Raw genomic sequence first — 56,205 nt, 5'->3', positions numbered from 1 at the left:
CGGCACCCCCGTCGTCACCGCCTACTTCGGCGCCGGCCTCGGCTGGACGATCGGGGAGGCCGCTTCCGCCTGTGGGGACGCCGAGTTGGCGTACACCGACGGGGGCGCCACCGCGGCCGAAGGGTCGGCTAACTCGTCGTCCTGGGCCGGGGCGGGCGGGCCGCCCATGATCGGGATGTCCGCGGCGCCGAAGGCGCGCTTGATGCGCCAGCGCAGTTCGCGTTCGACCGTGAGGGACTTGCCGGGCATGGTCTTGGCGGAGACCCGCACCACCATCGAGTTGAGCAGGACGCTGTCGAGGCCGAGGACCTCGATCGGACCCCACAGGAGCTCGTTCCAGGGCTCCTCCTTGCTCATCTTCTCGCCGACCTCGTTCAGGGTCCGCTTCACCTTGTCGAGGTCCTCGTCCGCCGGGACGGTCACGTCGACGCCGGCCGTCGCCCAGCCCTGGGAGAGGTTGCCGATGCGCTTGACCTCGCCGTTGCGGACGTACCAGATCTCCCCGTTGTCGCCGCGCAGCTTGGTCACGCGCAGGCCGACCTCGATGACCTCGCCGGAGGCCACGCCCGCGTCGATCGTGTCACCGACGCCGTACTGGTCCTCCAGGATCATGAACACGCCGGAGAGGAAGTCCGTGACCAGGTTCCGCGCGCCGAAACCGATCGCCACGCCCGCGACACCGGCGGACGCCAGCAGCGGGGCGAGGTTGATCTCGAAGGTGCCGAGGACCATCAGGGCCGCGGTGCCCAGGATCAGGAAGCTCGCCACCGAGCGCAGCACCGAGCCGATGGCCTGCGAGCGCTGACGGCGGCGCTCCGCGTTGACCAGCAGTCCGCCGAGCGCCGTGCCGTCGACCGACTGGACCGTGCGGTTCATGCGGTCGATCAGCTTGGTGATCGCCCGCCGCACCGCGACTCTCAGCACCGCGGCGATCACCAGGATCAGCAGGACCCTGAGGCCGATCGCCAGCCACGTGGACCAGTTCTCCTGGACCCAGCTGGCGGCGTTCGTCGCGCTCTCCTGGGCGTCCTGGAGCGACGGCACCACCGGAGCGGTCGGCGTTCCCGAGGGGGACGGCGACGGCGGCGGACCGGCGGCCAGTAGGACGGCGGACAAGGACACGGCAGGTACCTCCAGTGCTGCGGTCCGCCCCTCCGGTCGCGGTCAGGGTCGTACGCGGTCGTACGGTCGTACGTCCGGTCGTACGTCGTGGTTCAAGGTCACGAAAAGGTCACCGGTGGGGCAGCTCCACCACACTATCGGGGCATCGTGTGTGGATCGTTGCAATGTTCGGGGGAGAGAACGCGCCCACCTGGGGATGAACAGGTGGGATGAACAACTCATGATCCTGGGAATGAAGTCGATGTGGTCGAAAACACTCCCAGCCCGTTACCGGGACATGGTGGCGCTTCCGCCAGCCCTGAGGGGAGACTGACTACGAAATCGTCCCGGCGCGAGCCACGCGCCGCCGGCGTCCAAGGAGGCCATCCGTGCCGCATGTCCTGGTCCTGAACGCGTCGTACGAGCCGCTCGGCGTCGTACCGCTCCGCCGCGCGCTCATCCTCGTCCTGGAGAACAAGGCCGTGTGCCTCGAGGAGTCCGGCGCTTTCATGCACAGCGCGACCGTCACTGTCCCCGCACCCAGCGTGGTCCGGCTCAAGCGATTCGTGCGGGTTCCCTACCGCGGGCCCGTTCCGCTCACCCGGCGGGCGCTCTTCGCCCGTGACGGGGGCCGGTGCATGTACTGCGGTGGCGTCGCAACCAGCGTCGACCACGTCATCCCGCGCAGCCGCGGGGGCAAGCACGTCTGGGACAACGTCGTCGCGTCCTGCCGTCGCTGCAACCACGTCAAGGCCGACCGCCATCTCGTCGAGATCGGCTGGCGGCTGCGTCACAAACCGGCCCCGCCCACCGGCCTGGCCTGGCGCATCATCGGGACGGGCCATAGGGATCCGCGCTGGCTGCCGTACTTGCAGCCGTACGGCGCGGACGACGCACTGGCCCGGATCGACGGCATCTCCGCCTGACGACGATCCGGGCTTTTGCGTACCCGGCCCATCGCCGTACTCCAGCGCCGCCAGCACCCGGTCCTCCGCGGACGGTGCGACCGCGGCCGCCTCGTACCCGGAGTCCGTCGGGGCCACCGGTGCAGCCACCCGCGCCGCCCGCTCGTGCGCCCGGCGCGCGTCGACCAGGCGGCGCGCGGCGATCGTCCACAGCCAGCCGCCCGCCTCCTCGCCCCGATGCCCGGCCGCCGACCGCCACACGGTCACGAACGTGTCCTGGAGCACCTCGCGCACGACCTCGGGATCGGCGCAGCGCCGGGTCAGCCGCGCGTGCAGCCACCCCGCGTGCCGGTCGTACAGCGCGGCCATCGCCACCGAGTCGCCACCGGCGACGGCCCGCAACAGCGCCGCGTCCGATGCGTCGGCGCCCTCTGCGCCCTCAGCGGCCCCTGCGGCTTCGGCGCCTTCGGTGTCCTTCTCCCGGTGGCCCCCCATGGGGCGGAACAGTCTCACAACCCGTCTATCGACGGCCTCGCGGCGGCCGGTTCGCGAACTGGACGGCGTGCGCCATATGTCCCAGTCTGGAAGTACCGCACCGGAACAGAATGTGACGAGAGGCACGTTGTTCCTTCGCGTACGTCTGCCGCCGCGACCGCTGGGTAGGGCTGCGGTATCCGCACGTCGTACTCGACAAGGAGGCCCCCGTGGCCGCATCGGCACACCTTCTGCTCTCGGCCCTCTCCAAACCCGAGGCGGACCTCTCCGCCCTGTCCGAGGCGGAGCCGTCCGCCGCAGCCGATCTCCACCTGTGTGTGCTCAGCGCGGAGGGCGCTTGCGCCGAGGCTCCTCTGACCAGCGAACCGCCCCTGCCCGACGCCGAGCCCCTGACCAGCGAACCGCCCCTCGCCGACGCCGCGCCGCTGACCAGCGAGTCCGACGCCCACGCGGAGGCGTAGACGGGCAGGCGGAGCCGTAAGCGATGACTACGCGGAGCCGTACATGAACCAGCGGAGCCGTACATGACCCAGCGGAGCCGGACATGAGCACGCCCCGGCAGGACGAGCCGCCCACCGAGGACCTGGCGCGGCTCGCCGCGCTGCACGGCGTCGCCACCTCCTACAGTCCGTCCCCGGGCCGTACGGTCGCCGCCTCGGCCACCGCAGTCACCCGGGCCCTGGCCGCCCTGGGCGTCGCCGCGGACACTCCGGACGCCGTGCGTGCCGCGCTCGCGGCCCGCGAGGAGGAACTGCGCGAACGGCTGCTGCCGCCGACCGTGGTGGGCTGGAGCGGCGGTACGCCCGACGCCCTCGACGCCCTCCCGGCCGGCACCCGGCTGCGTGTCACCACCGAGCAGGGCGAGACCCGCGGCGCCGCCGACCAACTCCCGCCCGGAGTGCACCGGTTGACCGCGACCGCCCCCGACGGCCGTACCGCCGACGCCCACCTGATCATCGCCCCGCCCCGGTTGCCGGCGCCCCCCGGACGCGCGTACGGCCTCCTCGTCCAGCTGTACTCCCTCCTCTCGCGGCGCTCCTGGGGCATGGGCGACCTCGGTGACCTCGCCGAACTGACCTCCTGGGCCGGCCGCGCGCTCGGCGCCGGCTTCGTCCAGGTCAACCCGCTGCACGCGGCCGTACCCGGTGCGGTACCCGGCGCCCCCACGGACCCCTCGCCGTACCGTCCCTCCTCGCGCCGCTTCCCCGACCCGGTCCACCTGCGGGTGGAGGACGTCCCCGAGTACGCCTACGTCCCCGACCGCGAAGGCCTGCGCCCCCTGTTGGAGCGGGCCGACCGCCTGCGCGCCTCCGTACTGGAGAAGGGCGCGCTGATCGACCGGGACGCGGTGTGGGAGCTGAAGCGGGCGGCGCTGGAACTGGTGCGGGAGGTGCCGCTCGGGCCCGGTCGGCTCGCCGCCTACCGCGCCTACCTCGCCGAACAGGGCCAGGCCCTGGAGGACCACGCCACCTGGTACGCGCTCGCCGAGGTCCACGGCTCCGACTGGCACCAGTGGCCGGCCGCCCTGCGCGACCCCCGCTCGGCCGAAACGGCCCACGCCCGCCGGGAGTTGACGGACCGCGTCGACTTCCACCGCCGGCTCGCCTGGCTCACCGACACCCAGCTCACCGCCGCCCAGCGCGCCGCACGCGAGGCGGGCATGCCGGTCGGGATCGTCCACGACCTCGCGGTCGGGGTGCACCCCGGCGGCGCCGACGCCTGGGCACAGCAGGATTATTTCGCGGCCGGCATGTCCGTCGGCGCGCCCCCGGACGCCTTCAACGCGCGCGGCCAGGACTGGGGCCTGCCGCCCTGGCGCCCGGACCGCCTGGCCGAGTCCGGCTACGAGCCCTTCCGCGCCCTGCTGCGCGCCCTGTTCCGCTACGCCGGCGCCCTGCGCATCGACCACGTCATGGGCCTGTTCCGGCTGTGGTGGGTCCCGCTGGGCGAAGCGCCCACAGAGGGGACGTACGTCCACTACGACGCCGAGGCCATGCTCGCCGTGCTGGTGCTGGAAGCCTGGCGGGCCGGGACGGTGGTGATCGGCGAGGACCTCGGAACGGTCGAGCCGGGGGTGCGCGAGGCCCTGCGCGAGCGGGGGGTGCTCGGTACGTCGGTCCTGTGGTTCGAGCGGGACTGGGAGGGCGACGGCCGTCCCCTCCCGCCCGACCGCTGGCGCGCCGACTGCCTGGCCACCGCCACCACCCACGACCTGCCGCCCACCGCCGCCCGCCTGACCGGCGAACACGTCGAACTCCGCGACAGTCTCGGCCTGTTGACCCGCCCCCTGGAGGAGGAGCGGGCCGAGGCCTCGGCGGACACGGCGGAGTGGCTGGCCCTGCTGACCCGCCTCGGTCTCCTCCACGGCACGGCGGGCGGCGCCGATCCCTCATCGGAGGAGGCCGAGATCCAGGCCGTCCACCGCTTCCTCCTCCGGACCCCGGCCCGCATGATCGGCATCTGGCTCCCCGACGGCGTCGGCGACCGCCGCCCCCAGAACCTCCCGGGAACCTGGGACCAGTACCCGAACTGGCGCCTTCCCGTCGCGGACACGGAGGGCCGCCCGGTGACCCTGGAGGAACTGGCGGCGTCGGCGAGGCTGCGGGCGCTGGTGGAGGTACTGCGGGAGCCGGCGGAGGTATTCCGGGAGCCAGTGGAAGACGGGCCCGGGTGAGGTCCGGCACCACCCGCCCCACGTGTCATACGACCCCCCCGGAGGAGCACCCCCGACCACGGTTGGATACTTTGGCACCGTGGACAAGAAGAACGCCCTGCGCGCCGGTGCCCTGGCTGCCGGTACGACGCTGATGATGCTGCTCATGTCGTCCCCCGCGCTCGCGCTGACCCGCGACGACGGCGACGACCCCGGCACGGGCCTGAGCGTCATCGAGACGCTGGGCCTCTATGTCGTGGCACCCCTCGTGCTGTTCGGGGTCATCGCCGGCCTTGTGCTGCTCCTGGACAAGTCGCACGAGTCGCACCGCGTGACCACCCGCAACATCAAGACCAGGCCCAAGGCCGAGTCCAAGGCCTGACCGGAGCGGCGCGGCGCCGGAGCCCGGCTCCGACCGCCCGCACGCTTCCTCCGGGGCGCCGCCCCCGCCGACGTACCCCGCCGTACGTCTGTGAGGCCGGCGCCCTCGGCATGTCCCGGGCGGCCACCCCGTAGCCCGGCAATACGGCGTGCCCTCAAGGACTCGGCGCCGTGAAATACCGCTGTACCGTCGGCCCCAGCCACGCCACGGCCTCCTCCCGGGCCAGTGCGACGGCCGGCGGGAACCGCAGGACGTACCGCGTCAGCGCCAGCCCCAGCAACTGGGTCGCAGCGAGCGCCGCCCGCGTCGGTGCCTGCTCGGGGTCGGGGCACACCTGGCGGGCGACCGGCAGCAACTGCTCCCGGAAGATGCCCTGCATGCGCCGCGCCCCGTCCTGATTGGTCACACCGACCCGCAGCAGCGCGGTGAGCACCTCGTTCTCCTCCCACATGTCGAGGAAGTGGTTCACCAGGACCCGGCCGACCTCCTGCCGCGGCAGTGACCCCAGGTCCGGCAACTTCAGGTCGACCGCGACGGCCGCCGCGAACAGGCCCTCCTTGTTGCCGAAGTAGCGCATCACCATCGACGGGTCGATGGCCGCGTCCTTGGCGATGGCGCGGATGGTGGCCCGCTCGTAGCCGTCCGCCGCGAAGCGCTCGCGCGCGGCGGCGAGGATCGCGTTCCGGGTCGCGTCAGAGCGCTTCGCCTGCGGGGGAGAGGTGCTTTCAGCCATGCCAACAAGCGTAGGCCAACATGCGTAGGCCAACAAGTGTTGACGTGTGACTCCGCTCGTCCTAGCGTTGCCAACAAGCGTAGGCAAACGAATGTGGGCCAACGCGCGTAGGCCAACAATCGTTGACCGCGGACGTTGGCGTCCCAGGAGGTCCCCATGGATGGCACCACTGGCACCACTGGCAACACCGGCACTACTGACATCACCACTGGCACCACACCCCCCGTGATCGTCGTCGGCTGCGGTCCCACCGGCCTCCTCCTGGCCGGTGACCTCGCCACCGCCGGCGTCCCCGTCACCCTCGTCGAGAAGCGCCCTCACGGGATCAGCAACCTCTCCCGCGCTTTCGTCCTGCACGCCCGCACCCTCGAACAACTCGACGCCCGGGGGCTGGCCGACGACGTCGAGGCGTCCGGCCGCACCCTCGACAGCCTCCGCCTCTTCACCCGCCTCGACGTCGACCTCGCCGCCCTCCCCTCCCGCTTCAACCACCTGCTCGTCATCCCGCAGTACGAGGTCGAGCAGGTCCTGGAGCGGCGGGCCGTGGCGGCAGGCGTGGAGTTCCGGTACGAGTCCGAGGTGACCGGCCTGACCCAGGACGCGGACGGGGTCACCGTCCAGGTCGACGGATCCGGCGGGAAGGCGGAGAGCCTGCGTGCCGCGTACGTCGTCGGCGCCGACGGGATGCGCAGTGCCGTCCGGAACGCGGTCGGGCTGCCCTTCCCCGGCCGTTCCGTCATCCGGTCCATCGTGCTGGCGGACGTGAAACTCGCCGAGGAGCCCGAGGTCGTGTTCACCGCCAACGCCGTCCGTGGCGTCTTCGCCTTCCTCGCGCCCTTCGGGGACGGGTACTACCGCGTCTTCGGCTGGCACTACGGCCGCGACGTCTCCGACGACGAGCCCGTCGACCTCGACGAGATCAAGGAGATCGCCCGGATCGCCTTCGGCCGGGACTTCGGGATGCACGACCCCCGCTGGGTGTCCCGCTTCCACAGCGACGAACGCCAGGCGCCCGCCTACCGGGTGGGCCGGGTCTTCCTCGCCGGGGACGCCGCGCACGTCCACAGCCCGGCCGGCGGTCAGGGCCTGAACACCGGCCTGCAGGACGCGGCCAACCTCAGCTGGAAGCTCGCCCAGGTCCTCCACGGCCACGCGGGTCCGGAGCTCCTCGACACCTACCAGGCCGAGCGGCACCCCGTCGGCAGGTCCGTGCTGCGCAGCAGCGGCGGCCTGGTCCGGCTCGGCATGGCCAGGCGCCCCTGGACCCTGGCCCTGCGGGCGGCACTGACCGGCTTCCTCGAGACCGTCGGCCCGGCCCGCCGCAGGATGGCCGGACAGATCACCGGCATCGGCTACAAGTACGCGGCACCCCGGGGCGCCCACCGCCTCACCGGCACCCGTGTCCCGGACGTGGCCCTGGAGAGCGGCCGCCTCTACGAGGCCCTGCGCGGCGGCCGGTTCGTCCTGATCACGCCGAGGACCTCCGAGTCGTACGAGGACCAGGGCGCCGCCCGCAAGGACCGGCTCGCGAGGGAGCACTGGGCGAGCGGCCGGCGTACGGCCGTGCTGGTGCGCCCCGACGGCTACGTGGCCTGGGCGGCCGACGACGCCGATCCCGCCGCGATCGAGGCGGCCCTCGCCGCGCACGTCGGCTGAGCCGCCCGCGGGGTGCGGGAGGTCCTGGTTCTCCGCGGTCTCCGTCGTCGACATTGGCCCGCTTCTCGGCCGGCTCCGTCGACGTCAGCCTGCTTCTCGGCCGTCTCCGTCGACATCGGCCCTACTTCTCGGCCGTCTCCGCCGACAGCAGCAACTCCCTCAGCAGGCCGGCCAGGTGGCCGGCCTGTTCGGCGTCCAGGGCGGACAGGGCCTCCGTCTGGACGGCGAGGCCGGCGCCGACCGCCCGGTCGACCAGCGCGAGGCCCTCCTCGGTGAGCGTGACCTGGAGGCCGCGACGGTCGTGCGGGTCGGGGGAGCGGCGCAGCAGTCCGGCGCGTTCCAGCTTGTCGAGGCGGCCGGTCATGCCGCCGGTGGTGAGCATGAGCGTCGCCGACAGCTGGCGGGGCGAGAGGGTGTACGGCTCGCCGGAGCGGCGCAGGGTGGCCAGGACGTCGAACTCGCCGCGTCCGATGCCGAGCGCCCCGTACGCCTTGTCCATGCGGTCGCCCATCGCGCGCGAGAGCCGGTAGATCCGGCCGAAGACCTCCATGGCGGCCGTGTCGAGGTCGGGCCGCACCTCGGCCCACTGCTCGATGATCGCGTCGACGGGGTCCTTGCGCTCCGCGCTCTCGCGCCGCGTATCCGCACTCATGGGTCGAGTATCGGCCGCATCCCGATCACCCGCAAGTAAGTAGCTTGACTGCAAGTTGCTTAGAGCTAAGCTAATGAACGCCAAGCTACGAAACCCTCAACAAGCCGCCTTCCGAAGGGTGCCGGTCATGAAACGGCCCGCGACCGTCCTGCTCACCGCCCTCGCCCCCGTCTCCTGGGGCACCACCTACGCCGTCACCACCGAGTTCCTCCCGCCCGACCGTCCCCTTTTCACGGGGCTCATGCGCGCGCTGCCCGCCGGACTGGTCCTGCTGGCCCTCGCCCGGGTGCTGCCGCGGGGCGTCTGGTGGGGGAAGGCCGCGGTGCTCGGGGCGCTGAACATCGGCGCCTTCTTCCCGCTGCTGTTCCTGTCGGCATACCGGATGCCGGGCGGGATGGCGGCGGTCGTCGGGTCGGTCGGCCCGCTGTTCGTGGTCGGGCTCTCGGCGCTGCTGCTGGGACAGCGGCCGACGCCGCGGAGCGTGCTGACCGGGGTCGTGGCCGCGTTCGGGGTGAGCCTGGTCGTGCTGAAGGCCGCCGGGGCCCTCGACGCCGTGGGCGTGCTCGCGGCCCTCGCCTCAACCGCCTCGATGTCCGCCGGTACCGTCCTGACCAAGCGCTGGGGACGCCCGGACGGGGTCGGCCCGCTCGCGCTCACCGCCTGGCAGCTGACCGCGGGCGGTCTGCTCATCGCCCCCGTCGCGCTCCTGGCGGAGGGGACGCCGCCCGCGCTGGACGGCCGGGCGGTCGGCGGCTACCTCTACCTGGCCCTCGCGAACACGGCGGTCGCGTACTGGCTCTGGTTCCGCGGCATCGGCCGGCTCACGGCCACCCAGGTCACCTTCCTGGGCCCCCTGTCACCGCTGACCGCCGCGGTGGTCGGCTGGGCCGCGCTCGGCCAGACGCTGACGCCGGTCCAACTGGCGGGGATGGCGCTGGCGTTCGGGGCGACGGTCGCCGGACAGCTCCGCGCCGGCACGGACGTGAAAGAGGCGGACGGGGGCGCCCGGCACAGTGCCGGACACCCCCGTCCGCGTACGGGCAACGACTACTCGGCCGCCGCCGCGTCCGCGGCCTGCGCCTTCAGCGCGCGTTCCACGCCCGCGCGGGACTCGGAGATCAGCCGCCGCAGGGCCGCGCTGGGCTCCGCGGAGGCCAGCCACTCGTCCGTCCTGCGCAGGGTCTCCTCGGAGACCTGGATCGACGGGTAGAGACCGACCGCGATCTGCTGGGCGATCTCGTGCGAGCGGTTCTCCCAGATGTCCTTGACGGCCTCGAAGTACTTGTCCGTGTACGGGGCGAGCAGTTCCCGCTGGCCGGTCTGGACGAAGCCGCCGATGACGGCCTCCTGGACGGCGTTCGGCAGCTTGTCGGACTCGACGACCGACGTCCACGCCTCCGCCTTGGCCTCCTCGGTCGGGCGGGCGGCCCGGGCGGTGGCCGCGTGCCGTTCACCGGCGGCCGTCTTGTCGCGCTCGTACTCGCCGGTGATCTCCGCCTCGTCGTAGCGGCCCACCGCGGCCAGCCGCTGGACGAACGACCAGCGCAGCTCGGTGTCGACGGCCAGGCCCTCGATCGTCTGCGTGCCCTCCAGCAGGGCGTCCAGCAGGTCCAGCTGCTCCGGCGTACGGGCGGTCGCGGCGAACGCGCGCGCCCACGCCAGCTGGTGGTCGCTGCCCGGCGCCGCCGCCCGCAGGTGGGCCAGCGTGGCGTCCGTCCAGCGGGTCAGCAGGGTCTCGCGGGCGGCCGGGTCGGCGTACAGCTCGATCGCCAGCTTCACCTGGCGGTGCAGCGACTGCACCACGCCGATGTCGGACTCCTTGCCGATGCCCGACAGGACGAGGGAGAGGTAGTCGCGGGTGGCGAGTTCGGCGTCGCGGGTCATGTCCCAGGCAGACGCCCAGCACAGGGCGCGGGGGAGGGAGGACTCGAAGTCGCCGAGGTGCTCGGTGACGAAGGCGAGGGACTGCTCGTCGAGGCGGACCTTCGCGTAGGACAGGTCGTCGTCGTTGAGCAGGAACACCGCTGGACGGCGCTTGCCCACCAGCCGCGGTACGGCCGTCAGCTCGCCGTCCACGTCGAGCTCGACGCGCTCGTCACGGACCAGCTTGCCGCTGTCCGCGTCGAGTTCGTACAGGCCGACCGCGATGCGGTGCGGACGCAGGGTCGGCTCGCCCTTGGCGCCCGTGGGCAGGGCCGGCGCCTCCTGGCGGATCGCGAACGACGTGATGACCCCGGCGGCGTCCGTCTCGATCTCCGGGCGCAGGACGTTGATGCCGGCGGTCTCCAGCCACGCCTTCGACCAGGACTTCAGGTCACGCCCGGAGGTCGTCTCCAGGGCGCCCAGCAGGTCGGACAGGCGCGTGTTGCCGTACGCGTGCGCCTTGAAGTACGCCTGTACGCCCGCGAAGAACTCGTCCTCGCCGACGTATGCGACGAGCTGCTTCAGCACGGAGGCGCCCTTGGCGTACGTGATGCCGTCGAAGTTGACGAGGACGTCGTCCAGGTCGCTGATGTCCGCCATGATCGGGTGCGTGGAGGGCAGCTGGTCCTGCCGGTACGCCCAGGTCTTCATGGAGTTGGCGAACGTCGTCCAGGAGTGCGGCCAGCGCGAGCCGGGCGCGGCGGCCTGGCAGGCGATGGAGGTGTAGGTGGCGAACGACTCGTTCAGCCACAGGTCGTTCCACCACTCCATGGTGACGAGGTCGCCGAACCACATGTGCGCGAGCTCGTGCAGGATGGTCTCGGCGCGCACCTCGTACGCGGCGTCGGTCACCTTCGACCGGAACACGTACTGGTCGCGGATCGTCACCGCGCCCGCGTTCTCCATCGCGCCCGCGTTGAACTCGGGCACGAACAGCTGGTCGTACTTCTTGAAGGGGTACGCGTAGTCGAACTTCTCCTGGAACCAGTCGAAGCCCTGCCGGGTCACCTCGAAGATGGCGTCCGAGTCGAGGTGCTCGGCGAGCGAGGGCCGGCAGTAGATGCCGAGCGGCACGGACTGGCCGTCCTTCTCGTACACGCTGTGCACCGAGTGGTACGGGCCGACGATCAGCGCGGTGATGTACGACGAGATGCGCGGCGTCGGCTCGAAGGCCCAGACGCTGTCCTTCGGCTCCGGGGTGGGCGAGTTGGAGATGACCGTCCAGCCCTCCGGCGCCTTCACGGTGAACTGGAAGGTGGCCTTGAGGTCCGGCTGCTCGAAGCTCGCGAACACCCTGCGCGCGTCCGGCACCTCGAACTGGGTGTAGAGGTAGGCCTGGTTGTCGACCGGGTCGACGAACCGGTGCAGCCCCTCACCGGTGTTGGTGTACGCGCAGTCGGCGACGACCCGGAGGATGTTGCGGCCCTCCAGCAGTCCCGGCAGCGTGATCCGGGAGTCCTCGAAGAGCTCGTCGGGGTCGAGTTGGTCGCCGTTGAGGGTGATCTCGTGAACGGTCGGGGCGACCAGATCGATGAAGGACTCCGCGCCGTCCTTCGTGCTGTCCTCCGCGCCGCTCTCCGCGACATCGAAGCGCACCGTGGTCACGGACCTGTAGGTACCGCCCTCCTGCGCGCCGGAGAGGTCGAGTTCGATCTCGTACGAGTCAACGGTGAGCAGCTTCGCCCGCTGCTGCGCCTCTTCGCGAGTCAGGTTGGTGCCAGGCACGCGGTCATCTCCTCGTCATGGGGTGGTTCGGCCATCCTTCCACGGGAGGTACGGGGAAGGCGATGTCCGTTTCCCGCCGGTGGGCGGGCGGTCCGCAAGCAGGCCTGGGGCCATGGCGGCGGGGCGCCGACCCGGGGCCGGTGCACGTGCGGGCGGTGGAGTACGGGTGTTTCCTCTGTGGGGTGTGCTGGGCGCAAATCCGCGCGCTGGCCCCCGGGCGGCTGCTGCGGCCGATCGGTTCGGTGCCTCGGCAGCGTATGACCGAGATCGACGCGGCGCTGCGGCGGCATCTGGCCCTCTGAGTACGCGAAAGGGGGCGCCCACCGGTCACAGTCACACCGATGGGCGCCCCCGTCGCATACGGACGGCGTCAGCCCTTGAGCTCCGCCGCCACCAACTCCGCGATCTGCACTGCGTTCAGCGCGGCGCCCTTGCGGAGGTTGTCGTTGGAGACGAAGAAGGCGAGGCCGTTGTCCACGGTCTCGTCCTGGCGGATGCGGCCGACGTACGAGGGGTCCTGGCCGGCCGCCTGGAGCGGGGTCGGGACCTCGGTGACCGCGACGCCGGGAGCACCGCCGAGCAGCTCCTTCGCGCGCTCCACGGTGATCGGGCGGGCGAAGCGGGCGTTGACCTGGAGGGAGTGGCCGGTGAAGACGGGGACGCGGACGCAGGTGCCGGAGACCTTGAGGCCGGGGATCTCCAGGATCTTGCGGGACTCGTTGCGGAGCTTCTGCTCCTCGTCCGTCTCGTTGAGACCGTCGTCGACGATCGAGCCGGCCAGCGGAAGGACGTTGTACGCGATCGGGGCGACGTACTTGTGCGGTGCCGGGAACTCCGCCGCCGAACCGTCGTGCGTCAGCTTCGGCGCGTCGTCGCCGACCTTCTTGACCTGCTCGAACAGCTCGTCCACGCCGGCCAGGCCGGAGCCGGAGACCGCCTGGTAGGTGGCGACGACCAGAGCTTCCAGGCCCGCCTCGGCGTGCAGCGGCTTCAGGACCGGCATCGCGGCCATCGTCGTGCAGTTCGGGTTGGCGATGATGCCCTTGGGACGAGTGGCGATCGCGTGCGGGTTCACCTCGGAGACGACGAGCGGTACGTCCGGGTCGCGGCGCCACGCCGACGAGTTGTCGATCACTACCGCGCCCTGCGAGGCGACCTTTTCGGCCAGCGCCTTCGACGTCGAGCCGCCCGCGGAGAACAGCACGATGTCCAGGCCGGTGTAGTCGGCGGTGGTCGCGTCCTCCACCGTGACGCCGTCCAGGACCGTCCCCGCCGAGCGGGCCGAGGCGAACAGGCGCAGCTCGGTCACCGGGAAGTCGCGTTCCTTGAGGATCCTGCGCATGACCGTGCCGACCTGACCGGTGGCTCCGACGATTCCGATCCTCACGACGACTCCCTCTGTCTTCTTTACGTGCGTGTTGCCTGGCCGAGACGTTTCCATGATGCGGCCGACATGGGCCCACCTGTCCAATTCTTTGGCCGCCATGCCCGAGGAGTGGGACACGGCAGGCCGGCCGACGGTTGCGGAACTCCTGCCCGTACCTCCTCCGAACTGCAGGACTTCGCCCTCCGGCCGCTCCGCGCCGCAAGCTGTGCTGCCGCCCGCGGCGGTGTGATGTACGCCTCTGCACGACATTCCCACCGTTGCCCCGAACGTTTCCGCCCGCTGCCGCGTCGTAGAGGAAACGCGGTGAGGGGAGGGGTGTCTGTGCTGCGCAGGAAGGCCCGCCGCGCCCACGGGGACGTGGGCGACGTACTCGACGACCCGCTGGACGCGGCTCAGGAACGCCGGGTGCGAGCCGTGCTCGCCCTGGGCGGGGTGCCGCAGGCGGACCTGCCGGACGGGGTGCAGCAGGTCCGCCTGCGGTTGCTGGAGCGGGTGGCGCGCGGGGACGAGGCGCCGCGGGACGTGTCCGCGTGGGCGGCGGTCGTCGCCTCCAACCTGGCCATGGACTGGCACCGGGCCAAGCGCCGCCAGGAACGCATCGGCGAACGTCTGGCCTCCCTGCGGCAGCCGGCACACCCCTCCGGCGAGGACACCAGCCTGCTGTCCCTCGCCGTCGCCCAGGGCCTGGACGAGCTGCCCGACGCCCAGCGTCAGGTCGTCGTGCTGCGCTTCTACGCCGACCTGCCGGTGCGCGGGATCGCCGAGGAGCTCGGCATCCCGGAGGGCACGGTCAAGAGCAGGCTGCACACGGCGGTCCGGGCCCTGCGGGCCCGTCTGCACGAGGACGAGGTGGTGTGACATGACCGCCGACCACGAGGGGCCCGCCGGCCTGGACGCCCTGATGGCCGCGCTCACCGACGAGCCGCTCCCGGACGAGGCCCGCGCGGACGCCGCCTTCATGACCGGGCACCGGTCGGCCCAGGCCGATCTCGCGGTGCTGCGCGAACAGCTGGCCATCATCGGCGACACCCTCGGCGCATCCCCGCCCGCCCCGAGGCCCGCTCCCGTACGTCCTGCACGTCCGGCCCGGTCCCGCCGCCGCGCCCTCAGCCTCGCCTTCGGCGCTCTCGCCGTGGCCGCCGTCGCGGCCGTGCTGTCGGGCATGGGCTGGCTGCTGAGCCAGGGCGCGGGCGGGGCCGACGACACGTCGGCGAGCAGCGGCAGCGCGGCCTCCAAGCAGGAGGCAGACGTCCGATTCGGCAGTCCGCGGTACCTGGCCTGCGCCCGCACGGTCGCCGAGGGCACGGTCACCCGTCTCGAACAGCTCCCCGACGACGAGCAGCTGCTCGTCACGGTGCACGTGACCCGCTCCTACAAACCGGCGAAGAGCCGGGACGAGCTGACCTACGTGGTCGGCCGGTACGACGTCCCCGGCCTGGCGAAGGGCGACCAGGTGCTGTTCGGCGTCCCCGAGGACACCGCCACGCCGGACCACTGGGCGGTCGGCAAGCGGGAGGTCGCCCGGGAACGAGCCTGGATCACCGCGTCGCTGCCCGAGTCACGCGAGGTCACCTGCGAATGAGCCCGCCCCGCCCCGGTGACTTCCTCACCGAGACCCTCGACCTGCTGCGCGAGCAGCCCGACGCGAAGGAGCTGGTCGTCGAGCGCGCCAGGTTCATCCGCGACGCGCAGGCCAACGGCTCCTACGACGACGTCCTCGCCATGATCAGCGGCAGCTGACCGACCTGTGGTGACCGACGCGGGGCGACAGCACGCGGACGGGCCCTGTGGGGCCACGTCATGGCGAACGCGAGTTGGACCCGTCTCGGGGTGAGAGAGGAGGGCTCAGCCATGGATCGGCGGTCTCTGGATAGCCGGGCGGGATGCGGCGAGGATGGGCGGATGGACAAGAAGGAACTGGCGGAATTCCTGCGTCGCCGGCGTGAGACGCTGCGCCCGCGCGACGTCGGGCTGGTCGAGGGGCCGCGCAGGCGTACGCAGGGGCTGCGCCGCGAAGAGGTCGCGCAGCTCGCCCGCATGTCCACCGACTACTACGCCCGGCTGGAACAGCAGCGTGCTCCGCAGCCCTCCGTCCAGATCACCGCGGCTCTCGCCCGGGCACTGCGGCTGACCCTGGACGAACGCGACCATCTCTTCGTCCTCATCGGCCACAACGCCCCGGCCCGCTTCCACCGCTCCGAACACGTCAGCCCGACGCTGCTGCGGGTCCTGGACCGCCTGGACGACTCCCCGGCCCTGGTAACGACCGACCTCGTCGACACCCTCGCCATGAACCCCTTGGCCATCGCGCTGCTCGGCGACCAGACCCGCCACACCGGTCTGGCCAGTAGCGGCTACTACCGCTGGTTCATGGACCCGGCCGAACGCCTGGTGTATCCCGAGGACACCCACGAAAGCCACGGCCGAGCCCAGGCGGCACGCCTGCGGGCCGCGCTGACAGCCGGCAGCGACACCCCCCGAGCCGCCCGGATCCTCGCCGAACTCCAGGAACACAGCCCCGAGTTCGTCCGCATGTGGGAACTTCAGGAGGTCGCCCGCTACGGCGACTGCAAGACCATCCTCCATCCCGGACTCGGCCGCATCGACGTCGACGCCCAGCTCCTGTACACCGAGAACCGCGCCCAGACCCTGGTGGTGCTGACCACTCGCCCCGGCACGGAGAGCCACAGCAAACTCGAACTGCTCTCCGTCATCGGACACCAACAGCTCACCCCCTGACGCCCTGGACCGGGGACCGTAATGAAGATCTCGCCGACCACAAACGGTCGAGACCACTTGTCAGAGGTCATCCTCTGAATCCCTACTTGGACTGTTTGCCAGGGAAGTTGGACGACCACTACCTTCCTGTCACTGAAGTTGGGCCATGGTGTCTCGGGGCGAGGCGGCGGCAACGTATGTGGTTCAGGCGGAAGCGCGACAAGAAGAGGCAGTTCACGAGCATCGGCGTCTCGCTCACTGGCGCGACCTTGAGCTGGCAAGCCCAGGAGACCGAGCACGCGCGAGCCCGGCAGATCCTGCATCACCTGGAGAATCACCGGATGTTGTACGACCGGGAGGCAGACGAGTTCTTCGAAGCGGTTGTCGAGTCGGCTGATCGTCTGCGCTCCTACCTGAGCGAGCAGATCCCCCCATGCGAATCCGTCGAACTCCGGGACGGTCTCCGCGAAGTCCAAGCAGCCCTGCGGGAGTTCCTGACCCGCGTACCCAGGCAAGAGCCCGGGGACTACGGGCCTTTTTGGGCTGCGTTGAGCGTAATGCGCGCTCGCGTCGGAGTCGCCGCAGGCGCGATCGCAGATGCTTTCGGCATTCCGGCGAACGGCGATCTGGCCCGCATCGTTCAGCAGGGCCGCAGCGACACCTGAAGATCCACAGCGCCGGTCCGAGCTGAGCAAGAAAGGGCGGGCGCCCAGCGCGGGCGCCCGCCCCTCAGCCGTACCGGAACCGGAGTTCGTACCGGAATCCGTACCGGATCGGTTACGGCGTGACCTTCTCGATCTTCACGCTGCCGGTGCCCGCGACCGTGCCGCGGGCGTTGACCAGCTGCACCTGGCCGAAGAACTCTCGGCCCTCAGGGGCGGCCGCGGCGGCGACGACGCTGCCGGAGACCGTCGCCGAGTCGCCCGTGCCGAGCTTCACCGGCGTCGAACCGTCGACGGCGACGTTGCCGAGCGCGGCGGAGAAGAACACGTCCTGGTAGTCGTACGCGGTGGAACCGGACGGAACCGCGTAGCCGATGACCTCGATGGTGTACGTACCGGCGGCCGGGGTGGGCACCGAGACCGCCTCCTCCGAGTCACCGTCGGCGGAGATGCCCACCTGGGTGCCGGCCGCGTCCGTCACGACCAGGTCCAGGTCGGCCGCCGGGTCGGAGACGTTGCCGATGGCGACGTCCAGCGACTTGGCGCCCGCGGGCACCTCGACCGTGGTGGTCTGGGTCTGGCCCGTGGCGATCGTGGGGCGGGCCGACTTGGCCGAGCCCAGCGGACCGCCGACCAGCTTGCCGTCGATCGCGGCGAAGCCGTTCGTCACCTTCCAGGAGGCGGCGGCCGGGGTGCCGACCTTGGCCTCGGGCACGGTCACGGTCTCCGGGTCGAAGACCGCGCCGAGGACGGAGACGTCCAGCTTGTACGGGTTGTCGAGGAGCGGCGACGTACGGCGCGACTCGACCTCGATCTCCCAGACGCCCGGCGCCGGGTCGGCGTACGACCGCACGTCCGGCTTGCAGCCGTTGCCGTCGAGGTAGTTGTTGTAGCAGTACGGGGTGCTGGTGTTGTCCACCGGGACGCCGTACGGGTGGATGGCGATGAACCGCGTCTGGCTCTTGCCCTTCAGCCCGCCGATCGCGACCTCCAGGGACTTCGCGCCCTCCGGGACGGTCACGAAGTACGAGCGGGTGCTGTTGCGCTGCACCGAAGCGGAAGCCGCGTACGTGTACTTGACCGGCGCGGACACCACGACCGTCGACAGGACCTGCTGGTCCACGCCCTCGGTCCTCGGGTCGTCGACTTCGAGGATCGCGCTCTTGAGGCCCGCGGACCGCGGCGCGGCCTGGACCTTGACGGTCACCGGCCGGTTCAGCGGCAGCTTCACCTCGTCCGAGCCGACGATCCTGAACGTGTTCGCCGCGTTGTTGTCGAAGTGCAGCTCGTGGCGGATCGCCTTGTCGTCGCCGGACGTACGGGTGATCGTGATGTCGTACGTCTTCTTCTGACCGGCCTTGAGGCCGCCCTCACGGTCGTACAGGCCCGTGCCGAAGCCCGGGGTCTTGAGGAACTGGTCGATCGCGGTGTCGACCGGTGCCTTCACCGTGTAGGTGTGGGCGGTGGCGCCGTCGCGGATCGCGTCCCAGGCGTCGTCGATGTCGATGAGGCCCGCCCCCTCCTCGTACGCCTGCACGCCCTTGATGTGGTCGGCGGTCGAGGTCAGCGCGGTGCGCAGGGTGGCCGGGGTGAGGTCGATCTTCTTCGCCTTGGCGGCGGACAGCAGCAGCGCGGAGGCGCCGGCGGCCTGCGGGGACGCCATCGAGGTGCCCTGGAGCATCGAGTAGCCGGCCGGCAGGGTGTAGCCCGCCTCGGCGACCGGGGAGCCCGGCAGCCAGGTCTGGGTGGTGTTGATCGCGGCACCCGGGGCGGACAGGGTGGGCGCGAAGCCGCCGTCCTCACGCGGGCCGCGCGAGGAGAACGGCATCATCGCGTACTCCTTCTCCACGACGGAGCCGTAGTTGGCGGCCCAGGTCTCCTTGGAGATGGTCGCGCCGACCGAGATGACCTTGTCGGCCAGGCCCGGGTCGCCGATCGTGTTGGCGCCGGGGCCGGAGTTGCCGGCCGAGATCACCAACTGGACGCCGTAGGTGTCGATGAGGCGGGTGTACAGCTCGGCGCGCGCGTTGTTGCCGTCGTTCAGCGCGGGCAGCCCGCCGATCGACATGTTGACGATGTCGACGCCCCGGTTGACGACGAGGTCGATCATGCCCTCGGTCAGCGCCACGTTGGTGCAGCCGGGGCCGAACTCGCAGGCTCGGGACGAGACGATCTTCGCGCCCGGCGCGGCGCCGTTCATCCGGCCGCCGAACAGGCCGTTGGCGGCGGTGATGCCGGCGACGTGGGTGCCGTGCTCGCTGGAGATCATGCCGATGTTGACGTAGTCGGCCTTGGCGCCGGCGCCGTTGTAGACGACGTCCTTGCGGATCTCGACGACGAACGGGATGCGCTCGGCGACGTCGGTCGCCGGGTTGTCCGTGCCGAAGTAACCGATCTGGTAGCCGTCCTTGTAGGGCTTCATCGGCTGCTCGTCGGCGAAGTCGTGGTCGTCGTCGAGGTCGACGCGCACCGTGCCGGAGGCGGCGTCGTACAGCACGCCCCAGACGTCGGTCTTGTCGCCGTCGCGGTTGACGTCGCCCGCCTGGTCGCCGCCGGCGGTCGCGGACTCGTAGAAGTAGCTGAACCTGTAGGAGCCGGCCGGGGCGGTGAAGGTCTCGGCGGTGCCGCCGCGAGGGGTCGCGGAGAACGCCGGACCGGCCGTCTGGGTGGTCATCCGCAGCCACGAGCCGTCGCCGTCGGAGACCGGGTCGGTCGATGTCACCCAGTCGACGATCTTCCGCTCGCCGGTGCTGGTCTTTTGCAGCGCCGGGTGGGCGAGGTCCACGCCGGAGTCGAGGATGCCGATGGTGACGCCGCGGCCGTCCGCCTTCGGGTGGTCCTGCACGAAGTCGACGGCGCCCGTCTCGAAGGACGGGTTGTACGGGTTCTCGGCGGGAGTCTTCCTGCCCGGCGCCGGGTAGGAGGCCGTGCCCTTGCCCGCGGCGCCCTTGGCGGTGTCGGCGGCCGGCGTCGGGTCGTCCAGCGCGATCTCCTGGCGCAGGTCGATGCCGTGCACGGAGGAGAGCTTGGTGGCGGCGGCGATGGCCGCGTCCGCCCTGCCGGTGGGGACGGTGGCGCGGACGTAACCGAGCTTGTCGTAGGTCTTGCCGACCAGGCCGCCCTGGACCGCGTCGAGCTGTGCGGCGACCTGCTCGGTCTGTCCGGGGGCGGTCGCGACCATCATCGTGACGCTCTTGTCGCCGTCGGCCTTGGCCTCGGCGAGCGCGTCGGCGTCGTCGGAACCGAGCTTGTCGTGGGCGGACTTGACGCTCGGGCCGGCCGCGACGGGTGCGTCGTCGGCGGCCAGGGCCATGGGTATCGGTCCCGCGGCGGAGAGCGCGGCCACCAGACCGGCGGCCGCGGCGATCCGGGCCACGCGTCTCGCGCCGGATATCGGATCGCGCTGGGCGGTGTGGGTCATCGGCATCCCTTGTAGGTAAAGGAACGAGCGGTGTGCGACCGGAACCGATCGATCCCGGCCACGTCGATCCGGAATGCGATCCCGGACGGGCGCACAGCTTTACCGATGAGAAAGATGTTTAGGGAGAGTTGACCGAATCGATATGGACGCATGGGGAAAACCCCCTATGCGCTGCGCGGAGACGAGTTCGGAAAACGGGCAAGTCGCCCGAGAACCGGCCGTCGGCGGGTTAACGTCCCTGGATGCGAAGGAAGTTGCGGGTGGCGGCCTACGCCATATGCGTGCGCGACGGACAGCTCCTGCTCTCCCGCTCCCCGGCGCCGGACGGCGGACCGCCGGAGTGGGTACTGCCCGGCGGGGGCATGGAGCACGGCGAGGACCCCTATGACACCGTCGTACGGGAGGTGGCCGAGGAGACCGGCTACCGCATCGAGGTCACCGGCCTGCTCGGCGTGGACTCCTCCCACCGCGTCCTCCCCGGCCGCCTCCAACGCCCGGTCGACCTCCACGGCGTGCGGCTCGTCTACGAGGGCAGGGTCACCGGCGGCGAGTTGCGGTACGAGATCGGCGGCTCCACCGACATGGCCGCCTGGCACGATCTGGACGCCGTGCCCGCGCTGAACCTGGTGCCGATGGTCGGGATCGGGCTGCGCCTGTGGCGTGAGCGGCCGGCCGACGGGCGGCTCGAACCCGGCCCGGGAACAGCTCCCCTACCCGGGAAGATGAACACTGAGTAGCCGTCCCCGGGCCGTCCGGGGTGCGGTCGAGGACGCGCAGGGTAGTCCAAGATCCACGTACGGTGATCGGCGCTGCGCGTTGCCGCCTCGTTCACGCGCAGGTCATCCCTGGTGCCAAGCATCAAAGTGAGCGGGATGTTCGCGAAAGCGATCACCCGCGACCACTGCCGACGCGTTCGCACTCGGGGAGATCGCGCCATGTCGCGCACACGCTCTGTCGCCGGTTCCGCACTCGGAACCAACCGCCGTACCGTCCTCGCCGCCACCGCGGCGGTCACCCTCTCCGCGGGCGTCGGCTACGCCCTGCGGCCCACCGACAGCCAGGCCGCACCCACCACGGGCACGGACGCCGCCGAGGCCCCCGTGGCGCAGTCCCTCCCCCAGTCTCGGCTTCGCTCGACCGGGGGGACCCCCATGGCTCCGGCCGCACCTCTGGCCCCGTACACCCGCGGCACCACCCTCGCCTCGGTCGCCGCCCCGCGCAACAGCTCCGGCTACCGCCGCCTCGGCGACGGACCCGGCTGGAACCGCAAGGTCCGCTCCGAGCTGGCCGCGCCGAAGACCGGCCGGGCCGGGCGCCGGACCGCGCTCGCCGCGTTCGTGCAGCTCACCGACATGCACCTGAGCGACGTGCAGCACCCGATGCGCCTGGAGTACCTGCGTTCCACCGACCGGCACACCTGGCGGCCGCACGAGGCGCTGACCGTGCCCGGCGCGATAGCGCTGGTGGAGCGCATCAACGCGCTGCGGGGCGCTCCCGCCACCGGTGCCCCGCTCCACTTCGCCATGACGACCGGCGACAACACCGACAACAACGCCGGGACCGAGCTGGATTGGTTCCTGACGGTCATGAGCGGTGGCCGGGTCACCGCCAACTCCGGTGACCCGCGGCACTACGAGGGCGTGCAGAACAGCGGCATCAAGCAGTACTGGCAGCCCGACGCGAGCGTCCGCGACGCCGACAAGCAGCTCGGCTTCCCGCATCTGCGGGGCTACCTCGCGGCCGCCGTACGGGAGTTGAACAGCCCCGGCCTCAACCTGCCCTGGTACTCCACCGTCGGCAACCACGACGCCATGCCGCTCGGCTGTTACGGCCTCGGGGACTCCTGGCTCGCCGAGTACGCGGTCGGCGGCAGGAAACTGATGAACGTGTCCGCGGCCGAGGCGAAGAAGCTCAGGGACACCATCAGGAAGAACAACGACCCGAAGGGCACCGCGTTCCGCGACTTCCTCAAGGCCCACACCCGCGACATGCGCTCGGTGACACCGGACGAGCGGCGCGCCCCCATCACCGCCACCGGGTACCTCAAGGCCCACCTCGACCCGGCCCACCGCGGCCGCGGACCGGTCGGCCACGGCTACTCCACCGCCAACCTCGACGCGGGCACCCAGTACTACAGCTTCCGCATCGCCGAGGACGTCATCGGCATCAGCCTCGACACCACCGACGCGGGCGGCCACTACCAGGGCTCGATAGGGACGGCCCAGCTGAGGTGGCTGGACAGGACGCTCCGCGAGAACAAGGACTCGTACGCGGTCATCTTCAGCCACCACACCAGCGAGTCGATGACGAACACCCGCCCCGACCCGGCCCGCCCCGGCGAGCGCCGCCACAACGGCCAGGAGCTCATCGCCCTCCTCGGCCGCCACGCAGGCGTCCTGGCCTGGGTCAACGGCCACATCCACCGCAACGACATCACCCCGCACCGGACGTCCGGCGGCCGCTCCTTCTGGGAGATCTCCACCGCCTCCCACGTCGACTATCCGCAACTGGCCCGGGTGATCGAACTGGCCGACAACAAGGACGGCACACTCTCGATCTTCACCACCTGCATCGAGTCCGCGGCCCCGCACCGCACCGACTTCACCGACCTGTCCCAGACCGGCCTCGCCGCCCTGTACCGCGAACTCTCCTACAACGCCCCCGGCGCCAACCTCACCCTCGGCGGCGACGCGCAGGACCGGAACACGGAACTGGTGCTGAAGAAGGGCTGAGACGATCGGAGGATGCGTCCCCTCCGACACGGCTACACCAACCGGACCCTCGGCGACGGGGCCGTCGTGCGCAAGACGTACGACGGCCCCGACGCCGCCGCCCGGCTCCGCCGCGAGCACACTCTGCTGCGCGCGCTCGCCGGCCGGGTGCCGGTGCCGCCGGTGCTCGGCGCCGACGACCGCACCCTCACGCTGGGCTTCGTCGCCGGCGTCCACGGCCAGGAACTCCTCGACGCGGGACGGGCGGAGCAGGTGCTGGGGTCCTGCGGACAGGTGCTGCGACGTCTCCACTCCGGGGCGCCGCCGGACCTGCCGGGCGCCGGGGCGGGCGAGGTCCTCGTGCACGGTGACTTCGGGCCGCAGAACCTCCTTCTCGACCCCTCGACCTTCGAGGTCACCGCCCTGCTCGACTGGGAGTTCGGCCGCCTCGGGGAGCGGGTGGAGGATCTCGCCTGGTGCGAGTGGATCGTCCGGACGCACCACCCGGAGCACGTGCGCTCGCTCGGCCGCTTCTTCGCCGCGTACGGCGCCCCCGTGCCCGCCTGGCCGGAGCGCCGGACCGCGATGCTCGCCAAGTGCGTCTCGATGAGGGAGTTCTGCCATCGCCGTGACCCGAACGGGCCGGGCGTGCGTCAGTGGGAGGAGCGGGCCCGGGTCACGGCCGGGTGGCGGGAGTAGGACGGCGGGGGTGCGGGAGGCGGCGGCGGATGGTGTGGGGGAGTCCGCCCGCCGACGCCAGGACGACGAGACCTGCCGTGCCGTACGCGATGTACAGCGTGCCGTGGAGGTAGTACCGGCTGCGTTCCCGTTCCTGGGCGTACTTCTGCTGGTCGTAGGTTCTCGTGCCCGCGGAGCGGCCGTCCAGGGAGTAGTCGATGTAACACGTGAAGCCCCGTCGCATGCGGCTGGGGGTTTCCTCGCCGTCCGCGCCCAGTTGGAGGCCGTCGCAGTGCGGTGCGACGGGGGTTGCCCTGCCTTGCGCCAGGGTGATCAGGCCCCAGGCCAGGGGCAGCAGGAACAGCACGAGAAACACGCCTCGGAACTTCATGCCGCCCTACCCAACCATCCGGCCGACGGGACGACCGCACGAGGGCCGGGTGGCGGCCGCACGACGGCCGCACGGCGGCCATATGAGGAGGGGCCGCCGGGCCGGTCCGACGGCCCCGCGGCTCCTCCTCTCCCCTCCTGGTCGTGCCCGGACCGTCATGACCGGGGCAGTACCACGACATACGCGGCGGGATCCCGGTCGCCCGCCGCCATCAGGGCGGTACGGACGATCGTCGCCTGCTGTTCCATCGCGTCCCGGAGCTTCCTCGGGGTGATGTGGACGACCGTGATGCCCAGCCGCTCCAAGTGCTCGCGCTTGCGGGCGTATTCGGACCACAGGCCGTCGTCGTCGTCATCGGTCTGCCGGTCACCCTGGCGGGGTACGCGGGTGTCGAGTTCGACCGCCACCGCCTGTTCCGCCCAGTAGGCGTCCAGGCCGCCGAGGTGCGGACCGCCGGGCAGACGCAGGTCCACGTTCCACACCGGGTCCGGCAGGCCGTACTCCCGGACCATGCGGTACAGGCGGTCCTCCGCGATCGCGCGGCCCTCGGCCAGCAGGGAGTCCACCGCGTCCACCACCTGCGGTCGGCTGAGCAGCTTCGCGTTGTTCAACTCCCGTACCACCGCCGCCGGTTCGCAGTGCCGGCCGCGTACCGCCTCGGTCAGCAGCCGGCGTACGGCGTCCGCGTCCGTGAGTTCGGCCACCGCGTCGGCCAGCGCGCGCGGGACCGGGGCGACCGGCAGGCCCGACACGGGTTCCGGGGTGGGCAGCGCGGCCGTACGGACGATCCGCACGCAGCCCGTCGAGCGCAGTCGGCGCATCCGGTGGACCAGGACGTCGACGCGGTCGAGGGACAGCAGGGGAGGGGTCGAGCTGAAGCCGTGCAGGGTGAGCGCGGCCAGGCCCGTGATCACCGCGTCCGCGTACACCGGCCGGTGCGGGTCCTGCGGGCCGGGCTGCGCCGGAACCCCGTTCTGCGGCTCCCGCGCCGCGTACCTCAGCACCGCGTGCAGCCGTTCCTCGCCGGTCGGCGGGCCGGGGTGGAGCAGGAAGACGCCCGGGAGGATCTGCTGCCAGGGCCCGCCGGGACGGCACCGCTCGTCGGCCTCCGCGGCCGAGACGCCGTGCGAACGGAGATGGGCGGCCGTCAGCACTCGGCGGTGCACCTCGGAGAGGTGGCTCAGGGGGCGGGGGGTGAGCGGGGGGACCGGGGTGTTGTGGTTCATGACCGGCAGATTCCCGCCATTCGTCCGGCCTTGAACCGTTGTTACACGTCCGTCGACAAATCCGGACAAGCCAGCACTAAAGGACGGGTGTTCGGATGCCGAGCACGCGCGGAAAACCCCTGGTCCGTTCGGGTGCGGTCCAGGGGTTACGGGCTCTGTTGCCCGGATTCCGTAACGGTGACGGCACGCTCAGGCTTTGGCCAGAGTTCCGCCTGGTTGTCGCCTAGTCGCCGACCGCCGCCGCCGCGTCGCACGCCTGTCCCCGCAACGCCCGTGCCAGGTCGTCCCGCGCCTCCAGCACCAGCCGGCGCAGCGCGGGCGCCGCGTCCTCGTGGGCCGCCAGCCAGGCGTCCGTCGCGTCCAGCGTCGCCTGAGAGTCCTGGAGCGAGGGGAACAGGCCCTGGACGACGTGCATCGCGATCTGGATCGACCGCTCCCGCCACACCCGCTCGATCACGTCGAAGTACTTCTGCGCGTACGGCGCGAGCAGCTCCCGCTGCGAGGGCCGGTCGAAGCCCGCGATCGTCGCCTCGACCAGCGCGTTGGAGAGCGCGTCGGACTCCACCACCTGTGCCCACGCCTGCGCCTTGACCGCCGCCGAGGGGCGGGCGGCGAGGCAGCGGACCTGGTGGCGCTTGCCGGACGCCGTGTCGTCGCGGGCCAGTTCGGCGGCCAGGTCGCTCTCGTCGGCGAGGCCGTGCGACGCGAGCGGTTCCAACAACGCCCAGCGCAGCTCCTGGTCGACCTCCAGACCCTCGATGGCCGAGGTGCCGTCCAGCAAGCCCTTCAGCAGGTCGAAACCGGGCTGGTCGACGGCCGTCCGCGCGAAGAACCGCGCCCACGCCAGCTGGTGCTCACTGCCCGGCTCGGCGCGGGACAGCTCCCGCTCGGCGCCCTCGGCGAGCAGTGCGGCAGCCTCGGTCCGCCAGTCGGGGGCCGCGTAGTGGACGAGCGCCGACTCGGCCCAGGCGTGCAGCATCTGCAGCACCCCGATGCCGGACTCGCGCCCCGCGAACCGCAGCACCAGGCCGATGAAGTCCCGGGCCGGCAGCAGCGCGTCCCGGGTCATGTTCCACAGCGCGGACCAGCACAGGGCCCGGGCGAGCGGGTCGGTGAGTTCGCCCAGGTACGCCTTCAGGGTCTCCAGCGAGGTCGCGTCGAAGCGGATCTTGCAGTACGTGAGGTCGTCGTCGTTGACCAGCACCAGCTCGGGTGCCTCGGCGCCGGCCAGCTCCGCCACGACCGTACGCGGGCCGTCGACGTCCGCCTCGGCGCGGGCATACCGCTCCAGCGCCCCCGACGCGGAACGGCGGTACAGGCCCACCGCCACCCGGTGCGGGCGCAGTTCGGGGTGCGATTCGGCGGCCTCCTGCACCACCGCCAGCTCGTCCACGCGGCCGTCCGCCTTCAACAGCACCTGCGGAGTGAGGGAGTTGACCCCGGCGGTCTGCAGCCAGGCCCGCGCCCACGTGGCCATGTCCCGCCCGCTGGTCTCCTCCAGCACCGACAGCAGGTCACCCAGGCGCGTGTTGCCGTACGCGTTCCGCTTGAAGTAACGGCGGGCGCCCTCCAGGAACGCGTCCTGGCCGGCGTACGCCACCAGTTGCTTCAGTACGGACGCGCCCTTGGCGTACGTGATGCCGTCGAAGTTGAGCTTGGCGTCCTGGAGGTCGCGGATGTCGGCGGTGATGGGGTGGGTGGAGGGCAACTGGTCGGCGCGGTAGGCCCAGGCCTTGCGGCGGTTGGCGAAGGTGATCCAGCCGTTCTCGAAACGCGTGGCGCCGACCAGCGCGAACGCGCCCATGAAGTCGGCGAAGGACTCCTTGAGCCACAGGTCGTCCCACCACTCCATGGTGACCAGGTCGCCGAACCACATGTGCGCCATCTCGTGCAGGATCACGTTGGCCCGGCCCTCGTAGGACGCCTGCGTCACCCTGCCCCGGAAGATGAACTCCTCCCGGAAGGTCACCAGACCCGGGTTCTCCATCGCGCCGAGGTTGTACTCGGGCACGAACGCCTGGTCGTACTTCCCGAAGGGGTACGGGTAGTCGAAGTGGTCGTGGAAGAAGTCCAGGCCCTGCTTGGTCACCAGGAACACGTCGTCGGCGTCGAAGTGCGGGGCCAGGCCCTTGCGGCACAGGGCGCCGAGGGGGATCCGCAGTCGGGTGCCGTCCTCGAGGACGCGTTCGTAGGAGTCGGTCACGTAGTGGTACGGGCCCGCGACCACGCAGGTGATGTACGTCGAGATCGGCTTCGTCTCCGCGAACCGCCACACGCCGTCGGCGAGGTCACCGACGCCGTTGCTCCACACCGTCCAGGCCTCCGGCGCCCGCACCTCGAAACGGAACGGGGCCTTGAGGTCCGGCTGCTCGAAATTGGCGAAGACGCGGCGGGAGTCGGCCGGCTCGTACTGCGTGTAGAGGTAGACCTCGCCGTCCTCGGGGTCGACAAAGCGGTGCAGGCCCTCGCCGGTGCGGGAGTACGCGCACCGGGCGTCGACGACCAGCTCGTTGTCGGCGGCGAGGTCCTCCAGGAGGATCCGGGTGCCGTCGAAGACCTCGCTCGGGTCGAGATCCTTGCCGTTGAGGGACACGGAGGTCACACTCGGCGCGATCAGGTCCGCGAAGCTGGAGGCGCCGGGCTCGCTGCAGCGGAAGCGGATCGTGGTGACCGAGCGGAAGGTCCGCGGTCCGTCCCCGGTCTCGTCGCCGACCGCCGTACGGACGTCGAGGGACACGTCGTAGCCGTCGACGGACAGCAGGGCGGCCCGCTCCCGGGCCTCGTCGCGGGACAGGTTCTCACCGGGCACGGATGGTACTCCCTCGGATGTGTACAGCTGTGTTCAGCATGCGGACCAGGGCCGATCCTCCCACGGGCCCCCGGCCCCCGGCAGCCGGGAATGGGGCGGGGCACGGCAGGTGTTCCACGTTGAGGTGAGCTATGGCACCGCACAGGCAACCGCACTCCGAGGAGACCCATGTCCGAGACCACCGCGCCCTCCGGCAGGACCCCCGTCGACTTCTGGTTCGACCCGCTGTGCCCCTGGGCCTGGATGACCTCACGCTGGGTGCTGGAGGTGCAGAAGGCCCGGGACATCGACATCCGCTGGCACATCATGAGCCTGGCCGTGCTGAACGAGGACAAGATCGACGAGCTGCCCGAGGAGTACCGGGACATGCTCGCGACCAAGGCCTGGAAGCCGGTACGGGTGGCGACCGCGGCCTGGCAGAAGCACGGCGCCGACGTCCTCGGCCCGCTCTACACCGCGCTCGGCACCCGCTTCCACAACAACGGCGAGGGCCCGACCACCGAGGCCATCGCGGCCGCCCTGAAGGAGGCCGGCCTGCCCGCCGACCTGATCGAGTACGCCGACCAGGACGACTTCGAGTTCGACGCCCAGCTGCGCGCCTCCCACCGGGAGGGCATCGAGAAGGTCGGCCAGGAGGTCGGCACCCCGGTCATCGCGGTCCCCGGCCCCGACGGCCAGGAGATCGCCTTCTTCGGCCCCGTCGTCACCCCGGCCCCCCAGGGCGACGACGCGCTCCGCCTGTGGGACGGCACCCTCGCCGTGGCCTCGGTCCCCGGCTTCTACGAGATCAAGCGCACGCGTACCAAGGGCCCGGACTTCAGCAACCTGTAGGCGCGGCGGCGGCGCCTGTCCGCCGAGGGCTGTCAGAAGCCCTCCGGCAGGTAGGCGCCGGCCCGCCAGTTGTTCTTCTTCTGGACGCGGCGGCAGCTTCCGTTCTGGCAGCGGTGGAAGGCCTTCGCGACGAAGTGCTCCCCCTCCTCCAGTTCCGGGAGCAGCGCCCGCTCCGCCGCCGCGACCTCCGCGTCACCCTTCAGATCCCGGAAATCCTGCAGCCTGTCGTGACACGTCGGGCTGGGGCATCGCACGAACGCCATGAGCACCTCCTGGGTGTCGGACCGCGCCGGTTTTACAACGCAGTGCGGGGAGCGTAGGCCCCGGGCGGTCCGGACGGGAGCCCGGAACCGGTCCCGCCGCGTGTCCTGAGCACCCGGAACCGGTCCCACCGCGCCGATGCCCGGCGGGCAGCTCGCGGCTGCGCCCGCCGGCGAGGGGCCGGCCGGGTGACGGGTTTCGGGGAGCGTGGGTCCAGGGGCCCGGCGGGTGCCCGGCCCTGGTCCGGCTGCGTGCCGTCGGTCCCGGAAGCCGGTGCCCGCGCGTGAGATCCGGTGGGCCGCTCGCGCCGCGCCGGCCCGCGCGCCGGCGTCGGCTGGGACCGGTCGGGCGACGAGCACCTGGGCGGGAGCTCGGGACCGGTCCCGGCGGGCGTCGCCGCCGATCGGAACTCGTCCCGCCGCGCGCCCCGGGCACCCGCAACCCCACCTGCGGGGGGCCGCTCCACCGCTCACGGCCGCCCCCGCCCGCGGCCCCGCGCCTGTGTCAGCCGGTCCAGATGCTCGGCGTATCCCTCGGTGTAGTACGCGGCCCGGTGCGCGTCCGGTTCGACGATGGCCGTCGGGCGGGTCCACGTGGGCCCGTCCAGCGGAACCCCGTGGCGTTCGGCCGCCGCGAGGACCGCGCCGCGCGCGCCCACCTCGCCCTCGACGACCCACAGGGGACGGCCGAGGACGTCGGCGAGGAGGCGCATCCATGCGGGGCTGCGAGTGCCGCCGCCGCAGACGGCCAGGGAGCCTGTCAGGCCGGCGGCCTCCAGGCAGTGGCGGGCCGCGTAGCCGATGCCCTCGCACACCGCCCGTACCAGGTCGGCTCTGGTCGATTCGAGGGAGATGCCGGTGAGTTCCGCCCGCAGGTGGGGATCGACGAAGGGGGCGCGTTCGCCGGAGGGGGCGAAGTACGGCAGCACCCGCACCCCGTGCGCGCCGGGCGGGGTCTCGGCCAGCAGGCCGTCGACCTCCTCGTGGCGCACGCCGGTCGTCGACAGCACCCAGTCCAGGGCGGCCGTGCCGACCATCGCGGGCAGCGCGCGCAGCCGGTGGCCGGGCCGGTCGGTGGAGATGTACAGGCCGGCCGGTTCCCCGGACAGGTCCAGGTCGGTCGTCGCCACCAGCGCGGCCAGACAGGTGCCGACGATGAGGAGGCCGTCCCCCGGGGAGGTGACCCCGGCACCGAGCGCGCTCGCGGGCAGGTCGTAGGGGCCGTTGGTGATCGGGACGCCGGGTGGCAGGCCCTCCCCCCGGGTCCGGCCCACGGCGATCGGGTCGGCGACCGTGGCGAGCAGGTCCCGCCGGTGGGCCAGCCCCAGCAGCTCCAGCACCCCGTCGTCGTACGTCCGGGTCCGCGGGTCGAGGAACGGCATCGACGCGTCCGACACGTCCGTCGCCGCCCGCGCCGCCCCCGTCAGCCGCTGGAACACCATGTCCTTGCAGTAGACGGCCGCGGCGGCCGCGTCCAGTAACTTCGGCTCGTGCCGGTCCAGCCAGGCCAGCAGCGGGCCCGGACAGCCCGGGAACATGGCACTGCCGGTCCGCCGGAACACCGCCTCGAACGTGCCGTCCGCCAGCCACCGGTCGAGCAGTTCGTGCGCCCGCCCGTCCATCCAGGAGGCGGCGGCCCGTACCGGACGCCCGTCCGTGTCCACCAGCCACACCCCGTCGCCCTGCCCGGTCAGCCCGGCCAGCTCCACCGGCTGCGCCACCCGTGCCGTCAGCTCTTCGAGGACGGCCACGACCGCCCCGTACACCTCCTCCATGTCCTGCTCGACCCGGCCGCCGTGCAGGTCGAGGCGGACCGGGCGGGCCTCGACGGCCAGTTCGCGGCCGGTGCCGTCGAAGGCGGCGGCCTTCACCATGGACGTGCCGACGTCGATACCGACGTACATGTGGGCCTCCTCGGCCAGTCGTCGCTGCCGTCGCAGTAGTGGCGGTAGTCGTGGTCGTCGGGGTGGTGGCGGTAGCCCTTGTCGTCGCGGCAGTCGCCGAGGTCACGTCAGGCAGTGCGCCAACGGCTCTCCGCGCACCCAGCGGCCCACCTCCGCGGCCGCGATCGCCGCCGCCTTCTCCGCGACCGCGCGGCTGGCGCCGCCCAGGTGCGGGGTCAGCACCACGCGCTCGGCGAGAGCCCGCAGCCGCGAGTCGGCGGGCAGCGGCTCGTGCTCGTACGTGTCGAGGGCAGCCGCCGACACCTGACCGCTCTCCAGCGCGTCGCACAGCGCCCCCTCGTCCAGGAGCGGTCCGCGCGCCGCGTTCACCACCACCGCGCCGCGCGGCAGCCGGCCCAGCTCGCGGGCGCCGAGCAGGCCGCGGGTCTCGGAGGTGAGGCGGGCGTGCAGGGTGACCACGCGGGAACCGGAGAGAAGCTCGTCGAGGGAGGACACCCGCAGGCCGTGGATCTCGCCGCGCACATAGGGGTCGTACACCGTCACCTGCGCGCCGAAGGCGCACAGCACGCGCGCGACCCGGCTGCCGACGGCTCCGTAGCCGATCAGTCCGACGGGCAGGTCCTCCAGCTCCAGGCCGCTGTGCTCGTACGTGTAGTAGGCGGCGCCCTCCCAGCTGCCCTGCCGGGTCAGCAGGTCGTGGGCCTGTGGGATGCGCCGCAGGGCCGCCAGCAGCAGGCCGACGGTGAACTCGGCTGTCGCGGCGGCGTTGCGGCCGGGCGCGAAGCACACCCGGACGTCGTGGGCCTTCGCCGCGTCCAGGTTGACGTTCACCGGGCCGCCGCGGCAGACCACGACCAGGCGCAGGTCGGGGCAGGCCGCCAGGACGCGTTCGGTGACCGGGCCCATCTGGGTGACCAGCACCTCACCTCCGTCGGAGAGCGACTCGATCATCTCGTCCTCGGCGTCGCTCGCCTCCTGCACCTCGGCCACCGGCCCGAACGGCTCCAGCGGCCAGCCGAGCGTCACCTCCCGTACGTCCACCGGTCGTTCGCCCAGCTCGTGACCGACCGCCCGTGCGATCAGCCCCGGCAGGACGAAGTGGTCGCCGGCCGCCACGACACGCACCGGACCGTTCCGTTCGCTCATCGTCGCCCTCCACTCGTCCGCTTCACTGATCGATGGTGAGCCGCGTGTCCGGGGTAGGCATAGACCCCGTACAGGTGGCAGGTCCGGATGGCCAGGTGGCAGGCCGGATGGCGGAGACGAACACCGCGGGGCCCGGAACCGGCCTGGGCACGCGGAGTGTCCGCGCCGGACGCCACCGCCCCGCGGCCCTGTGCGCCGAGTCGTACGCCCGCCTCCTCGACGCACTCACGGCCCGCGGCCGGCTCCCGGAACCGGCCGCCGCGCACGCGCGCATCCGCCTCGACCGGGATACTGCTCGGTCATGACGACGACCTTGCTGCTGGCCCGGCACGGACAGACGATCTGGCACGCCGAGAACCGTTACGCGGGGATCAGCGACGTGGCCCTCACCGACACCGGCCGTGCCCAGGCCGAGGCGCTCGGCCGCTGGGTCGCCGCCCACCCAGTCGACGCGATCTGGACCTCCCCGCTCTCCCGGGCCGTCGCCACCGCCGAGCCCGCCTGCCGTGCCCTCGGCCTCACCCCGCACCGCGAACCCGCCCTGCGGGAGTGCGACTTCGGCGTTCTGGAGGGCCGTACGCTCGCCGAGTTCGCGGCCGAGGACCCCACGGCCGCGGAGGCATTCCGCGCCGACCCGGTCGCGCACCCCTTCCCCGGTGCCGAGGATCCGCCGGCCGCGGCCGCCCGCGGAGCCGCCGCCCTGCGCCGCACAGCCGCCGCCCACCCCGGCGAACGGGTGCTCGTCGTCGCCCACAACACCCTGTTGCGTCTCGTCCTGTGCACCCTGCTCTCGATCCCGGCCCGGGAGTACCGCAGAGTGTTCCCACGGTTGCGTAACGCGGCGATCAGCGAACTCCGTATGAACAGCGACGGTTCCGCCGCACTTCTCTCACTCAATGTGCCGTGCGGGACGGACGCGGCGTAGCACCATGGGCGCATGACGGAGATCGACACCTCGGTGCCGCATTCGGCCCGGATCTGGAACTACTGGCTCGGCGGCAAGGACAACTACCCGGTGGACGAGGCGGCCGGCGACGCCTACACCGCCGTCTTCCCCGGCATCGTCACCATCGCCCGCGGCAGCCGCGCCTTTCTCGGCCGCAGCATCCGGTACCTGGTCCGCGAGGCGGGCGTCCGGCAGTTCCTGGACGTCGGCACCGGCCTGCCCACCGTCGACAACACCCACGAGGTCGCCCAGCGCCTCGCCCCCGAGTCCCGGATCGTCTACGTCGACAACGACCCGCTGGTCCTCGCACACGCCCGCGCCCTGCTCACGTCCACGCCCGAGGGCGCGACGGCGTACGAGGACATCAGCCTCTTCGAGCCGGAGCGCATCATCGAGGCGGCGGCCGGGACCCTCGACCGGGAGCAGCCCATCGCCCTGATCCTCAGCGGCATCCTCGGCCACGTCACGGACTACGACCAGGCCCGTGACATCGTCCGCCGCCTCCTGGCCGGCCTCCCCTCAGGCAGCTACCTCTCCGTCAACGACGGCTCCCGCGGCACCGACCCGGCCTACGAACGGGCCCAGGACGCCTACAACGAGACCGGCGCGGTCCCCTACTTCCTGCGCCCGGTCGACCAGATCGAGGCCTTCTTCGAGGGCCTGGACCTGGTGGAACCGGGCGTGGTCCCGGTCCCGCTCTGGCGCCCCGACGAGGAGGCACCGGTCGCGATCGGCCAGCACGGAGGCCTCGGCCGCAAGCCCTGATCACCACGGGCCCCGGTCGTGGCCGCCGTGCCGTCCGGCCGCCGCCGTGCCGTCCGTCAGACGAGGGCGGTCGCGACCGGGGTCGCGGGTGAGCTTGCGGTGGTGGTCGCGGTCGCCTCGCCACGGTCGGCGTACTGGTTCGCCGGGCGGGGCAGTCCGTAGCGGTCCCGCAGGGTGCGTCGGGGCCCGTACTCCGTGCGGAGCAGACCGCGTGTGCGCAGGAGCGGGACGACGTGCTCGACGAAGAGGTCGAGTCCGGACGGCAGGACGGGCGGCATGATGTTGAAGCCGTCGGCGGCGCCGTGCGTGAACCAGGTCTCGATCGCGTCGGCGACCTGCTCGGGCGTCCCGGCGAAGGTGAGGTGCCCGCGCCCGCCGCCGAGCCGTCCGACCAGCTGCCGTACGGTGAGCCGCTCACGCCGGGCCAGTTCGACGATGAGGGTGTAGCGGCTCTTGGCGCCCTCGATCGCGCTCTCCGGCGGCAGATCGGCCGGCAGCTGGGCGTCCAACTCCAGTGTCCCGGGCTCCAGTTGCAGCAGGCTCTCCAGACGGCTCACTCCGTGCGTGTACACGATGTGGTCCTCCAGGAGCTGCTCGGCCGCCAGCGCCTCCGCCTCGGTGGAGCCGAGCACCGGGACGATGCCGGGCAGCACCTTGATGTGCTCGGGGTCACGGCCGGCCGCCGCCGTACGGGACTTGAGGTCGGCGTAGAAGGCCTGCGCGTCCTCGATGGTCTGCTGGGCGGTGAACACGGCCTCCGCGTACCGGGCCGCGAAGCGTTTTCCGTCCTCGCTCGACCCCGCCTGCACCAGCAGCGGGTAACCCTGCGGTGTGCGCGGCACGTTGAGGGCGCCCTCGACGCTGAAGTACGTCCCCTGGTGCCGGGGCGGATGGATCTTCGTGTCGTCGCCCCAGACGCCGGCCGCCTTGTCGGCGACGATCGCGTCGTCCTCCCAGCTGTCCCAGAGCTTGAGGGCCACGTCGAGGAACTCGGCGGCACGGGCGTACCGCTCGGCGTGCGCGGGTTCGGCGTCCAGGCCGAAGTTGCGGGCGGCCTCCGCGCCGGCCGTGGTGACGACGTTCCAGCCCGCCCGGCCGCCGCTGATGATGTCGAGGGAGGCGAACTTGCGGGCCAGGTTGTAGGGGGAGTTGTAGGAGGTGGAGGCGGTGGCGATCAGGCCGATGTGCTCGGTGGCCGTCGCCAGGGCGGTGAGCAGGGTGAGCGGTTCCAGGGCGCCGCCGGGGCGCTGGGCGACGTTGCCCCACAACTGCGGTCCGTCGGCCAGGAACAGGGAGTCGAAGGTGCCGCGCTCCGCGGTCCGGGCCAGGCGGACGTAGTGGGCGAGGTCCACATGGGCGTACGGGTCGCTCTCCGGCAGCCGCCACGACGCCTCGTGGTGGCCGGTGCTCATCAGGAACGCGTTGAGGTGGAGCTGTCTGGTCACTTCTGGTCCTCCGTCACGCCGAGCGCGGCCAGCAGCCGCTCCCGGTACTCGCCCAGCAGCGGATCCCGGTAGGAACGGGGATGCGGGCGGTCGATGGTCAGGTCGAGGCCGATACGGCCCTGGTCGAGCACGAGCACCCGGTCGGCGAGCACGATCGCCTCGTCCACGTCATGGGTGACCAGCAGCACGGCGGGCCGGTGCCGCTTCCACAGCTCCCGCAGCAGCCCGTGCATCTTGATCCGGGTGAGCGCGTCCAGCGCGCCGAACGGCTCGTCCGCCAGCAGGAGTTCGGGCTCCCGGACCAGCGAGCGGGCGAGGGCGGCACGTTGGGCCTCCCCGCCGGACAGCTCGTTGGGCCAGGCCCGTTCGCGGCCGGCCAGACCCACTTCGGCGAGCGCGGCCCGGCCCTTCCCGGCCGCCTGACTGCCCTCCGTCCCCAGCAGTACGTTGTCCAGCACCCGTCGCCAGGGCAGCAGCCGCGAGTCCTGGAAGACCACGGACACCCGCTCGGGTGCGGTGAGGTCACCGCTGCCCGACACCTCGTGGTCGAGACCCGCGATCGCCCGCAGCAGGGTGCTCTTGCCGGAGCCGCTGTGCCCGAGCAGGGCCGTGAACTGCCCGGGCGGCAGGTCGAGGTCGATGCCGTCGAGGACCGTACGCCCGTCGAACGACCGGGTCAGGCCCCGGAGCCGGACGGTGGGCCGGGTCAGCTGCTCAGTGTGCGGCGCCATGACAGCACCCTCCGTTCGATCAGACGGACCGCGCTGTCGGAGACCAGGCCGAAGAAGCCGTAGATGACGAGGCCGACGAGGATGACGTCCGTCTGGCCGTAGTTCTGGGCCTGGAACATCATGTAGCCGAGTCCGCTGGTGGCGTTGATCTGCTCCAGGACCACCAGGCCCAGCCAGGAGCCGGTCACCCCGAGCCGGAGCCCGACGAAGAAGCCGGGCAGCGCGCCGGGGATGACGATCTGCCGGACGAAGGCGAACCTCGACAGGCCCTGGACCTCGGCGAGTTCGACGTACCGGTGGTCGATGCCGGACAGCGCGGCGTGCGTGTTGAGGTAGACCGGGACGTACACGACGATGGCGATGATCGCGATCTTGAAGGTCTCGCCGATGCCCAGCCAGAGGATGAACAGCGGGATCAGACCGAGGGTCGGGATCGCCCGGTTGAGCTGCACGGTCCCGTCGATCAGCGCCTCCCCGGCCCGGCTGAGCCCGGAGGCCAGGGCGAGCGCGACGCCGGCGGTCAGACCGATCGCGAACCCGGATCCGGCGCGTCGCAGCGAGGTCAGGATGTCGGTGGGCAGGGTCCCGGCGGTCCACAGGTGAGCGCCGGTCCGCACCACCGTCCAGGGCGCCGGGATCGCCGCCGGGTCGAGTTGTCCGGCGGCGGAGGCGGTGGCCCACAGGGCGAGGAAGAGGACCGGTCCGATCAGCCGGGAGGCGGGCAGGCTTTTCCCGGGGGAGAGCCGGCGGCGCCCGCGGACCGGGGAGCCGGCCTTTGGGGAGCCGGTCTCCGGGGCGGCGACGGCCGCTGCGGTCGTGGTCACGGCGGTCACCTTCGGTACTCCGCGGGGACGGACTTCGCGGCGATGCCCTCGAAGCGGTGGTCGAACAGCGAGCCCACGTCGAACTTCTTCACGAAGCCGCCCTCTGCCAGCAGATCGGCCGTCTCCTGCTCCCACTTGATCGCCTCGTCCCAACTCGGCGGGAACAACGGCTTGTTGGCGAGCTCGGTGATCGACTGTGCTTGTGTGAGGGTCAGGTTCTGCGTCCCGACGTAGAACTCCTTGTTCCAGACGTCCGGGTGCTCGTACTGCCACACCTGGCCCTTGGCCCAGTACGGGATGTACGCGGCGACCGCGGCCGCCTTCGCGGAGTCGGCCAGTACGGAGGCCGGCGCCCAGAGCAGGTTGAGCAGGTCCACCACGTCGGTGGTGATGGCACGGGCACCCTTGGACTCGTACTGCTTCAGATAGGCGGGCGCCTGCTGGTTGGCGAGCGGAGCGATGTCGACCTGGCCGGACTGCAGCGCGGTGAGGAACTGGTTGCTGGTCAGCGGGACGAGTTTCACGTCGTCGTACGCCAGCCCCGCTTTCTTGAGCGCACGCAGAAGGACGACACCCTGCGCCTGCCCCTGCGAGAAGGCGAGTTTCTTCCCCTTGAAGTCCGCGACCGTACGGATGTCGCTGCCGGGCTTGGTGGCGAAGAGATAGTTCGGCTTGCGGGTGATGTCGATCGCGACGATCTTCGCGTCGTATCCCTGGAAATGCGCCTGGATCGGCGGGATTCCCGCGTTGTTGGCGACGTCCAGGGAGCCGGCGCGAAAGGCGTTGATGACATCGGGGCCGGCGCCGATGTTCGCCCAGCTGCTCACTTTGTACGGTGGGTCGCCCAGCTTGGCGAGCTTGAACTGGAGCTGCTGGGCGTTCTGGTACGAGGCGATCTTCAGGCTCGTACCGGCCGGGACCTTGCCGGCCAGTGGAGCGGACAGGTCACCCTTCGCGCTGGTGGCGGCGCTGCTCTGGGCGCAGCCGCTCAGGCCGACGGCGGCGGCCGAGACGCCGAGCAGTGAGGTCAGGAAGAGCCGCCGGTCGACACCGGAGGCAGACAGAGATGGCATGACGGAAACTCCGTGGGATGAAGTGGTGAGAAGGCGCGCGGAATCCGGGCAAGGAAAAGCCAGAACGGGAATTCACGCGGCAAGAAGGAGGCGCTCCGGGCGCGTCGGCGCGTCAGCAACAAAGGGTGCGACAGCTCATGAGAAGGATGTTCCCGGTCACGCGCACCCCCTGTCAACATTCGGATTTTCTGAATTAATTCGGCCCCGGTGGCACGCTCGAACGATCACCGGCAAACCCTCGACGGGTCCTCAAAATACCCTCAACGGATCCCGGTAGAGCACGTCCAGTGCCACCGCACCGCCCGCCACGGCCAGCACGGAATCCGGAAAACTCGTCGGCACCACGTCCGCCGCCCGGTCCGGACCGACTGCTTCCCGCAGCGCGGAAAGGCAGTCCGCGCGGCTGATGATCCCGATCTCGGTGACGACCACCCGCTCCGGGTTCAGCACGTCCAGCAGCAGCCCCACTGCCCGACCCACCATCCGCGCCCGCTCCACCAGCAACCGTACGGCCACCGCGTCGCCGCCGGCCGCCGCGGACACCACACGCATCGGGTTCACCCCGGCCATGATGCCCGCCGCGCGCGCCCGCCGGCACAGCGTCCGCTCGCTCAACTCGGCCTGGAGGCAGCCGGTCCGGCCGCAGTCGCAGGCTTCCGTGCCGCCCGGAACGGGCAGATGCGCGATCGTGCCTGCCTGCGAGCGCGGGCCGTGGTGCACCTCGTCGTTGGTCGCGAACGCCGCGTCAACCACGTTGCCGACGAACAGGTGCAGCACGCTCCGGCTGCCGCGCGCCCGCCCGAAAAGCCGCTCGGCGTTGACCAACGCCCGCGCGTGCCCGTCCACATGGACCGGCAGCCCGGTGCGGGCGCCGATCACCTCCCGTGCCGGGACCTCGCGCCAGCCCAGCAGCGGGTGTGCGACGACGGTCCCGGTCTCCCGGTCCACCCAGCCGCCGGACGCGAAACCGACGCCCAGGGGCCGGCGCCCCGGGGCCTCGTCCAGCAGGGCCACCAGGCCGTCGGCGGCGCGTGCCAGCACGGACGTGGGATCCGTACGCTCGTACTTCAACCGCCGCTCGGCCAGCACCCGTCCCCGCAGATCGAGTGCCGCGACCGTCGTGAAGGGCACGGCCACATGGACCGCGCCCACCACGAACCGGGAGTCGTCCAGGTCGACGGGCACATGTGGCCGGCCCACACCCTGGGACCGTCGGGGCGCGGCGGCCTCGCGGATCAGCCCGGCCTCGGTGAAGAGGGCGCAGTAGTCGGTGACCGACGCCGGGGACAGCCCGGTCAGCCGGGAGATGGTGCTGCGGGCGACGGGTCCGTGCTCCAGCACGGACCGCAGGACGACGCTCGCGTTCGTGCGGCGCCGGTCGCTGTCGGCGGCGCGGGGTACGGGGGAGGTGAGAGGTGGTGCCGCGGTACGGGGCATGGGGAACTTCCTCGGGAACGGGTCCGACACTGCGCCGTCTCATGCATCGAGGCGCGTCGGAGCCGCTCCGCCCGCCTCAGGGGCGGCGACAGGTGGCCGTGCCCACGCGTCGCAGGTCGACATAGCGACGCGACGAGAAGTTCCGGGACTGGGCGACCATGTGCACGAAGCTAGCAAAAGCCCCCACCGCTGCCCAGACGGCGACCGACGGGCGAGACGGCACGTGTCCACGCCGCAGTCCACGCGACAGCTCCCTTTGGTGGTTCTCTACAGAGGCCCACGAAGGCCTCCTCGTAGCCCGGACCACTTCACCTCAGTGACCGGCATCACGCGAAACCAGGTGTAACCCTCACCCTTTGTCCGGAGTCCACCAAGTCCCCGCTCCACCCTTTGTCGAACGCTGACGGAGAACGGCGCGAGCGCGCTGGGATAGCGTCACCGTGTCCCTTGCCGTTCACACCTTCGCGGAGTCCCCATGAGCACCGCCGTCGCCCCCGCCCGCACCGGCCAGGTCCTCGCCGACCTGCTCCCCGCCTCCCGCGTCCGGGACATCGCACTCGTGCTCGGCGGCGCCGCGCTCACCGGCCTCGCCGCCCAGATCGCGGTGCCCGTGCCGGGCTCCCCGGTCCCGGTGACCGGTCAGACCTTCGCCGCGCTGCTCGTCGGCACCGGCCTCGGGGCCCGCCGCGGTGTGTCCGCGCTCGTCCTGTACGCGCTGGCCGGCCTCGCCGGTGTGCCGTGGTTCGCGAACGGCACCTCCGGTGTCTCCGTCTCCTTCGGCTACATCCTCGGCATGATCCTCGCGTCCGCCGCGGTGGGCGCCCTGGCCCGCCGCGGCGCCGACCGCTCGGTGCCGCGGATGGCGGGCACCATGCTGGTGGGCGAGGCGATCATCTACGCCATCGGCGTCCCGTACCTCGCCTACGCCGCCGATCTCTCGGCCTCCGCCGCGATCGCGGCGGGCCTCACCCCGTTCCTGCTCGGGGACGCGCTGAAGGCCGCCCTGGCGATGGGCGTCCTGCCCACCGCCTGGAAGTTCCTCAAGCGCTGACCCCGTAGTTCCTGCGGAAGAGGTTCGCCGGGTCGCACCGCGACGTCACCTCGGCGGGCCTCTTTCGCGTCTCGGCGTCGTACAGTCCCTCGCTCCGATCCCCAACCCCTGCCGGGTCGCTGTGGACGGTGTGGCCCTTGGCGTACGGCATCTCGCGCAGAGACACGGGCGGGCGCCCGCGGGTGTCCGCGAGCGCCCGTAGGCGTCAGCGCACACCCGCGAGCGCCCGTGTGCGCCCGGTGTGGGTCCGTATGCGCTCAGACCTTCGTGAGCGTACGACCACCGGCCCTGACCCGCTCCTTCACGACGGCGATGACGAGCACGATCGCGGCGACGAGCAACGACAACAGCACGGTGGTGCGCCCGTCGTGCTCCGTGTCGGTCAGCATGTAACCCAGGACGAACACGATCAGCGCGGCCGTCGCCCAGGTCAGGTACGGGTACAGCCACATCCGCACGACCAGCTTCTCCGGCGCCTCGGCCTGGATGATCTTCCGCATCCGCAGCTGCGAGAAGCAGATGACGAGCCAGACGAACAGGGCCACCGCGCCGGAGGAGTTGACGAGGAAGAGGAAGATCGTGTCAGGGGACAGGTAGTTGAAGAAGACGGCGACGAAGCCGAACACGACCGACGCGAGGATCGCCGCCATCGGCACACCCCGGCTGTTGACCCGTGCGAACGCATTCGGCGCGTCGCCCCGCTCGCCCAGCGAGAAGGCCATCCGGGAGGCGGTGTACAGGCCGGAGTTGAGACAGGACAGCACCGAGGTCAGCACGATGAAGTTCATGATCTGGCCGGCGTGCGCGATGCCGAGGGAGTCGAGGGCGGCGACGTACGAACCCTTGTCGGCGATGGACTTGTCGTCCCAGGGCAGCAGGGTGACGACGACGAAGATGGATCCCAGGTAGAAGACGCCGATACGCCAGATGATGCTGTTGGTGGACTTGGTGACGGCCCGCTGCGGGTCCTCCGACTCACCGGCGGCGAGGGTGGCGATCTCGCTGCCCATGAAGGAGAAGACGACCAGGAGCACGCCGGTGAGGATGGCGCCGGGCCCGTTCGGCAGGAATCCGCCGTGGGCGCTGAGGTTGCCCAGCCCGGCCTTGTCGCTGTCGACGCCCGGCAGCACGCCGAACACGGCCAGCCCGCCGACGACGATGAACGCGCCGATCGCGACGACCTTGATCCCGGCGAACCAGAACTCGAACTCACCGTAGGAGCCCACGGAGACCAGGTTGGTGGCGGTCAGCACCACCATCACGATCAGTGCCCAGCCCCACTGCGGTACGGCGGGTATCCATCCTTCGAGGATCTTGGCCCCGGCGGTGGCCTCCACCGCGAGCACCACGACCCAGAAGAACCAGTACAGCCAGCCGATGGAGAACCCGGCCCAGCGCCCGAGCGCCCGGTCCGCGTGCGCGGAGAACGACCCGGACGTCGGATTCGCGGCGGACATCTCGCCGAGCATCCGCATCACCAGCACCACGAGCGTGCCGACGAGGGCGTACGACAGCAGGATGCCGGGTCCGGCGGTGGCGATACCGGTGCTGGAGCCGACGAACAGCCCGGCACCGATGACACCGCCGATGGCGATCATCGAGAGATGACGGCTCTTGAGTCCTGCCTGGAGGCCGCCGCCGGGGCCGCCGGGTTCGCCGGGGTCTCCTGGGGCGTGACCGGCCTGGGGGAGGGTCGGCTGCGAGGTCATGGAGGGATTTCCTTTGCGCCGGGTGAACTGTCCCGCGTACGAGCGGTGTACGGGGGTGAACGAGTCGGTCCAGTGAATCGGAGGCCAAGAGATACGTGAACCTTTGAATCCAGATCGTTACTTGAGGTTTTCCTGAGGTTCTGTAACATTGCTCGGAGTTCACGTGCCGCGCCCCCGGGGCTGCTGCCCTGAAACGTCCGTGTCACACTCGTCCCATGCGCGTGTATCTCGGCTCCGACCATGCGGGCTTCGAACTCAAGAACCACCTCGTCGACTGGCTCAAGGCGGCCGGCCATGACCCCGTGGACTGCGGTCCGCACATCTACGACGCCCAGGACGACTACCCCCCGTTCTGCCTCCGCGCCGCGGAGCGCACGGCGGCCGACGCCGACTCCCTGGGCATCGTGATCGGCGGATCCGGCAACGGCGAGCAGATCGCGGCGAACAAGGTGAAGGGCGTGCGCGCGGCGCTGGCCTGGAGCGAGGAGACTGCGTCCCTCGGCCGCCTGCACAACAACGCGAACGTCGTCGCGGTGGGCGCGCGCATGCACACGCAGGACGAGGCGACGAAGTTCGTCGAGACCTTCCTCAGCACCCCGTTCTCCGGTGACGAGCGCCACCTCCGCCGCATCGAGATGCTGGCCGACTACGAGACGACGGGCGACCTGCCGCCGATCCCGGCGCATCACCCGCAGCGGTAGCGGCAGCCGGGCACAGGTCCACGGGCCAGGGGGCGCAGCCCCCTGGCGGCGGTACGCAGGACATGAAGGACGCGCAGGACACGCAGGACCGAAGGAAAGGGCAGGGAGCACGGTGCCGGAAGGGCACACCATCCACCGGCTGGCCAAGGACTACGCCGCCGCCTTCGCCGGCACGGCACCGCGGGTGACCAGCCCCCAGGGCAAGTTCACCGACGCCGCCGCCCTCCTCACCGGCACGGAACTCACCGCCACCGAAGCCCACGGCAAGCACCTCTTCCTCGGCTTCCGCGACAGCGACTGGGTGCACATCCACCTCGGCCTCTTCGGCAAGGTCACCTTCGGCGCCGCCCCCGCGCCCCCGCCCACGGACACGGTCCGTCTCCGACTCGCGAACAGCGCCTCGTACGTCGATCTCCGCGGCCCCACGACCTGCGCCCTGATCACCCCCGCCGAGAAGCAGGCCGTACACGACCGCCTCGGTCCCGACCCCCTCCGCGACGACGCCGACCCGCGGGCCGCCTACCTGAGGATCGCCCGCAGCCGTACGACGATCGCCGCCCTGCTGATGGACCAGAAGATCGTCGCCGGCGTGGGCAACGTCTACCGCGCCGAGGTCCTCTTCCGGCACCGCGTCGACCCGTACCGCGCCGGCACGGACCTGACCCCCACCGAGTGGGACGCGATCTGGAAGGACCTCGTCGAGCTCATGCACGAGGGCGTCCGCACCAACCGCATCGACACCGTCCGCCCGGAACACACACCGGAGGCGATGGGCCGCCCGCCACGCGTCGACGACCACGGCGGCGAGGTCTACGTCTACCGCAGGGCCAACCTGCCCTGCCACATCTGTGGCGGCGAGATCCGCACCGCCGATCTCGCCGCCCGCAACCTCTTCTGGTGCCCGACCTGCCAGCAGCCCTGACCCCGGTCCGCGGCCTCCCCGGAACCCGTGGGAGCCGCCCTGGAACCCCGTGGGAGCCGCGCTAGAACCCGTGCGGCAGCCAGGGCGGCACCGCCGACCCGAACCCCACCGCCGCCTCCGCCAGCGCCCCCTGCCGCAGCTCCCGGACCCGTCCGGCCGCCGCCAGCGAGGAGAGGCTCACCCCGCCGAGGTACGCCGACCCCAACTCCCGTACGGACAGGGCGAGATCAGCCGGGTCCGTCGTACGAACGCACGACGCCCCCTTGGCGTCGCCCGTCAGCCGCCAACGCCCCGCGTTCCAGGGGCAGAAGTCGTCCTCGACCTCGAACACGACGTCCACCGGCGCCTGGTACGTCCGCGCCTCCAACGCCGCCCCGACGTCCACCAGCCGGACGAACAGGGAGTCCCGTACCCGCAGCCCGCACCGCCGGATGTCGCTCACCATGGACATCCACGGGTCGTCCAGCGGCCGCCCCAGCGCGCTCACCGTCGACGTCAGGTCGATGTCGAACAGGAACCGCCACAGCGCGGCGTGCGCCGCCGGATCGAGTGCCTCCGTGTCCTTGAGGAGCACCACACCCTTGGGTCCGGAGACCTCCCAGCCGGGCCGGACCCGGAAGCGGGCGTACCCCACGACCTCGCCGTCCCGCTCGGCGACCACGCACTGCAGCGGCGATCCGCCGTCCCGCTCGTTCTCCGGGTCGAGCACCTGGAGCCGTTCCCACCCGGGCAGCCGCGCAGGCATCCCCGGCCGGCCGGGCACCCGCCGCGCGTACACCGCCTCGCACGCGTCGAGGACGTCGGCCGGCGCGGCGTACCGCAGACGTACGTCATCGGTGCCGGGCGGCACGGACAGGCGTACGCGACTCGTGTCGACCTCGATGTTCACGCCGTACGTCGCCGCGCCGTACCCGAACCGGCCGTAGATCGCGGGCTCGGAGGCCGTCAGGACGGCCAGCGGCCAGCCCCAGTCCCGTACGTCGTCCAGCTGCCGCCGCATCATGGAGCGCAGCAGACCGCGCCGCCGGTGCGTGGCGGCCACGCTGACCATGGTGACGCCCGCGGCGGGTACCGAGGCGCCGCCCGGCACGGTCAGCCGGAAGCTGAACGCCCCCGCCGTGCCGACACACGCGTCCCCGTCCCAGACGCCGATCGAGCGGGCCGGCTCCGTGAGCGTGCGCCACAGCTCCCGCTCGTCCGACGACTCCGGCACACCGCCGAAGGCCCGTATCAGGTTGTCGTACCACTGGTCCCAGTCGTCCGGCCGCAGGACGCGTACGTCAGGACTCATGATCGCCACCCACAGCCGACGCCGCGGCCGGCCCCGCATTCAGCGCCCCGGTCAGCACCACAGCCCGTCCCACAGCCCGCCCCACAGTCAGTCACCATGGACCATGCCTATCAGGGCATTGCGGGACGGGCCAGGGAATTTCGGCGTGATGGCGGCAGGCCGGCCTTCTGTGAAGTTCACTGTGAAGTCGAGCCTCGGACGGGGGACAAGTGGGACCTCCCGTGCCAAGCAGTTGGTCCGATGGATAGGGTCCCGAACTAATGGCAGCAGGACGAGGGCGGCGCGCGGAAGCCGAGACGTTCACGGCCCGGTTGAAGATGCAGTGGCACCGGGCTCGCGTCGGCATGCGCAGAAGTGCCGTGGACTACTTCCGCGGCGACGGCTCGGACTGGGTCGCGCTGATCGGCCTGCTCATCACCGTGCCCCTGATCACGGCCGCCACACTCGTCAACTCGGTGTGGTGCTCGCCGGCCGTCCTGGTACTGCCGATCGTCGCGGGCGGCCTGCTGCTGCGCCCGGCGAGCCTGCTCGGCCTGTACGCGGCGGCGGCCACCGCCCTGATCGTCGAGTCGGTGCAACTGGGCCCGTACACGGAGGGCCCCTCCAGGGTCACCCCGGGCATCGTCCTGGTGGTCGCGGCCTGCGGTTTCTTCGGTCTGCTGATCGCGCAGTTCCGCAGCCGGGTCGGCGTGCCCTGGCGGCGCGGCGGCACCATGCTGTTCGACCTGCGCGAACGCATCCGCGTCCAGAGCAAGCTCCCTCCGCTCCCGCAGGGCTGGCACCGCGAGATGGCGCTGCGCCCGGCGGGCGGTCAGTCGTTCTCCGGTGACTTCGTTGTCGCGGCCCGGACGAACGGCGGCCGCACCCTGGAGGTCGTCCTGACGGACGTGTCCGGCAAGGGAATGGACGCGGGCTCGCGGGCCCTGCTCCTGTCGGGCGCCTTCGGCGGTCTGCTGGGCTCGCTGCCCCCGCACGCCTTCCTCCCCGCCGCGAACGGCTACCTGCTCCGCCAGGACTGGGACGAGGGCTTCGCGACCTCGATCCACCTGGTCCTGGACCTCGACTCCGGCGACTACGAGCTCTACTCCGCGGGCCACCCGCCGGGGCTCCAGCTCAGCGCGGGCAGCGGCCGCTGGGAGGAGAAGGCCGCCGACGGCCCGCTGCTGGGTGTGTACGACGGCGCCCAGTTCGACTCCGTGAAGGGCTCGCTCCGCTCCGGGGACGTGCTGATGCTGTTCACGGACGGTCTGGTGGAGACGTCCGACCGCGACATAGTCGAAGGCATAGACCGCCTCACCGGCGAGGCCGACCGCTACGTCGCCGGCGGCTTCCACGGAGCGGCCTGGCACCTGATCGAGGCCGTGGCGAAGGACGTCAACGACGACCGGGCGCTGCTGCTGATCTGCCGAGAGGGCCCGACGGCGGCGGCCACCCGCTGAACTCGCGGCACTTATTGCCCTGTTCGTCCGCTTACGCCTCCCTGGTTCGGTCATGGATTTGTGCTGTCTCTGTAACCGCGTTCGGTTCCCGATTGCCTGAGCAATCCGGGAGTTGGTAGAGATGGGATGCGTACGATGTGACTCTCAGGACCCAACGGGGGAGGCGTGATGAAGTTCGACATGGGTGCGCAGACGCTGTCGCAGCTGCAGCGCGATTCGCGGGGATCGAGTGATGATCTCGGTTCGCTGATCCGGCAGTTGGTGCAGGCGGCGACGCCGCTGGAGGGCAAGTTCAACGGCTCCGGCCGCGCGATGTTCGACCGGTTCAAGGGACAGGCGGACCGGATCACCTCCGACCTGAACTCCTCGCTGTCCGCGATCCTCGGTGGTCAGTCCGGGATGGACTCGGCGTTCAGCTCCGGCGACCAGGAACAGGGCGACAACGCCCGCCAGCAGATGGGTGCCGCCAACTTCGACGCGGCTCGCTTCCGCTGAGTCTGGGCGTGGTTGGGTGCGGACTTTCTTTCAACTCTCGGGGAGTGGTGTGTGATGGCGGGTTCGGGTGCTGATCGTCGGTCGTACGACACGGGTGCGTCGGCGGATGCGCAGTCCAACATCCAGGTGGTGATCGGCCGTCTGGAAGAGGTGATCGCGAATCGTGACCGTCAGGTGAAGGCTGCGATGGCGGACTTCACGGCGGATGGCGTGGCGGACGAGTACCACGGCAAGGAACAGCGGTGGAACAACGCCTCGCAGGAAGTGAAGAACATCATCGGTCTGCTGAAGTCGACGCTGGAGAAGAACGACGGTACGGCGCAGTCGACGCTCCAGCGGGCGAAGGCCGCGGTCGACAACATCGGCTGAGCTGGGTGTGAGTAGGGCGTAGGGCCGCGGAGCTCACTTCGGTGGGCTTCCGCGGGCCCTCTCCTGGACGTGGAAACTTCAGAGATACGGGGGCTTGTGGTGACGGGCTGGGATCTGAAGCCGCAGGGCATTTCGCACGTGTTGAAGACGACGGGTGATACGGCGTCGGATCTGGAGAAGTACGCCAAGGCGTTCGGGGAGCACCTGACGTCGGCGGCGACGCACGCGGGCACGATCTCCGCCGAGGGCGGCGGTGGCGGCGAGGGCGGCGAGAAGCCTGGGGGCGGTCTGGTGGCTCTCGCGTTGTCGCAGTACGCGGAGCGGGCGTCGAAGGATCTGCAGTACGTCGCTGCCCGGGCCGGTAAGTCCCTTCAGGGTGCGGTGGACGCGACCACGGCGTACCTGAACGGCGACCAGGAGATGGCCGCGGAGGCGCAGCGCAAGGCGCTGGCCGAGCCGAAGCTGGACATGCCGGGGGTGGGCAAGCAGTGATTCAGCCGGCCCAGATTCCCCAGTTCACGGGTAACTTGCCGCTGCTGGAGACGGATTACGCGGACCTGAAGAAGGACGCGGGCGACATCCGCAAGACCGGTGCGGACGTCCACTCCCAGTTCCAGGGCCTGTCGGCGTACTACACGGCTCCCGAGGCGGAACAGCTCTTCGCGACGACGAAGCCGGTGAAGGAGAGGGCGGACGATTTCGCCACGGACCTGGAGACGGTGTCGGGCGCGTTGTCGTCGTACGCCACCGAAGTCCGCCCGCTGGTCGACAAGCTGGAGCAGCTGAAGGCGGACGCCACCACCTTCGTCGCGTCGGTCAAGGACGACGACGACTGGGAGTACGACGAGGACAAGGTCGACAAGCACAACCAGATCCGGGACGACATCACCGCGACGGTGGCGGCGTTCTGGGCGGCGGAGCGGACCTGCCACAACAAGATCACCAGTATCTGGGGCGGCACCCAGATGGTCGCCGGGGACGGATCGGACCGGAAGGACCAGTACGGCTTCGCGGCCGAGGATCTGAAGAACGCGAAGCTTCCCTGGGGTGACCCGGTGGAGGAGAAGCATCACTGGTACGAGGTCGGCCACTGGGTGAAGTCGTTCGTCTGGGACGGCCTGATCGTGGACGGCATCTGGGGCACCATCAAGGGCCTGGGCACACTGGTCGGCTTCGGCGGCTGGGACGCGATGGGTCAGGCCTGGAAGGGGCTGGCGCAGCTGGCGACCGGTCTGGCGCTGTCCTCCGTCCCCGGTCTGGGGGCGATGTTCTGGACGCTGCCGGACGACAAGTTGCCGTCCTGGATCCGTGATTCGCGTACGGCGATGAAGGAGACGGGCAAGGCGCTGGTGGCGTGGGACGAGTGGGGGAAGAACCCCGGCCGTGCGGCCGGCGCGGTCACCTTCAACGTCCTGACGACGGTGTTCACGGGTGGTGCGGGTGGTGCGGCGGCGGGCGCGGGCAAGGCGGGCGCGGTGGCCAAGGTCCTGTCGGTTGCTGGGAAGGCGGGGAAGGTCATCGACCCGATGACCTACATCGCCAAGGGCGCGGGCGCGGGCCTGTCGAAGATCGGCGACATCGCGAAGGGGCTGAAGGGCGTCGGCGCGATCGACATCCCGAAGTTGCCGGAGGGTGCGTTCACGCTGCCCGAGGGCGCTTTGAAGCTCCCGGACGGCACGGTGCGGTTGCCGGAGGGCACGGCGATCCCGGAGGGCGCGACGCGGCTGCCCGACGGCAACATCCAACTCCCGCACGACACCCCGGTCCTCCCGGCGGGCACGACGAAGCTGCCGAGCGTGGAGGGGTCTCCGGCCCAGTACATGGACGGGGACGGGAACCTCCTCGACCAGCACGGCAACGTGGTCGACAGCGTCGACAACGCACCCACGGACGTGGTCGACAAGGGGACTTCCGGCAACCCGGCATCGGGCGCGGACGTGCCGCGGGTGGACTCCCCGGTCAAGGAACCGGCGCTGGTCGGCGCGGGCACCCACACCGCGGACCAGGCCGCCCAGTCGGTGAAACTGGGCAACAGCCTGGACACCAATCTCGGCGACGCCGGCCGAGTGCCCGACAACGCGGCGGTGCACGCGGGCGGGGACAGTGTCCCGTCCGTGCATGCCGGGGGCGACGGTGTGCCCGGAGGTCATGCGGGTGACCATCTGCCGGGTGGCGCCGCGGAGCATCTCCCGGGCGGCCGAGCCGACGACGTGGCGCAGGGACCGTCGGCCGGCCACGAACCGCCGTCCACTCACACCGGCGGCTCCGACACCCCCCAGCCTCATCACGACGGGACTGCCGGTGGCCACGACGGGATGCCCGACCACGGTGATCACACGCCCGGCGGTACGGGCGGCGACCACACTCCGGCCGACTCCGGCGGCGACGTGCCGCCTCCGCCGCACGACGGCGATTTCGGAGGTCCCGGTGCTTCCGTGCCGGAGGGACCCCGAGGCAATCTGCCCGATGGATCATGGCAGGGCGAGAATGGACTACGCCTGGACCATGAGGCGAACGCGGCGGCGGACGACTTCATGCGACGCTCGCAGGAGGCCGAGCCGCACATCACGGAGTCGATGCAGTCCATCGCGGGCCGCGTCGACCACGGCAAGCTGATCGGACTCGAGTACCGGCTCAAGGGCGAGGACTCGCTCAAGCGCAAGCTCGCCACGGACATGCTCGAGGACATCGGCGTGGACCACGGTCGAGTGCTGGGCGACATCAAGGACTCCATCCGCTACACCATGGAGGTTCCTGCCGACAGGTACACCCACGGTGTCCAGCAGGCGGTCGACGACCTGCATGCCAAGGGCTTCGAGAACGTCACGTTCAAGAACTCCTGGGACTCCGCCGGGTACAAGGGCATCAACTCGACCTGGCGTGACCCGATGAGTGGTCAGGTCTTCGAGCTGCAGTTCCACACGGCGGACAGCTTCACCGCCAAGATGGACGGCCACGTCCTCTACGAGAAGGAGCGCCTGCCCGGTGTCTCCGCCGACGAACTCGCCGCGATCAAGCTTGAGCAGACCGAGTTGTTCGGGAGGGTTCCGGTGCCGCACGGTGCCGGGGACATCCGACTCGGTGGGCACAGTGCCGCAGACGCGGCGTCCGCGTTGGGCAGGGACCTCGACTCGGCCGGTGGGCACGCCGACACGGTGGGCCATGAAGCCGCGGACGTCGGAGACGACGCCGGTGACCTGGGGCGCGAGGCCGACGAGGGCGGCCCCGTCGATGACGCCGGGCGGGACGCCGACGGCCCTGGGGACCAGCTGGACACGGGCGACGGAGGAACTCCGTACACGCACGGTCCCGAGGGTGGTTGGAGTGGCGCCGGCTGGGTCGACGAGCCCTCCGAGTACGCGGGTCAGATCTACGAGTCGTTGCGGGGCACTCCGAACCACGTCGACGTGCCGCAGATGGCGAAGCACACCGGCGTTTCCGAATCCGTGATCCGCGACGTGAAGACCCACATGATCCGGGCCCAGCATGACGTGGTCGTCGGGCCGGGAGAGTGGAAGCGCGGTCTGTTCACACCGCGCGACGACATCGCGGACCTGTGGGACGGAGCGCGTAAGGGCACCCTGGACGCCGACCAGATCAGGGAATTCAAGAACCTCATGAGCCACGAATACGTGGAGAGTGAGCTGATGAAGCGGGGGCTGCCGTATCTCCGCGACGAGACGGGTCTGTGGCGCATCGGGGAGGACGGAACCGTCGACGGCCGACGGTCTCCCAAGAGCCTGGGCGCGGCCGGCGCACACGACCTCTCGCCGAACCCAGTGCGAGGTGGATTCGGGACGGCCTGGCAGAAGCTCGGCCTCAAGCATCCAAAGACAGTGCTGGCCGACGATTTGTCCAACATCGATGATTTCGTGAACGATATCGTCCAGGAACTGAAAGCGAAGGGGCTGGACCTGAAGTGACTGACGATCGTTCACGCGTGGTGCTCGAACGGCTCAGGGCGATCGACTGGAGCGACGACGCGGCGGCATACGAGCACGCGAATTCACGCGCGCTGCTCATGCGGGAGTACCTGCGTCGCACGGCGGCCTGGGCGAAGGCGTACGACGTCGGGGCGTCCTGGCCGTTCCTCGACCTCGTCCAGGTGGTCGCGCCGGAGGTCGAGATCGCGCCGGACGTCGCCGCCGAACTGGAGGAGGCGCTCACGGGCGTGGCCCCGTCCTCCCTCAAGCGGACCTGCCGGGCCGCCGTACGGTGGGCGGCCCTGGGGCAGGCGAGGGTCGAACTGCCGGCGGATCTCCCGGAGAGCCCTTACGAGCCGCTGCTGGTCATGTTCGAGCGGGGCGGAGGGTATTTCGTCGAGGAATTCATCGACCTCAACGGCGCGATGGTCCGTCTCGGCACGGTGGAGAGCAATCTCGCCGCGTCTCCTTTCCTCACGCTCGCGCCGGCGGTCCTGGACGCCCTCGACGCCGAGGGCGAGATCACCTACTACGCGAAGATCAGTGACGGGTACCCTCGGAGCAATCCGCGTGGAATCGTCCGGCGCCGGATCGACGAAGGACAGACGCACGACGAGGCGTTCACCCGGAACCTCCGCTGGGAGCCGACCGAGTATCTCCGCCTGTACGAACTCGGGCACAACGAGGTCGACCACGTCGAGATCTCGGCCGTGGAAGCGGCCCGGTTCATCGACTCGGCCATCACCAAGCTCACGGCCACGCGCTGAACGGAGCGGCGGGTCGCCACGCGTCGACCTCGACGATCCCGAGGTGGACCTCGACTATGCCCAGCGACTCTTGTACCGGGGTGAACTCTTCACCGGTGAGGTCGAGGAGTACCTCGCAGGGCATCGTGTGAGTCTGGTGACCTACACGGACGGTTACCGGGATGGTCCGTTCCGTGAATGGTTCAAGAGCGGAGTCCTTCGAGCAGAGGGAACGATGCGGATGGGCAGCTTGACCGGCGACTACAAGAGCTGGCACGAGAACGGCGTTCTCGCCACGAAGAAACTCCACAGCGCGGACAGCGGAACGCCGCTCTCCCACTACGAGTGGGACGAGGAAGGACGCCCGACCCGGGCTTGGGAGAACACGAGCAGACAGGGATGACACCCCTGTCCGACAGCAAGGGCCCCTGGGAGCCCAGTGCCACAGTCGCCGCGCTGCTCTACCGGGACTTCGACGGCCTGCCCGCCGAACCTGATGACGTCATCGGCGAAGGGCTGGACGGCGGTTATCAGGAACGTTCCGAGGAGCTGAGGAAGGTTCTGCGAGATCCTGGCGAGGATCCCTCAGGGCGCTTTCTGGCCTGTGTCGCACTGACCCGCTGGGCGGACGAGGCCGGGTACGAAGCGGTCACGCAGGCTGCCCGGATCCCCGAATCGGTGCCATGGCGAGGTGCGTCCTACGACAGGTTCCACGGCCAGGACGACACCTTCGGGCTGCTCGCCGACGCCGTGGGGAACAGCGAGGACATGATCGACGAGCGCGGCACCCGCACCGAGCGCACACAGGCCGCGCGGGCGCTGCTCGCCATCGCGGACCGCGTCCAGTTCGCCCGGCACATCGGAGCCCTGCTGCGTCCCGATCTCGTGGTAGCCGGCCTTCCGGAAATCCAGGCGACGGTGGATCGCGGCGTCACAAGGCTGGCGAAGGAGCGGTTCCCGTACGACCTCGGCCTGCAGTTGGCGTTGATGACCGCTGCGGTCCATCGGGCCGACGCGGCGCGATCCCTGGAGGCCGCCCGTCGCCTCATCGCCGTAGAGCCGGGTGAGCGAGCCCTGAGGGAACTGCGCGAGGCTATCCCGGAAATCCAGGAGACATCCCCCTGTAGGCAGACGTGAGCCGGTTCGACGCATTGCTGGGTACGGACTTCGACGGGCGGCCGGTGTCGGACGTGGACGACGTCATCTACGAGGCGCTCGACGATCCCCGGCACCGCGAGCGAGTGCCGGGTTTGGTAGACCTCTTGAACGATGACTCGGCCGCTGCCCGGGAACGGTTCCTGGCCTGCGTCGCACTGACGACCTGGGCGGAACCGGCGGGGTACGACGCGGTGATCGCCGCCGCGCGCGATCCCGAACAGGCACCTTGTGGACACGGCCGCGGCCGTGAGCCTCGCGCAGGACGCACTGAGCCATGACGCCGGTCACCGCCCGCTCATCCACGCGGTGACGATCGTGCAGCGGACAAACGGGCCTGAGGCTCGTCGGTTCGCCGACTACCTGGCGGCTGTCGGCGACAACGCGGTACGGGCCCACGTCAAGGAGGCTCTCAGGTGACTGGGCATGAACCGGGGGAGGCCGAGGGGAGGACAGGTCAGACACTCCGTATCGACATCGATGATCCTGCCGCGACCATGGACGACGGCGAGCGAGCGGGTTCATCGCGTGATCGGGGTGGCACCGGTCGCCGCGATGGACAGTTCCCACAGCCGTTCGGCTGCGTCGGGGTCGACGGCGTACTCGCGGACGCCGCCGTCGTCCATGGGCTCGGCGGGGGCGGAGACGCGCGCGACGTCGCAGTCCTCGAGGTAGAGCCCGCCGCGACCGTTGAGAAGCGGAGAGGTGGCGGCCCACAGGCCGGTGGCGGCGCCTTGGGAGGGTGTCTTGAAGTCGGCACCGATCACGGTGCCGTGTTCGTCCACCCAGCCCCGCTCGATCTGCTCCTGGAGAGTCATCTCACGCTGGAGGCCGGTGATTATCTTGCCGGGGTGGAGAGCGAACGCCCGGACGCCGTCGTTGCGTCCGAGCGTGTCGAGTTGCACGGCGAACAGGGCATTGGCGGTCTTGGCCTGGCCGTAGGCCAGCCACCTGTCGTAGCCGGTGCGGAAGTGCGGGTCGTGCCAGCGGATGCCGGTCAGGGTGTGCCCGGCGGAGCTGTTGACGACGACCCGCGCTCCGCCGGCGGCGGCCAGCAGCGGGTAGAGCTCGCAGGCGAGGGCGAAGTGTCCGAAGTGGTTGACGGCGAGTTGGCCTTCCCAACCCTGTCCGACGCGCCGCTCAGGGGTGGCCATGACGCCGGCGACGGCCATGAGGAGGTCGAGCCTGCTGGTCGAGTCGTTGATCTGCGCGACGGCGGCCCGCACGCTGTCCAGGTCCGCCAGGTCCATGGGCACGACTTCGCAACCGTCCACATCTGCGAGAGCGGCGCGGGCGGCCCCGGGCCTGCGTGCTGGAACGATGACCCGGACTCCGGCGGTCACCAGGGCCCGGGTGGTTTCCAGACCCAGTCCGGAATAGCCCCCGGTCACGACAGCGGTTGCGCCGGAGAGGTCGAGGCCGGCCATGACGTCCTCAGCGGTGCTGGTGGCAGAGAAGGGCGAGTCGAGCGGCTGTTGATCAGTGATGGTCATGCCGACGACGCTAGGAACTAGAGCGAGGTCTAGATCAAGTCCTAGGCTGGGTTGCATGGCGACTACCGAATCCCGTGCGGAGCCACTGAGCATCGGCGAGGTGGCCGAGCGGACCGGACTCAGCGTGCACGCACTGCGCTTCTACGAGCGCGAGGGACTGTTGGTCGGACCGGTTCAACGCACCGCGGGCGGCCGACGGCGATACACCGCAGTCGATGTCGACTGGCTGCTGATCTGCGTCAAGCTGCGCGAATCCGGTATGCCGCTGGCCGACCTCAAACGGTTCGCCGAACTGGTACGGCACGGCCCGGGCAACGAGGCTGAACGGCTCCAACTCCTCGACACCCACCAGCAGCGCGTCGAGGCACAGATCCAGGCACTGGAGGAATGCCGTTCGGTTATTGCCTGGAAAGTCGGCGTCTACGCCGAGCACCTCGCCCGCGGCGAGGCCGGCGGGCTATGGGACCCGACGGTCTGAGGGGAGGTCAGGTTCAGTTCGTGAACAGAGAACTTGAGAAGGTTCCCATCAGGCTGCCGACGGATGAGACTGCCGCTCAGCGGTTGCGTGAGTGGCTTGAGGGGGAGGGCGGTCTCGACGCCGTGGGGCTCGACCTGAGCGGTGCGGACCTCTCGTACGGTGACTTCTCCGAGTCGTGGTTCACCGAGGCGAAGATGGTGCACGTGCGACTTGTCCAGGCGGAGCTGTATCGCTCGGACGCCCAGGGGGCGGACCTCAGAGGCGCTGATCTCACGAGCGCCTCTCTGGTACGAGTCACTCTGGATGATGCCATGCTGGGCGGTGCCGTCCTGGACGCTGCGAACCTGGTGAAGGCCTCGCTCTGTGATGTCGATGCTGCGGGCGCCAGTTGTAGGGGGACCCGTTTCATGGGGGCATCACTGCTGGGTGTTGATTTCGGTTCGGCGGACCTTCGTGACGCGGTTTTCGACGAGTGTTCGTTCAGGATCACGGTGGATGACGATACGAAACTCCAGGGCATAAGGGGATCTGTGTTCGGGCCGGTTACCTTGCGCGGAGGAACGGGCTCACGGGAACTGTCTGGCGTGGAGTTGCAGGAGTGGCTCAACCAGCGAGGTGGCAAGGTTCGCGTCCTTGGAGCGAATGGGGTGCCCTGAAGATCGCAGATCATTTTGAAGAGCTCTGGCCGCAACGGCACCGCGGCCCTCACGTACTGAGCGAGACGGCGCCGCTGCCCTGCACGCCGCGCGGCATCCTCGTCCTGGTTCACGAACGCGCCGACCGCGACCGATTCATCGACGTACCATGTGCACGCAAGGGGCGTTCCCCGGAGCTGACTTCCGG

General features: G+C 70.8%; 51 protein-coding genes and 2 pseudogenes. 32 read left to right on the top strand and 21 right to left on the bottom strand.

What is annotated here, in order from left to right; translation table 11 throughout:
- Positions 1 to 21: 21 nt before the first annotated feature.
- On the bottom strand, positions 22 to 1,122 hold the full coding sequence (locus ACIBK3_RS23365) for a mechanosensitive ion channel family protein (protein WP_399368305.1): 1,101 nt from the start codon (positions 1,120 to 1,122) through the stop codon (positions 22 to 24).
- Between the two features lie 368 nt (positions 1,123 to 1,490).
- Here ACIBK3_RS23365 and ACIBK3_RS23360 point away from each other — a divergent pair, with 368 nt between their 5' ends.
- Positions 1,491 to 2,027 carry an HNH endonuclease gene (locus ACIBK3_RS23360; RefSeq protein ID WP_030670120.1) on the top strand — a complete coding sequence of 179 codons (537 nt, stop codon included), beginning with the start codon at positions 1,491 to 1,493 and terminating at the stop codon, positions 2,025 to 2,027.
- Positions 2,028 to 2,057: 30 nt separating this feature from the next.
- Here ACIBK3_RS23360 and ACIBK3_RS23355 read toward each other — a convergent pair.
- Positions 2,058 to 2,501, bottom strand: a pseudogene (locus ACIBK3_RS23355) (RNA polymerase sigma factor); the annotation flags it as partial.
- A gap of 209 nt (positions 2,502 to 2,710) precedes the next feature.
- On the opposite strand from ACIBK3_RS23355, the gene ACIBK3_RS23350 reads away from it, so the two are divergent.
- From ACIBK3_RS23350 to ACIBK3_RS23340, 3 genes are all read left to right on the top strand, one after another.
- Positions 2,711 to 2,962: a hypothetical protein gene (locus ACIBK3_RS23350; protein ID WP_399368302.1), complete on the top strand. Its 252-nt coding sequence runs from the start codon at positions 2,711 to 2,713 to the stop codon at positions 2,960 to 2,962.
- An 83-nt stretch (positions 2,963 to 3,045) separates the two neighbouring features.
- Positions 3,046 to 5,175: a 4-alpha-glucanotransferase gene (gene malQ, locus ACIBK3_RS23345; protein ID WP_399368300.1), complete on the top strand. Its 2,130-nt coding sequence runs from the start codon at positions 3,046 to 3,048 to the stop codon at positions 5,173 to 5,175.
- Between the two features lie 79 nt (positions 5,176 to 5,254).
- On the top strand, positions 5,255 to 5,536 hold the full coding sequence (locus ACIBK3_RS23340) for a hypothetical protein (protein ID WP_399368298.1): 282 nt from the start codon (positions 5,255 to 5,257) through the stop codon (positions 5,534 to 5,536).
- Between the two features lie 154 nt (positions 5,537 to 5,690).
- Here the strand turns inward: ACIBK3_RS23340 and ACIBK3_RS23335 are convergent, their stop codons facing one another.
- Complete coding sequence (locus tag ACIBK3_RS23335; RefSeq protein WP_399368296.1) at positions 5,691 to 6,269, bottom strand: TetR family transcriptional regulator; 579 nt, start codon at positions 6,267 to 6,269, stop codon at positions 5,691 to 5,693.
- Positions 6,270 to 6,425: 156 nt separating this feature from the next.
- On the opposite strand from ACIBK3_RS23335, the gene ACIBK3_RS23330 reads away from it, so the two are divergent.
- Entirely contained in the window at positions 6,426 to 7,925 is a 1,500-nt protein-coding gene (locus ACIBK3_RS23330; protein ID WP_399368294.1) for an FAD-dependent monooxygenase, read from the top strand.
- Positions 7,926 to 8,046: 121 nt separating this feature from the next.
- Here the strand turns inward: ACIBK3_RS23330 and ACIBK3_RS23325 are convergent, their stop codons facing one another.
- Entirely contained in the window at positions 8,047 to 8,577 is a 531-nt protein-coding gene (locus ACIBK3_RS23325; RefSeq protein WP_399368292.1) for a MarR family winged helix-turn-helix transcriptional regulator, read from the bottom strand.
- A 127-nt stretch (positions 8,578 to 8,704) separates the two neighbouring features.
- Between ACIBK3_RS23325 and ACIBK3_RS23320 the strand changes: the two genes are divergently transcribed.
- Positions 8,705 to 9,787, top strand: a complete 1,083-nt coding sequence (locus ACIBK3_RS23320; RefSeq protein WP_399368290.1) for an EamA family transporter — start codon at positions 8,705 to 8,707, stop codon at positions 9,785 to 9,787.
- On the opposite strand, the pseudogene pepN (ACIBK3_RS23315) reads toward ACIBK3_RS23320, so the two are convergent.
- Together pepN (ACIBK3_RS23315) and ACIBK3_RS23310 are read right to left on the bottom strand one after the other, a co-directional pair.
- Positions 9,709 to 12,225: pseudogene (gene pepN, locus ACIBK3_RS23315) on the bottom strand (aminopeptidase N); the annotation flags it as partial. The gene ACIBK3_RS23320 and the pseudogene pepN (ACIBK3_RS23315) overlap by 79 nt on opposite strands.
- 370 nt (positions 12,226 to 12,595) lie before the next feature.
- Positions 12,596 to 13,612: an aspartate-semialdehyde dehydrogenase gene (locus ACIBK3_RS23310; protein WP_399368288.1), complete on the bottom strand. Its 1,017-nt coding sequence runs from the start codon at positions 13,610 to 13,612 to the stop codon at positions 12,596 to 12,598.
- A gap of 315 nt (positions 13,613 to 13,927) precedes the next feature.
- Here ACIBK3_RS23310 and ACIBK3_RS23305 point away from each other — a divergent pair, with 315 nt between their 5' ends.
- The 5 genes from ACIBK3_RS23305 to ACIBK3_RS23285 all read left to right on the top strand — a co-directional run bounded on the left by ACIBK3_RS23305 (position 13,928) and on the right by ACIBK3_RS23285 (position 16,995).
- Positions 13,928 to 14,470, top strand: coding sequence for a sigma-70 family RNA polymerase sigma factor (locus ACIBK3_RS23305; RefSeq protein ID WP_399368910.1), 543 nt, complete (start codon positions 13,928 to 13,930; stop codon positions 14,468 to 14,470).
- 1 nt (position 14,471) lies between these two features.
- A complete protein-coding gene (locus tag ACIBK3_RS23300) occupies positions 14,472 to 15,194 on the top strand; it encodes a hypothetical protein (RefSeq protein WP_399368286.1) in 723 nt (240 codons plus the stop codon).
- Positions 15,191 to 15,352: a hypothetical protein gene (locus ACIBK3_RS23295; RefSeq protein ID WP_399368284.1), complete on the top strand. Its 162-nt coding sequence runs from the start codon at positions 15,191 to 15,193 to the stop codon at positions 15,350 to 15,352. Before ACIBK3_RS23300 ends, ACIBK3_RS23295 begins: the two co-directional genes overlap by 4 nt.
- 162 nt (positions 15,353 to 15,514) lie before the next feature.
- Positions 15,515 to 16,351: a helix-turn-helix transcriptional regulator gene (locus ACIBK3_RS23290; RefSeq protein ID WP_399368282.1), complete on the top strand. Its 837-nt coding sequence runs from the start codon at positions 15,515 to 15,517 to the stop codon at positions 16,349 to 16,351.
- A 176-nt stretch (positions 16,352 to 16,527) separates the two neighbouring features.
- Entirely contained in the window at positions 16,528 to 16,995 is a 468-nt protein-coding gene (locus ACIBK3_RS23285) for a hypothetical protein (RefSeq protein ID WP_399368280.1), read from the top strand.
- A 112-nt stretch (positions 16,996 to 17,107) separates the two neighbouring features.
- Here the strand turns inward: ACIBK3_RS23285 and ACIBK3_RS23280 are convergent, their stop codons facing one another.
- Complete coding sequence (locus tag ACIBK3_RS23280) at positions 17,108 to 20,413, bottom strand: S8 family serine peptidase (RefSeq protein WP_399368278.1); 3,306 nt, start codon at positions 20,411 to 20,413, stop codon at positions 17,108 to 17,110.
- Between the two features lie 242 nt (positions 20,414 to 20,655).
- Between ACIBK3_RS23280 and ACIBK3_RS23275 the strand changes: the two genes are divergently transcribed.
- From ACIBK3_RS23275 to ACIBK3_RS23265, 3 genes are all read left to right on the top strand, one after another.
- Entirely contained in the window at positions 20,656 to 21,150 is a 495-nt protein-coding gene (locus ACIBK3_RS23275; protein WP_399368276.1) for an NUDIX hydrolase, read from the top strand.
- Between the two features lie 198 nt (positions 21,151 to 21,348).
- A complete protein-coding gene (locus ACIBK3_RS23270) occupies positions 21,349 to 23,145 on the top strand; it encodes a TIGR03767 family metallophosphoesterase (protein ID WP_399368274.1) in 1,797 nt (598 codons plus the stop codon).
- 12 nt (positions 23,146 to 23,157) lie between these two features.
- Positions 23,158 to 23,823, top strand: a complete 666-nt coding sequence (locus tag ACIBK3_RS23265; protein ID WP_399368272.1) for a phosphotransferase family protein — start codon at positions 23,158 to 23,160, stop codon at positions 23,821 to 23,823.
- Here the strand turns inward: ACIBK3_RS23265 and ACIBK3_RS23260 are convergent.
- The 3 genes from ACIBK3_RS23260 to pepN (ACIBK3_RS23250) form a co-directional block, all read right to left on the bottom strand.
- Positions 23,801 to 24,178, bottom strand: a complete 378-nt coding sequence (locus tag ACIBK3_RS23260; protein ID WP_399368270.1) for a hypothetical protein — start codon at positions 24,176 to 24,178, stop codon at positions 23,801 to 23,803. The genes ACIBK3_RS23265 and ACIBK3_RS23260 overlap by 23 nt on opposite strands.
- A 170-nt stretch (positions 24,179 to 24,348) precedes the next feature.
- The gene (locus ACIBK3_RS23255; protein ID WP_399368268.1) at positions 24,349 to 25,419 is read right to left on the bottom strand and encodes a hypothetical protein; all 1,071 of its coding nucleotides are present in this window, start codon (positions 25,417 to 25,419) and stop codon (positions 24,349 to 24,351) included.
- Between the two features lie 223 nt (positions 25,420 to 25,642).
- On the bottom strand, positions 25,643 to 28,228 hold the full coding sequence (gene pepN, locus ACIBK3_RS23250; RefSeq protein ID WP_399368266.1) for an aminopeptidase N: 2,586 nt from the start codon (positions 28,226 to 28,228) through the stop codon (positions 25,643 to 25,645).
- A gap of 168 nt (positions 28,229 to 28,396) precedes the next feature.
- Between pepN (ACIBK3_RS23250) and ACIBK3_RS23245 the strand changes: the two genes are divergently transcribed.
- Positions 28,397 to 29,059: a DsbA family protein gene (locus ACIBK3_RS23245; RefSeq protein WP_399368264.1), complete on the top strand. Its 663-nt coding sequence runs from the start codon at positions 28,397 to 28,399 to the stop codon at positions 29,057 to 29,059.
- A 32-nt stretch (positions 29,060 to 29,091) separates the two neighbouring features.
- Here ACIBK3_RS23245 and ACIBK3_RS23240 read toward each other — a convergent pair whose 3' ends face one another.
- The 3 genes from ACIBK3_RS23240 to ACIBK3_RS23230 form a co-directional block, all read right to left on the bottom strand.
- On the bottom strand, positions 29,092 to 29,322 hold the full coding sequence (locus ACIBK3_RS23240; protein ID WP_399368262.1) for a hypothetical protein: 231 nt from the start codon (positions 29,320 to 29,322) through the stop codon (positions 29,092 to 29,094).
- Between the two features lie 467 nt (positions 29,323 to 29,789).
- The gene (locus ACIBK3_RS23235) at positions 29,790 to 31,223 is read right to left on the bottom strand and encodes an FGGY family carbohydrate kinase (protein WP_399368260.1); all 1,434 of its coding nucleotides are present in this window, start codon (positions 31,221 to 31,223) and stop codon (positions 29,790 to 29,792) included.
- 102 nt (positions 31,224 to 31,325) lie between these two features.
- Positions 31,326 to 32,369: a 2-hydroxyacid dehydrogenase gene (locus tag ACIBK3_RS23230; RefSeq protein WP_399368258.1), complete on the bottom strand. Its 1,044-nt coding sequence runs from the start codon at positions 32,367 to 32,369 to the stop codon at positions 31,326 to 31,328.
- A 107-nt stretch (positions 32,370 to 32,476) separates the two neighbouring features.
- Here ACIBK3_RS23230 and ACIBK3_RS23225 point away from each other — a divergent pair, with 107 nt between their 5' ends.
- From ACIBK3_RS23225 to ACIBK3_RS23215, 3 genes are read left to right on the top strand one after another with little or no spacing between them, the layout of a single operon-like run.
- Positions 32,477 to 32,674, top strand: coding sequence for a hypothetical protein (locus ACIBK3_RS23225; protein ID WP_399368256.1), 198 nt, complete (start codon positions 32,477 to 32,479; stop codon positions 32,672 to 32,674).
- Entirely contained in the window at positions 32,671 to 33,294 is a 624-nt protein-coding gene (locus tag ACIBK3_RS23220) for a histidine phosphatase family protein (RefSeq protein WP_399368254.1), read from the top strand. Before ACIBK3_RS23225 ends, ACIBK3_RS23220 begins: the two co-directional genes overlap by 4 nt.
- Before the next feature lie 12 nt (positions 33,295 to 33,306).
- Complete coding sequence (locus ACIBK3_RS23215) at positions 33,307 to 34,080, top strand: SAM-dependent methyltransferase (protein WP_399368252.1); 774 nt, start codon at positions 33,307 to 33,309, stop codon at positions 34,078 to 34,080.
- 56 nt (positions 34,081 to 34,136) lie between these two features.
- On the opposite strand, the gene ACIBK3_RS23210 is transcribed toward ACIBK3_RS23215, so the two are convergent.
- The 5 genes from ACIBK3_RS23210 to ACIBK3_RS23190 form a co-directional block, all read right to left on the bottom strand.
- Positions 34,137 to 35,525 (bottom strand): LLM class flavin-dependent oxidoreductase, encoded by a 1,389-nt coding sequence (locus ACIBK3_RS23210; RefSeq protein WP_399368250.1) that lies wholly within the window; start codon positions 35,523 to 35,525, stop codon positions 34,137 to 34,139.
- Positions 35,522 to 36,256, bottom strand: coding sequence for an ABC transporter ATP-binding protein (locus ACIBK3_RS23205; RefSeq protein ID WP_399368248.1), 735 nt, complete (start codon positions 36,254 to 36,256; stop codon positions 35,522 to 35,524). The genes ACIBK3_RS23210 and ACIBK3_RS23205 overlap by 4 nt, the downstream gene beginning before the upstream one ends.
- Positions 36,232 to 37,089 (bottom strand): ABC transporter permease, encoded by an 858-nt coding sequence (locus ACIBK3_RS23200; RefSeq protein ID WP_399368246.1) that lies wholly within the window; start codon positions 37,087 to 37,089, stop codon positions 36,232 to 36,234. Before ACIBK3_RS23200 ends, ACIBK3_RS23205 begins: the two co-directional genes overlap by 25 nt.
- A complete protein-coding gene (locus tag ACIBK3_RS23195) occupies positions 37,086 to 38,153 on the bottom strand; it encodes an ABC transporter substrate-binding protein (RefSeq protein WP_399368244.1) in 1,068 nt (355 codons plus the stop codon). The genes ACIBK3_RS23200 and ACIBK3_RS23195 overlap by 4 nt, the downstream gene beginning before the upstream one ends.
- A 249-nt stretch (positions 38,154 to 38,402) precedes the next feature.
- Positions 38,403 to 39,590, bottom strand: coding sequence for an ROK family protein (locus ACIBK3_RS23190; protein WP_399368242.1), 1,188 nt, complete (start codon positions 39,588 to 39,590; stop codon positions 38,403 to 38,405).
- 475 nt (positions 39,591 to 40,065) lie between these two features.
- Between ACIBK3_RS23190 and ACIBK3_RS23185 the strand changes: the two genes are divergently transcribed.
- Positions 40,066 to 40,641, top strand: a complete 576-nt coding sequence (locus ACIBK3_RS23185; protein WP_399368241.1) for a biotin transporter BioY — start codon at positions 40,066 to 40,068, stop codon at positions 40,639 to 40,641.
- 257 nt (positions 40,642 to 40,898) lie between these two features.
- Here ACIBK3_RS23185 and ACIBK3_RS23180 read toward each other — a convergent pair whose 3' ends face one another.
- The gene (locus ACIBK3_RS23180) at positions 40,899 to 42,350 is read right to left on the bottom strand and encodes an amino acid permease (RefSeq protein WP_399368239.1); all 1,452 of its coding nucleotides are present in this window, start codon (positions 42,348 to 42,350) and stop codon (positions 40,899 to 40,901) included.
- 215 nt (positions 42,351 to 42,565) lie between these two features.
- Between ACIBK3_RS23180 and ACIBK3_RS23175 the strand changes: the two genes are divergently transcribed.
- Together ACIBK3_RS23175 and ACIBK3_RS23170 are read left to right on the top strand one after the other, a co-directional pair.
- Complete coding sequence (locus ACIBK3_RS23175) at positions 42,566 to 43,051, top strand: ribose-5-phosphate isomerase (protein ID WP_399368237.1); 486 nt, start codon at positions 42,566 to 42,568, stop codon at positions 43,049 to 43,051.
- Between the two features lie 112 nt (positions 43,052 to 43,163).
- The gene (locus ACIBK3_RS23170; RefSeq protein ID WP_399368235.1) at positions 43,164 to 43,973 is read left to right on the top strand and encodes an Fpg/Nei family DNA glycosylase; all 810 of its coding nucleotides are present in this window, start codon (positions 43,164 to 43,166) and stop codon (positions 43,971 to 43,973) included.
- A gap of 61 nt (positions 43,974 to 44,034) precedes the next feature.
- Here ACIBK3_RS23170 and ACIBK3_RS23165 read toward each other — a convergent pair whose 3' ends face one another.
- Positions 44,035 to 45,264, bottom strand: a complete 1,230-nt coding sequence (locus ACIBK3_RS23165; RefSeq protein ID WP_399368233.1) for a GNAT family N-acetyltransferase — start codon at positions 45,262 to 45,264, stop codon at positions 44,035 to 44,037.
- A 260-nt stretch (positions 45,265 to 45,524) separates the two neighbouring features.
- On the opposite strand from ACIBK3_RS23165, the gene ACIBK3_RS23160 reads away from it, so the two are divergent.
- The 9 genes from ACIBK3_RS23160 to ACIBK3_RS23120 all read left to right on the top strand — a co-directional run bounded on the left by ACIBK3_RS23160 (position 45,525) and on the right by ACIBK3_RS23120 (position 53,672).
- A complete protein-coding gene (locus ACIBK3_RS23160) occupies positions 45,525 to 46,703 on the top strand; it encodes a PP2C family protein-serine/threonine phosphatase (protein WP_399368231.1) in 1,179 nt (392 codons plus the stop codon).
- Positions 46,704 to 46,871: 168 nt separating this feature from the next.
- Positions 46,872 to 47,198: a hypothetical protein gene (locus tag ACIBK3_RS23155; RefSeq protein WP_399368200.1), complete on the top strand. Its 327-nt coding sequence runs from the start codon at positions 46,872 to 46,874 to the stop codon at positions 47,196 to 47,198.
- 54 nt (positions 47,199 to 47,252) lie between these two features.
- Positions 47,253 to 47,567 (top strand): pore-forming ESAT-6 family protein, encoded by a 315-nt coding sequence (locus ACIBK3_RS23150; RefSeq protein ID WP_399368198.1) that lies wholly within the window; start codon positions 47,253 to 47,255, stop codon positions 47,565 to 47,567.
- Positions 47,568 to 47,705: 138 nt separating this feature from the next.
- Positions 47,706 to 48,059, top strand: a complete 354-nt coding sequence (locus tag ACIBK3_RS23145) for a DUF6507 family protein (protein ID WP_399368229.1) — start codon at positions 47,706 to 47,708, stop codon at positions 48,057 to 48,059.
- On the top strand, positions 48,056 to 51,490 hold the full coding sequence (locus tag ACIBK3_RS23140) for a hypothetical protein (protein WP_399368227.1): 3,435 nt from the start codon (positions 48,056 to 48,058) through the stop codon (positions 51,488 to 51,490). The genes ACIBK3_RS23145 and ACIBK3_RS23140 overlap by 4 nt, the downstream gene beginning before the upstream one ends.
- Positions 51,487 to 52,257 (top strand): hypothetical protein, encoded by a 771-nt coding sequence (locus ACIBK3_RS23135; protein ID WP_399368225.1) that lies wholly within the window; start codon positions 51,487 to 51,489, stop codon positions 52,255 to 52,257. Before ACIBK3_RS23140 ends, ACIBK3_RS23135 begins: the two co-directional genes overlap by 4 nt.
- 43 nt (positions 52,258 to 52,300) lie before the next feature.
- Positions 52,301 to 52,639 (top strand): toxin-antitoxin system YwqK family antitoxin, encoded by a 339-nt coding sequence (locus ACIBK3_RS23130; RefSeq protein ID WP_399368223.1) that lies wholly within the window; start codon positions 52,301 to 52,303, stop codon positions 52,637 to 52,639.
- Entirely contained in the window at positions 52,636 to 53,373 is a 738-nt protein-coding gene (locus ACIBK3_RS23125) for a hypothetical protein (RefSeq protein ID WP_399368221.1), read from the top strand. Before ACIBK3_RS23130 ends, ACIBK3_RS23125 begins: the two co-directional genes overlap by 4 nt.
- A complete protein-coding gene (locus ACIBK3_RS23120) occupies positions 53,370 to 53,672 on the top strand; it encodes a hypothetical protein (RefSeq protein ID WP_399368219.1) in 303 nt (100 codons plus the stop codon). The genes ACIBK3_RS23125 and ACIBK3_RS23120 overlap by 4 nt, the downstream gene beginning before the upstream one ends.
- A 240-nt stretch (positions 53,673 to 53,912) precedes the next feature.
- Here ACIBK3_RS23120 and ACIBK3_RS23115 read toward each other — a convergent pair whose 3' ends face one another.
- A complete protein-coding gene (locus ACIBK3_RS23115; RefSeq protein WP_399368217.1) occupies positions 53,913 to 54,884 on the bottom strand; it encodes an SDR family NAD(P)-dependent oxidoreductase in 972 nt (323 codons plus the stop codon).
- Between the two features lie 55 nt (positions 54,885 to 54,939).
- Here ACIBK3_RS23115 and ACIBK3_RS23110 point away from each other — a divergent pair, with 55 nt between their 5' ends.
- Positions 54,940 to 55,362 (top strand): MerR family transcriptional regulator, encoded by a 423-nt coding sequence (locus tag ACIBK3_RS23110; protein ID WP_399368215.1) that lies wholly within the window; start codon positions 54,940 to 54,942, stop codon positions 55,360 to 55,362.
- Between the two features lie 20 nt (positions 55,363 to 55,382).
- On the top strand, positions 55,383 to 56,018 hold the full coding sequence (locus tag ACIBK3_RS23105; RefSeq protein WP_399368213.1) for a pentapeptide repeat-containing protein: 636 nt from the start codon (positions 55,383 to 55,385) through the stop codon (positions 56,016 to 56,018).
- Positions 56,019 to 56,205: the final 187 nt, after the last annotated feature.

The sequence above is a fragment of the Streptomyces sp. NPDC050287 genome, assembly GCF_044459385.1.
GTDB lineage: Bacteria > Actinomycetota > Actinomycetes > Streptomycetales > Streptomycetaceae > Streptomyces.
This window is presented reverse-complemented; position numbering and strand designations above follow the sequence as displayed.

Coding starts and splice junctions, on each gene's coding strand:
- ACIBK3_RS23265 (WP_399368272.1), top strand. CDS start 23,158: ATGCGTCCCCTCCGACACGGCTACACCAACCGGACCCTCGGCGACGGG.
- ACIBK3_RS23300 (WP_399368286.1), top strand. CDS start 14,472: ATGACCGCCGACCACGAGGGGCCCGCCGGCCTGGACGCCCTGATGGCC.
- ACIBK3_RS23225 (WP_399368256.1), top strand. CDS start 32,477: ATGGCGGAGACGAACACCGCGGGGCCCGGAACCGGCCTGGGCACGCGG.
- ACIBK3_RS23235 (WP_399368260.1), bottom strand. CDS start 31,223: ATGTACGTCGGTATCGACGTCGGCACGTCCATGGTGAAGGCCGCCGCC.
- ACIBK3_RS23180 (WP_399368239.1), bottom strand. CDS start 42,350: ATGACCTCGCAGCCGACCCTCCCCCAGGCCGGTCACGCCCCAGGAGAC.
- ACIBK3_RS23215 (WP_399368252.1), top strand. CDS start 33,307: ATGACGGAGATCGACACCTCGGTGCCGCATTCGGCCCGGATCTGGAAC.
- ACIBK3_RS23165 (WP_399368233.1), bottom strand. CDS start 45,264: ATGAGTCCTGACGTACGCGTCCTGCGGCCGGACGACTGGGACCAGTGG.
- ACIBK3_RS23280 (WP_399368278.1), bottom strand. CDS start 20,413: ATGACCCACACCGCCCAGCGCGATCCGATATCCGGCGCGAGACGCGTG.
- ACIBK3_RS23190 (WP_399368242.1), bottom strand. CDS start 39,590: ATGCCCCGTACCGCGGCACCACCTCTCACCTCCCCCGTACCCCGCGCC.
- ACIBK3_RS23185 (WP_399368241.1), top strand. CDS start 40,066: ATGAGCACCGCCGTCGCCCCCGCCCGCACCGGCCAGGTCCTCGCCGAC.
- ACIBK3_RS23255 (WP_399368268.1), bottom strand. CDS start 25,419: ATGAACCACAACACCCCGGTCCCCCCGCTCACCCCCCGCCCCCTGAGC.
- ACIBK3_RS23285 (WP_399368280.1), top strand. CDS start 16,528: ATGTGGTTCAGGCGGAAGCGCGACAAGAAGAGGCAGTTCACGAGCATC.
- ACIBK3_RS23325 (WP_399368292.1), bottom strand. CDS start 8,577: ATGAGTGCGGATACGCGGCGCGAGAGCGCGGAGCGCAAGGACCCCGTC.
- ACIBK3_RS23110 (WP_399368215.1), top strand. CDS start 54,940: ATGGCGACTACCGAATCCCGTGCGGAGCCACTGAGCATCGGCGAGGTG.
- malQ (WP_399368300.1), top strand. CDS start 3,046: ATGAGCACGCCCCGGCAGGACGAGCCGCCCACCGAGGACCTGGCGCGG.
- ACIBK3_RS23150 (WP_399368198.1), top strand. CDS start 47,253: ATGGCGGGTTCGGGTGCTGATCGTCGGTCGTACGACACGGGTGCGTCG.
- ACIBK3_RS23330 (WP_399368294.1), top strand. CDS start 6,426: ATGGATGGCACCACTGGCACCACTGGCAACACCGGCACTACTGACATC.
- ACIBK3_RS23115 (WP_399368217.1), bottom strand. CDS start 54,884: ATGACCATCACTGATCAACAGCCGCTCGACTCGCCCTTCTCTGCCACC.
- ACIBK3_RS23230 (WP_399368258.1), bottom strand. CDS start 32,369: ATGAGCGAACGGAACGGTCCGGTGCGTGTCGTGGCGGCCGGCGACCAC.
- ACIBK3_RS23240 (WP_399368262.1), bottom strand. CDS start 29,322: ATGGCGTTCGTGCGATGCCCCAGCCCGACGTGTCACGACAGGCTGCAG.
- ACIBK3_RS23290 (WP_399368282.1), top strand. CDS start 15,515: ATGGACAAGAAGGAACTGGCGGAATTCCTGCGTCGCCGGCGTGAGACG.
- ACIBK3_RS23155 (WP_399368200.1), top strand. CDS start 46,872: ATGAAGTTCGACATGGGTGCGCAGACGCTGTCGCAGCTGCAGCGCGAT.
- ACIBK3_RS23335 (WP_399368296.1), bottom strand. CDS start 6,269: ATGGCTGAAAGCACCTCTCCCCCGCAGGCGAAGCGCTCTGACGCGACC.
- ACIBK3_RS23205 (WP_399368248.1), bottom strand. CDS start 36,256: ATGGCGCCGCACACTGAGCAGCTGACCCGGCCCACCGTCCGGCTCCGG.
- ACIBK3_RS23175 (WP_399368237.1), top strand. CDS start 42,566: ATGCGCGTGTATCTCGGCTCCGACCATGCGGGCTTCGAACTCAAGAAC.
- ACIBK3_RS23125 (WP_399368221.1), top strand. CDS start 52,636: ATGACACCCCTGTCCGACAGCAAGGGCCCCTGGGAGCCCAGTGCCACA.
- ACIBK3_RS23220 (WP_399368254.1), top strand. CDS start 32,671: ATGACGACGACCTTGCTGCTGGCCCGGCACGGACAGACGATCTGGCAC.
- ACIBK3_RS23320 (WP_399368290.1), top strand. CDS start 8,705: ATGAAACGGCCCGCGACCGTCCTGCTCACCGCCCTCGCCCCCGTCTCC.
- ACIBK3_RS23195 (WP_399368244.1), bottom strand. CDS start 38,153: ATGCCATCTCTGTCTGCCTCCGGTGTCGACCGGCGGCTCTTCCTGACC.
- ACIBK3_RS23295 (WP_399368284.1), top strand. CDS start 15,191: ATGAGCCCGCCCCGCCCCGGTGACTTCCTCACCGAGACCCTCGACCTG.
- ACIBK3_RS23275 (WP_399368276.1), top strand. CDS start 20,656: ATGCGAAGGAAGTTGCGGGTGGCGGCCTACGCCATATGCGTGCGCGAC.
- ACIBK3_RS23270 (WP_399368274.1), top strand. CDS start 21,349: ATGTCGCGCACACGCTCTGTCGCCGGTTCCGCACTCGGAACCAACCGC.
- ACIBK3_RS23160 (WP_399368231.1), top strand. CDS start 45,525: ATGGCAGCAGGACGAGGGCGGCGCGCGGAAGCCGAGACGTTCACGGCC.
- ACIBK3_RS23245 (WP_399368264.1), top strand. CDS start 28,397: ATGTCCGAGACCACCGCGCCCTCCGGCAGGACCCCCGTCGACTTCTGG.